The 57,671-nt window shown below is 50.4% G+C and carries 47 protein-coding genes (2 of these 47 running past the window's edge); 29 read left to right on the top strand and 18 right to left on the bottom strand.

What is annotated here, in order from left to right:
• On the bottom strand, positions 1-993 hold the 5' portion of the coding sequence (locus LCH85_04230; protein MCA0351182.1) for a universal stress protein. It extends 357 nt beyond the left edge of the window; the window shows 993 of its 1,350 coding nt (coding positions 1-993); the start codon lies at positions 991-993; its stop codon lies off the left edge, out of view.
• 155 nt (positions 994-1,148) lie between these two features.
• Positions 1,149-2,723, bottom strand: a complete 1,575-nt coding sequence (serA, locus tag LCH85_04225) for a phosphoglycerate dehydrogenase (protein ID MCA0351181.1) — start codon at positions 2,721-2,723, stop codon at positions 1,149-1,151.
• A gap of 208 nt (positions 2,724-2,931) precedes the next feature.
• Between serA and LCH85_04220 the strand changes: the two genes are divergently transcribed.
• Positions 2,932-3,216, top strand: coding sequence for a hypothetical protein (locus LCH85_04220; GenBank protein MCA0351180.1), 285 nt, complete (start codon positions 2,932-2,934; stop codon positions 3,214-3,216).
• Positions 3,217-3,453: 237 nt separating this feature from the next.
• Here the strand turns inward: LCH85_04220 and LCH85_04215 are convergent, their stop codons facing one another.
• A complete protein-coding gene (locus tag LCH85_04215) occupies positions 3,454-4,296 on the bottom strand; it encodes an SDR family NAD(P)-dependent oxidoreductase (GenBank protein ID MCA0351179.1) in 843 nt (280 codons plus the stop codon).
• A gap of 95 nt (positions 4,297-4,391) precedes the next feature.
• Between LCH85_04215 and LCH85_04210 the strand changes: the two genes are divergently transcribed.
• The 5 genes from LCH85_04210 (at position 4,392) to LCH85_04190 (ending at position 8,751) form a co-directional block, all read left to right on the top strand.
• The gene (locus LCH85_04210; protein ID MCA0351178.1) at positions 4,392-5,030 is read left to right on the top strand and encodes a TetR/AcrR family transcriptional regulator; all 639 of its coding nucleotides are present in this window, start codon (positions 4,392-4,394) and stop codon (positions 5,028-5,030) included.
• A 226-nt stretch (positions 5,031-5,256) separates the two neighbouring features.
• Complete coding sequence (locus tag LCH85_04205; protein ID MCA0351177.1) at positions 5,257-5,829, top strand: LysM peptidoglycan-binding domain-containing protein; 573 nt, start codon at positions 5,257-5,259, stop codon at positions 5,827-5,829.
• A 9-nt stretch (positions 5,830-5,838) separates the two neighbouring features.
• The gene (locus LCH85_04200; GenBank protein MCA0351176.1) at positions 5,839-6,789 is read left to right on the top strand and encodes a polysaccharide deacetylase family protein; all 951 of its coding nucleotides are present in this window, start codon (positions 5,839-5,841) and stop codon (positions 6,787-6,789) included.
• Positions 6,786-7,961 (top strand): hypothetical protein, encoded by a 1,176-nt coding sequence (locus tag LCH85_04195; protein ID MCA0351175.1) that lies wholly within the window; start codon positions 6,786-6,788, stop codon positions 7,959-7,961. Before LCH85_04200 ends, LCH85_04195 begins: the two co-directional genes overlap by 4 nt.
• Complete coding sequence (locus LCH85_04190; protein MCA0351174.1) at positions 7,954-8,751, top strand: hypothetical protein; 798 nt, start codon at positions 7,954-7,956, stop codon at positions 8,749-8,751. Before LCH85_04195 ends, LCH85_04190 begins: the two co-directional genes overlap by 8 nt.
• Here LCH85_04190 and LCH85_04185 read toward each other — a convergent pair.
• The gene (locus tag LCH85_04185) at positions 8,716-9,390 is read right to left on the bottom strand and encodes a methyltransferase domain-containing protein (protein ID MCA0351173.1); all 675 of its coding nucleotides are present in this window, start codon (positions 9,388-9,390) and stop codon (positions 8,716-8,718) included. The two genes, LCH85_04190 and LCH85_04185, sit on opposite strands and share 36 nt — an antisense overlap.
• Positions 9,391-9,482: 92 nt before the next feature.
• On the opposite strand from LCH85_04185, the gene LCH85_04180 reads away from it, so the two are divergent.
• From LCH85_04180 to LCH85_04170, 3 genes are all read left to right on the top strand, one after another.
• Positions 9,483-11,555 (top strand): glycosyltransferase family 39 protein, encoded by a 2,073-nt coding sequence (locus tag LCH85_04180; protein MCA0351172.1) that lies wholly within the window; start codon positions 9,483-9,485, stop codon positions 11,553-11,555.
• A 178-nt stretch (positions 11,556-11,733) separates the two neighbouring features.
• A complete protein-coding gene (locus tag LCH85_04175) occupies positions 11,734-13,338 on the top strand; it encodes a gamma-glutamyltransferase family protein (GenBank protein MCA0351171.1) in 1,605 nt (534 codons plus the stop codon).
• A gap of 246 nt (positions 13,339-13,584) precedes the next feature.
• The gene (locus LCH85_04170; protein MCA0351170.1) at positions 13,585-15,465 is read left to right on the top strand and encodes a lamin tail domain-containing protein; all 1,881 of its coding nucleotides are present in this window, start codon (positions 13,585-13,587) and stop codon (positions 15,463-15,465) included.
• Between the two features lie 199 nt (positions 15,466-15,664).
• Here the strand turns inward: LCH85_04170 and LCH85_04165 are convergent, their stop codons facing one another.
• Positions 15,665-16,060, bottom strand: a complete 396-nt coding sequence (locus LCH85_04165) for a response regulator (protein ID MCA0351169.1) — start codon at positions 16,058-16,060, stop codon at positions 15,665-15,667.
• A 226-nt stretch (positions 16,061-16,286) separates the two neighbouring features.
• Here LCH85_04165 and LCH85_04160 point away from each other — a divergent pair, with 226 nt between their 5' ends.
• The 4 genes from LCH85_04160 (at position 16,287) to LCH85_04145 (ending at position 21,245) form a co-directional block, all read left to right on the top strand.
• Entirely contained in the window at positions 16,287-17,831 is a 1,545-nt protein-coding gene (locus LCH85_04160) for an STAS domain-containing protein (protein MCA0351168.1), read from the top strand.
• Positions 17,832-18,129: 298 nt separating this feature from the next.
• Positions 18,130-19,209, top strand: coding sequence for a metalloregulator ArsR/SmtB family transcription factor (locus LCH85_04155; protein MCA0351167.1), 1,080 nt, complete (start codon positions 18,130-18,132; stop codon positions 19,207-19,209).
• A gap of 56 nt (positions 19,210-19,265) precedes the next feature.
• Positions 19,266-20,132, top strand: a complete 867-nt coding sequence (locus LCH85_04150; GenBank protein MCA0351166.1) for a polyphosphate kinase — start codon at positions 19,266-19,268, stop codon at positions 20,130-20,132.
• Positions 20,133-20,240: 108 nt separating this feature from the next.
• A complete protein-coding gene (locus LCH85_04145) occupies positions 20,241-21,245 on the top strand; it encodes a homoserine dehydrogenase (protein ID MCA0351165.1) in 1,005 nt (334 codons plus the stop codon).
• A gap of 54 nt (positions 21,246-21,299) precedes the next feature.
• Here the strand turns inward: LCH85_04145 and LCH85_04140 are convergent, their stop codons facing one another.
• From LCH85_04140 to LCH85_04120, 5 genes are all read right to left on the bottom strand, one after another.
• On the bottom strand, positions 21,300-22,139 hold the full coding sequence (locus tag LCH85_04140) for an ABC transporter permease (protein ID MCA0351164.1): 840 nt from the start codon (positions 22,137-22,139) through the stop codon (positions 21,300-21,302).
• Positions 22,139-23,101, bottom strand: a complete 963-nt coding sequence (locus LCH85_04135; GenBank protein MCA0351163.1) for an ABC transporter ATP-binding protein — start codon at positions 23,099-23,101, stop codon at positions 22,139-22,141. The genes LCH85_04140 and LCH85_04135 overlap by 1 nt, the downstream gene beginning before the upstream one ends.
• Positions 23,102-23,169: 68 nt before the next feature.
• Positions 23,170-23,826 carry a response regulator transcription factor gene (locus LCH85_04130; GenBank protein ID MCA0351162.1) on the bottom strand — a complete coding sequence of 219 codons (657 nt, stop codon included), beginning with the start codon at positions 23,824-23,826 and terminating at the stop codon, positions 23,170-23,172.
• A 20-nt stretch (positions 23,827-23,846) separates the two neighbouring features.
• Entirely contained in the window at positions 23,847-25,487 is a 1,641-nt protein-coding gene (locus LCH85_04125; protein MCA0351161.1) for a histidine kinase, read from the bottom strand.
• A complete protein-coding gene (locus tag LCH85_04120; GenBank protein ID MCA0351160.1) occupies positions 25,471-25,938 on the bottom strand; it encodes a hypothetical protein in 468 nt (155 codons plus the stop codon). The genes LCH85_04125 and LCH85_04120 overlap by 17 nt, the downstream gene beginning before the upstream one ends.
• Before the next feature lie 259 nt (positions 25,939-26,197).
• Here LCH85_04120 and LCH85_04115 point away from each other — a divergent pair, with 259 nt between their 5' ends.
• Positions 26,198-27,322: a radical SAM protein gene (locus LCH85_04115; GenBank protein ID MCA0351159.1), complete on the top strand. Its 1,125-nt coding sequence runs from the start codon at positions 26,198-26,200 to the stop codon at positions 27,320-27,322.
• 163 nt (positions 27,323-27,485) lie between these two features.
• A complete protein-coding gene (locus LCH85_04110) occupies positions 27,486-29,276 on the top strand; it encodes an EAL domain-containing protein (GenBank protein MCA0351158.1) in 1,791 nt (596 codons plus the stop codon).
• Positions 29,277-29,340: 64 nt separating this feature from the next.
• Here the strand turns inward: LCH85_04110 and LCH85_04105 are convergent, their stop codons facing one another.
• The 4 genes from LCH85_04105 to LCH85_04090 form a co-directional block, all read right to left on the bottom strand.
• Positions 29,341-29,760 (bottom strand): hypothetical protein, encoded by a 420-nt coding sequence (locus LCH85_04105; protein MCA0351157.1) that lies wholly within the window; start codon positions 29,758-29,760, stop codon positions 29,341-29,343.
• A gap of 156 nt (positions 29,761-29,916) precedes the next feature.
• Complete coding sequence (locus LCH85_04100; GenBank protein MCA0351156.1) at positions 29,917-30,489, bottom strand: PspC domain-containing protein; 573 nt, start codon at positions 30,487-30,489, stop codon at positions 29,917-29,919.
• 291 nt (positions 30,490-30,780) lie between these two features.
• Entirely contained in the window at positions 30,781-33,225 is a 2,445-nt protein-coding gene (locus tag LCH85_04095; protein ID MCA0351155.1) for a hypothetical protein, read from the bottom strand.
• A gap of 18 nt (positions 33,226-33,243) precedes the next feature.
• Positions 33,244-34,869: a hypothetical protein gene (locus tag LCH85_04090; protein MCA0351154.1), complete on the bottom strand. Its 1,626-nt coding sequence runs from the start codon at positions 34,867-34,869 to the stop codon at positions 33,244-33,246.
• Positions 34,870-35,068: 199 nt separating this feature from the next.
• Here LCH85_04090 and LCH85_04085 point away from each other — a divergent pair, with 199 nt between their 5' ends.
• From LCH85_04085 to LCH85_04075, 3 genes are all read left to right on the top strand, one after another.
• Positions 35,069-37,687: a tetratricopeptide repeat protein gene (locus tag LCH85_04085; protein ID MCA0351153.1), complete on the top strand. Its 2,619-nt coding sequence runs from the start codon at positions 35,069-35,071 to the stop codon at positions 37,685-37,687.
• Between the two features lie 82 nt (positions 37,688-37,769).
• The gene (locus LCH85_04080) at positions 37,770-38,408 is read left to right on the top strand and encodes a chloramphenicol acetyltransferase (GenBank protein ID MCA0351152.1); all 639 of its coding nucleotides are present in this window, start codon (positions 37,770-37,772) and stop codon (positions 38,406-38,408) included.
• A 141-nt stretch (positions 38,409-38,549) separates the two neighbouring features.
• Positions 38,550-39,236 carry a hypothetical protein gene (locus tag LCH85_04075; GenBank protein MCA0351151.1) on the top strand — a complete coding sequence of 229 codons (687 nt, stop codon included), beginning with the start codon at positions 38,550-38,552 and terminating at the stop codon, positions 39,234-39,236.
• A 33-nt stretch (positions 39,237-39,269) separates the two neighbouring features.
• Here LCH85_04075 and LCH85_04070 read toward each other — a convergent pair whose 3' ends face one another.
• On the bottom strand, positions 39,270-40,280 hold the full coding sequence (locus LCH85_04070; GenBank protein ID MCA0351150.1) for a GNAT family N-acetyltransferase: 1,011 nt from the start codon (positions 40,278-40,280) through the stop codon (positions 39,270-39,272).
• 204 nt (positions 40,281-40,484) lie between these two features.
• Here LCH85_04070 and LCH85_04065 point away from each other — a divergent pair, with 204 nt between their 5' ends.
• From LCH85_04065 to LCH85_04015, 11 genes are all read left to right on the top strand, one after another.
• The gene (locus LCH85_04065; protein ID MCA0351149.1) at positions 40,485-41,960 is read left to right on the top strand and encodes an ImmA/IrrE family metallo-endopeptidase; all 1,476 of its coding nucleotides are present in this window, start codon (positions 40,485-40,487) and stop codon (positions 41,958-41,960) included.
• A gap of 176 nt (positions 41,961-42,136) precedes the next feature.
• Positions 42,137-42,775: a TetR/AcrR family transcriptional regulator gene (locus tag LCH85_04060; GenBank protein MCA0351148.1), complete on the top strand. Its 639-nt coding sequence runs from the start codon at positions 42,137-42,139 to the stop codon at positions 42,773-42,775.
• An 18-nt stretch (positions 42,776-42,793) separates the two neighbouring features.
• Positions 42,794-44,479 carry an MFS transporter gene (locus LCH85_04055; GenBank protein MCA0351147.1) on the top strand — a complete coding sequence of 562 codons (1,686 nt, stop codon included), beginning with the start codon at positions 42,794-42,796 and terminating at the stop codon, positions 44,477-44,479.
• Positions 44,480-44,796: 317 nt separating this feature from the next.
• On the top strand, positions 44,797-45,645 hold the full coding sequence (locus tag LCH85_04050; protein ID MCA0351146.1) for an ABC transporter permease: 849 nt from the start codon (positions 44,797-44,799) through the stop codon (positions 45,643-45,645).
• Positions 45,646-45,647: 2 nt separating this feature from the next.
• Positions 45,648-46,931, top strand: a complete 1,284-nt coding sequence (locus LCH85_04045) for an ABC transporter ATP-binding protein (GenBank protein MCA0351145.1) — start codon at positions 45,648-45,650, stop codon at positions 46,929-46,931.
• Positions 46,931-48,172, top strand: a complete 1,242-nt coding sequence (locus LCH85_04040) for a glycosyltransferase (GenBank protein MCA0351144.1) — start codon at positions 46,931-46,933, stop codon at positions 48,170-48,172. Before LCH85_04045 ends, LCH85_04040 begins: the two co-directional genes overlap by 1 nt.
• On the top strand, positions 48,165-48,839 hold the full coding sequence (locus LCH85_04035) for a methyltransferase domain-containing protein (GenBank protein ID MCA0351143.1): 675 nt from the start codon (positions 48,165-48,167) through the stop codon (positions 48,837-48,839). Before LCH85_04040 ends, LCH85_04035 begins: the two co-directional genes overlap by 8 nt.
• A 2-nt stretch (positions 48,840-48,841) precedes the next feature.
• A complete protein-coding gene (locus LCH85_04030; GenBank protein MCA0351142.1) occupies positions 48,842-49,879 on the top strand; it encodes a glycosyltransferase family 9 protein in 1,038 nt (345 codons plus the stop codon).
• Positions 49,872-50,849 carry a D-glycero-beta-D-manno-heptose-7-phosphate kinase gene (gene rfaE1 / locus LCH85_04025; GenBank protein ID MCA0351141.1) on the top strand — a complete coding sequence of 326 codons (978 nt, stop codon included), beginning with the start codon at positions 49,872-49,874 and terminating at the stop codon, positions 50,847-50,849. Before LCH85_04030 ends, rfaE1 begins: the two co-directional genes overlap by 8 nt.
• A gap of 17 nt (positions 50,850-50,866) precedes the next feature.
• Positions 50,867-51,643: a class I SAM-dependent methyltransferase gene (locus tag LCH85_04020; protein ID MCA0351140.1), complete on the top strand. Its 777-nt coding sequence runs from the start codon at positions 50,867-50,869 to the stop codon at positions 51,641-51,643.
• Positions 51,640-52,785, top strand: coding sequence for a glycosyltransferase family 4 protein (locus LCH85_04015; protein ID MCA0351139.1), 1,146 nt, complete (start codon positions 51,640-51,642; stop codon positions 52,783-52,785). Before LCH85_04020 ends, LCH85_04015 begins: the two co-directional genes overlap by 4 nt.
• 636 nt (positions 52,786-53,421) lie before the next feature.
• Here LCH85_04015 and LCH85_04010 read toward each other — a convergent pair.
• From LCH85_04010 to LCH85_04000, 3 genes are all read right to left on the bottom strand, one after another.
• Positions 53,422-54,666 carry a chloride channel protein gene (locus tag LCH85_04010; GenBank protein ID MCA0351138.1) on the bottom strand — a complete coding sequence of 415 codons (1,245 nt, stop codon included), beginning with the start codon at positions 54,664-54,666 and terminating at the stop codon, positions 53,422-53,424.
• Between the two features lie 177 nt (positions 54,667-54,843).
• Positions 54,844-57,054 carry a tetratricopeptide repeat protein gene (locus LCH85_04005; GenBank protein MCA0351137.1) on the bottom strand — a complete coding sequence of 737 codons (2,211 nt, stop codon included), beginning with the start codon at positions 57,052-57,054 and terminating at the stop codon, positions 54,844-54,846.
• A gap of 185 nt (positions 57,055-57,239) precedes the next feature.
• Positions 57,240-57,671, bottom strand: the 3' end of a protein-coding gene (locus LCH85_04000; protein MCA0351136.1) for a TROVE domain-containing protein. The gene runs 1,155 nt beyond the window's last position; the window shows 432 of its 1,587 coding nt (coding positions 1,156-1,587); its start codon lies beyond the right edge, outside the window; its stop codon occupies positions 57,240-57,242.

Below are 57,671 nucleotides of genomic sequence, written 5' to 3'. Positions count from 1 at the left end.
GGTGACACTTAGCAAGACCAGCTCAGCGCTATGGGCCTCGGCTAGTTGACTGGCCAAGGGCAAGGCTTGTTCAGCAATGGCTGAGCCGTCGAGTGGCACAACAATCGTGCGCAATTCTGGCGGAATTTTAAAGGTTTCGACTTTGCGTTCATCGCCATGGATGACCAAAATTGGCACTGGCGTAGCTTGGACTAATTTTTCCGCAATACTGCCGAGTACCCAACGCCCAAACCCACTGCGACCATGGCTGGCGAGCACAATTTCGCGCACGCTATTTTGTTCGGTCGCAAATTGGACAATTGCTTGGGCTGGTTCGCCATCAAGCACGGTTGTTCGGATCGCCAAGCCTTGTTGCTCATAACGAGCTTTGAGTTCATCAAGGTAGGTTTGGGCGGCTTGACGTTCGTCGGCTAACCATTGACGGCTATCGACAGCGCTTGGCACTGGCCATTCGTAAGCCGGAACTAGCGGTGGATAGCCAATCACCCGAACTAAATGCAAAACACTGCTGTTGCGGCGAGCTAAAACCACCGCATAATCCAAAGCTTGTTCCGCTAACAGTGAACCATCAAGTGGAATCAACATTTGGCGTTCCATAACCAATCCTCCTTTGGATTGGAGAGCGACATTGCTCTCAACAAGGTGATCAAGTTCACCGAGTAGGGGGGCTAACGAGCTAGGTTTTTCCAAATATGAAGTGATTGGCAAGTTGCGTAGGCGTTGCCGCATGCTTGGGGAGCTACCCGAAGCGACCACGGCAATGGCTGTGGAAGGTTGCTCTTCGCAAAGTTGTTCGAGTAAGCGCAACCCATGCAGCCGATATGGCGCGGGGTCAATCACGACTAGGTTGGGGCTATAAGCCTGAACACTAGCCCAATCAGCTTGTTTAACAATATTGACTTGGACGTTCTGGCCCCAACGCCGCTGAAATCGCGCGGCAGTTGTTTGGGCTGAACCTTGATCTGGGTCAATGATCACGATTGAGTAGCTCATGGCCTGCTATCCTTGTTATCACTGTAGATAGTGTAGAACGGATAGCCTGTCAATCGGGTTAAGAGAGGATAACCAAATGGTGTTAAAATCCTTACCAATAGCAAAAGCCACGTTTCGCCATTGAATCGTGGCGGCTTGAGTGTTCAGTTTGCGGTTTAGAGCAGCACGCTGTAGGCGCGTTCAATATCGGCTTGGTTGTTAATATCGGTTAGGGTCTCGCTTGGAATGGCTTCATCAACCGTGAGCACCATAATTGCTGTGCCGCGTGGGCTTGAACGGCCAACGTGCATCGCCGAAATGTTGATATCAGCCGTGCCCAGCAATGTGCCAATCCGCCCGATAAAGCCAGGCCGATCTTGGTGAAAAGTGAATAACATTGAGCTGGTTGGCACCAAATCGAGCCAAAATTCGTTGATTTGGACGATATGAGCCTCGCCACGTACTACCGTTCCACCGAAGGTATGCACCACACCATCGCTGGTGGTCACCACCAATTGCAACAATTCGGTGTAGGTTTCAGCATCGGGGCGATGAGTTTCGTTGATGGTTAAGCCGCGTTCGCGAGCCAAGAATGGCGCATTAACCGGAGTAACCCGACCTTCTGAGCCACCTTCGAGCAAGCCTTGCAAAACTGCTAACTTAATTGGTTCGCTGGTCAGGCCTGCCAAGGCACCGTTGTAGACAATTTGATACGATTGGGCTGGCAGATCGACCAATTGAGTGCTGAGCCGAGCTAATTTGCGGCCAAGATCGAGATATGGCCCAACGATTGCCCACTCTTCAGGAGCGACAAACGGCGCGTTGACGGCATAGCGTGGCGAGCGGCCAGCCAATACATCAACGATCCCTTCGGCCACATCGGCGGCGGTCAAGGCTTGAGCTTCTTCGGTTGAAGCGCCTAAGTGTGGCAAGACAATAGCTTTGGGGTGGGTGACGATGGGGCCAGTTGGTGGCTCCTTGGCAAATACGTCAAGGGCTGCGCCGCCAAGGTGGCCTGATTCCAAGGCTTCAAACAAGGCTTCTTCATCGATCACGCCGCCACGGGCACAATTGATGATATAGCTGCCTTTTTTCATTTGGCTCAAGCGTTGGGCATCGAACAAATTGCGCGTGGCATCGATCAATGGAATGTGCAATGAAATAACATCAGCGCGGCTGGTTAATTCATCAAGCGTCACTGGGGTCACGCCAAGTTGAGCTGCACGTTCAGCATTGATAATTGGGTCGTAGGCAATAATATTCATTTCCAAGGCGCGGGCGCGACGGGCAACTTCTGAGGCGATTCGGCCAAAACCGACCAATCCTAGAGTTTTGCCGCGAACTTCCCAACCGCCATATTTGCTGCGTTCCCATTTGCCATTTTGCAAGGCAGTGTGGGCTTGGGGAATGTTGCGGGCGAGACCAATCATCAAACCAATTGTCAGTTCGGCGACTGCAATACTGTTTGATGCTGGAGCGTTGACCACCAAAATTCCTTGCTGATTGGCGGCAGCCAAATCGATGTTGTCAACACCCGTCCCGGCGCGGCCAACAACTCGAAGTTTGGTGCCTGCTGCAAGCACTTTAGCGGTAACTTTGGTTTGCGATCGCACGATCAAGGCATCGTACTGTGGCAAAGCCTCCAACAGGGTTTCTGGTGTTAGATCAAGACGAACATCAACCTCGGCGACCTCTTTAAGCGCCGCAAGGCCTTCGGCACCAATCTTCTCCGTGACCAGGATACGATCCATGAGGTAGTTACTCCTGTGGTAGTAAACAAAAAAGGGCAGATGGACACGCTCTGCCGCTGCCAGCACTGGCTGATGGGAGTTTTGTGTATTGTATCACAAGCCACAAACCACGCTGTTGGCGCAATGTATCGGCCAATGTATCTCGCGGTGTATGTGCTGCCACTTGCGCCGATTTATACTGCCAGCATCAACACAAGGAGCGAGCAATATGAACCACCCAACCATTCAAAAAGATACTGGTGCATGGATCGCCTTTACCTGGATTTCGTTCTTCATTTCGATTGTGGCGTTGCTCTTGGGCATTTATCATGCGCCAGTCGATATTTGGGTCAAGAGTTTTTTGGCGGTTGCTGCCTTGTTTGCGATTGGTAGCACCTTTACCTTGGCCAAAACTATTCGTGATAACTCGGAAGCCAGCAAAATGATTAATCGTTATGCCGATGCCAAAACCGAGCAAATCATCTCCAATTATGAGATCCGCGCTTCAGTCTAATGAAAGTCAAAAGTCAGAGGGCAAAAGTCAAAAGGGATTAGGATTCAGGGATCAGGGGCTAGATGTTAACGTAGTGGCGTAGAGGGTGAATGGCTACAGGCTATAGGCTATTGGATTTACAGCATTGGAATAGCAAGGAATGTCCGATAGTCTATAGCCATCAGCCCATAGCCTCTTTTTCGTGCTCTTTGTGCCCTTCGTGGTTAAAACTGGCCCCTGATTCCCAGCCCCTGAATCCTAGTGTGCAAACTCCTGCTGATAAATTGCTTGAACTTTGCTCAAAACTGCGTGGGCTTGCTGTGCTGCGGGAAGTGCCGTCGGCTTACCTTTATTGATGAAACTGCCACTTGGAAATTGCTGCGGATTGAAGGCAGCGTTATACAAACGTTCAGCGCCATTACTAGGATGTTTAAACAGCAAGCCGTGAAAAGGTCGCAGCCACCAAGGCAAGCCATTATTGGTTTTGATCGATCCTCGATTACCCCCAGGACAAACACTGTAGAGTTTAATGCCTTCTTTTGCCAGTTGTGGCGCAAGCGCTTGGTTCCAGAGCGAGAGCGCTAATTTGGATGTTGCATATGGCCCAAAGAGCTTTTTGAAGCTTTGCGGTCGTTCAAGTTGAGCGATCTCCAGTTTTCGAAGTGCCAACAGCACATTCGATGAGGTATTAATGATCGTTTTGTGCTGGCCACGTAACAGCAATTCTTTCAGCTCCATAGCGATGATATACGGCACGACGCTCTGTAATTCGAAGCTTAATTCGCGCCCTTGCGGCGAAAAAACCAGTTGCTCAGTTGCCCTTCCAGCATTGTTGAATAGCAAATCGAGGCTAGTTTCTTGCTGTTTAATTGTTTGTAAGGCAGCGCGAAGCTGAGCAAAATCGCTGATTTCGGCTTGATAGCTGCGGAGTTTGCCCGCAGTTTGCGCTGCTTGAAGAATTGGCTCGTTCATGGGAAACTGTGAACGCATCAATCCAATGACTGCCCAGCCTTCGCCGAGCAGCCGTTTGGTCAGTTCGAGGCCAATACCTGAGTTTGCTCCGGTGATCAAGGCGGTTTTTGATGGCGATTGGCTTGGCATAGATGCTCCATTGATTTATTTTATAGAACGCTATAAAATAAATCTACTGGATGTTTTGTGGAATGTCAAATTTTTATAGTGATCGATAGATAATTATGGCAGCAACCAGAGCGCGAGGCCGACCGCGCACCTTTGATCGGCAAGCAGCCCTTGATGCGGCGATGGAACTGTTTTGGCGCTATGGCTACGAAGGCACATCAATTGCCGATTTGACTGCGGCGATGGGCTTTACGCCGCCGACCTTGTATGCAGCATTTGGCTCGAAAGAAGATTTATATCGCGAGGTGATTCAGCATTTTTTGCTGCGCAGCGAATACCAACGCCTAGAAGCGGCCTTGAATCAACCTAGTGCCTATGCTATGTTGCGCTACTATTTATATGCTGCTGCCGAGAGTTTTACCGACCCAACCACCCCGGCTGGCTGTATGGTTTCTACGGCGGCTTTACAATGTGCGGTCGAAAACCAATCAATCGTCCAAGCAGTAGCGCGGATTCGGCACGAAATGTTTGTGGTATTCGTCGAGCAGCTTGACTTAGCAAAACATAATCATGAATTGCCAGCGACCAGCAATTCGCTGGCATTGGCCAATTTCTATACTGCGGTTCTCCAAGGGATGTCGGTGCAAGCAATCGATGGGGCCAGCAGCGCCGATTTGATTGCGGTTGCCGATCTTGCGCTGAGTGCATGGCCAGGTGAAAAGTCAGAAGTCAAAAGTCAAAAGTCAAAAGCATAAAGGGATCAGGATTCAGGGATCAGGGGTTAGATGTTAACGTAGCAGCGCAGAGGGGATTTAGGGATCAGGGGCTAGTAATTAGGAATCAGGATTGGTGCTTGGGCTAGCTAATTCAAATCTGATCCCTAGCCCCTGATCCCTAAATCCCCTCACCCTTCGTGGATCAAAACTCAATCTCTGTTCTTCAATATGCTATACTTGGGGCGTGTCTGTAGGAGACTGAACCGTGTCAACAAGTATTGCTTTTGCCCTCTTTTTTGTCTTGCTTAGCCCCATTTTGACTGCGATTTTGCTGCGGTTTCTGCGCACCCGCCTAAGTGCTTTGCCATTTTATTCGATTGCAGGAGTGCTTTTCGGGCTGGCGGCAGTTGCCGCGATTTGGCTGGTCAGTCAGCATCAAGCCAATGTTCAGCTTGGCAGTTTGGTGCTTATCCAACAGCAAGGTATCGATTTGGAAGTACCGCCTGAGGCCGAACCAACCGCTATGCCAACCCAAGTATTACCAACCTTGGCGGCTACTGCAACCCGTTTAGCTCCAACCGCAACAACCCGCCCAAGCGCTACGCCAACCGACCAACCAACCGCAACTACCGAAGCTACCGCTGAACCAACCGCAACCAGTGAGCCAAGCACTACGCCAACTGCCGAACGCCGTACCTACACGGTTGAAGATGGCGACACGTTACGCTCAATTGCTGAAGCTTTTGATGTAACGATTGCTGAATTGCTCGAAGCCAATGATCTCACGCCGCAACAAGCTGATCAGCTTCAGCCAGGCGATGTGTTGATTATTCCTTAGTGAGGTTTTGTGCGCATTATTGGCTTATTGCTGGGCTTGTGCTGCTTGGTTGGTTGTGCATCCGCTGCGCCAAATCCCACAGCTAGCCCAGCTGTGGCAATTGCTACCCCAACGACTTTTAGCATAACCGCAACGGCGCATGCTCCAACGCCGATCAGCTTAACCGCTACGCCGATGGCTTTGGCCTTGACGTGGCAATCCTACACAGTTTATCGGGTTGAGGCTGGCGATAGTTTGGAATCAATTGCTGAACGTGGGGCAAGCTTCCCCTTATTTATTAGCCGTTACAATCGACTGAATCGCCCAATTGGGGCGGGCCAGTTGTTGATTGTGCCACGTTTGGAAAGCGATCAGCCGAATAGTTTGCCTTCAACTCCTCTGTTGATCAGCCGTGGCTTTACTAGCCAAGCATGGGTTGGACTAAGCTGTGATTTGAGTGTGGCAGCCGCACCAATCGAACCACTATTAAAAACCCTTGCTAGCCAATCGATCACGATGACTTTTTTTCTGGATGCTGCTTGGATTGAGCAAAACCCGCAAGCGTTGCAACAACTCGCTGCGGCTGGCCATGAACTGGCGAGTGGCCTTGCGCTTGCGCAAATTGAGCCTGAAACAGTAGCCCAAGCTTTGAATCAAACCGAAACTGCTTTGACTAACCAACTTGGAATGGATGCCTCGCTGCGCCCCTATTTGCGAATTTGGCAGCAACCGAGTAGCCAAGCCTTAGCTGAACTTGCCGCTCAAAACGGCTATTTGTTGCTCGATAACGCCCAAGCACGCGATGCATTGGCATTGGCCGAGCAGTTAATTCAGCCTGAGCAAGCAGCAACGTATCGTGGGGAATTGCTTGTGCTTGATTGTGCTGACCCTGCGCTGGCTGAAGCCTTGCCGTTAATCATTGAGCGCTTACAGCAAGCTGGTTTGCAGCTGCGCAGTATTGCGGAAATGATGCAGCCATGAGTTTGTTGTTGGCACTGTTGCCGTTGTTTGGCTTGGCACTCGTGGCCGATGGCTTAGTTGCCGCCAAGCGTTGGCAGGTGGCTTTGGCTTGGTTGATTGGGTTGGCGAGTGTGCTTAGCCCGAACCTAGCGCTTTCGGCGTTAGCTTTATTACTCGTTGGTGGTTTGCTTGGCCAAACCTGGGCGCAACGCTTGAGTGGAGTTCCCTCGGCGTTGGGTCTTGCTTGGCTCGGCTTAAATGCTGATAGTTGGTCGTGGCAAGCTGCGAGTGTGGCGGTTCAGCTCAACTCAATCCATATCGGCCTGATTCTTGTAGGGGCTGCTTTGGCTTTTGGCTGCTGGCCATGGCCCGAGCAGGCAACACCACCTGCTAGCACATTGGCCTTAGCTAACCTTACAATCGTATTGCGCTTGTATAGCCTTGTGCCCTTAGATTGGGCTTGGACAGCGGTCGCGGCCCTGATCGGAGCTGGCTCGGCACTGTGGTTTGCTTGGCAATTGTTGCCGCCGCAAGCTTTAGAGCAACGCCGCCGTTTGGTTGCCCAAGTGCTGTGGTGTTTGGTGTTGGCTACTAGTTTGTTGGCCAGCGAAGCCGGAATCGCGGCGACATGGGCCTTGGCCTTGGTGGCATGTTTGGCGCATCCGTTGTTGCAACAATATAGCAATGTGGCAAGCCTCGTTCCATTGTGGATGGCGCTCTGGCTGACGGCGGCGGCTAGTTTAGCTGGTGGTTTGGCTTTATTGAGCTGGCTGTGCTGGCTGGTGCTTATGCTGCTGACCCTGAGTACGTTTCGCTTGCCGCCCCAAATTTCGCGCTGGCAATGGCCCTTGATGGCGCTACAACTGGCGGCTGGTTTGGGTATGCCTTTCTTGCTTGAATTGTTGCTCACGCCGGTTTGGCGTGAGCTTGGGGCGGGCTTGACCGTGTTTGGGCGGCTCGATATTGCACCATGGACAGGCTTAGCGACGCGTAATCCTGGCTCGCAGGTGGTGGCAACCTTGCCTTCGGTGGTGCTCGCAGGCTTGTTGCTCGTTGGCATTGCCATCAGCTATTTGGCCCATCGTTGGCGCAGCCATATGACCAATGCCGACCGTGAGCCGTTGCGTGAGCAAACCGTTTGGCAATTGGTGCGGCGTGGTTTGCCATGGGGGAGCAAATCACGCGATGAGTAGCGAAGCATGGCGTTTGGGCGTGGCAGGCCAGTGGCAGCGTTTGTTGCTCTACCCTGGTGGCTTGAGTGCGCTGGTGATGGTTGGCTTGGGTTGGTTGGTTTGGCGTTGGCTGACCCCACGTCAAAATCCGGTTGGCACTGAGCACCCATTTGATTGGCTGCTTGTGCCATTGCCATTGTTGGCGCTTAGCCTCTGGCCATTTGCTGAATCCAGTGAACTGCGGGCGACGCTTGATTTGTTGAGTTATTGGTTGTTGCTCGATGCGCCATTGCTCTGGGCGATTGGCCAAGATTGGCGTAATGGAGCCTTGGCGGGCTTACGTGCGGCGCGTTGGTTGGTTGGTTTGATTACTGGTTGGCCGCTGCTGGGCTTGGTTGGCTGGATCATTGCCAGTTTGCATGGTGGTTTGCTGCCTAATGATCTGTTGATTTTGGGCGAGGGTTGGCTGGGTTGGCTGGCATTAGCACTCTGGTTGGCTGGCTTGTTGCCCTATCTCCAACTTGGTGCTTGGGAAACTGCACCAACCCAAGGGGCGTTGGCTTGGGCCTTGGGGGCACGCCGTTTGGGTCATTTGGCACTGCTGGCTTGGCTATTGCAAACCCAATTTAAGTTGGCTTGGCTTGGCTCAATTTGGGGTTTTGGCGCTTTGTTGTTGGGTTTATGGTTGCTGCTGCTTGGCTTGACCTCTTGGTTACGACGCTATTCGCAGTCGCAAGCTGGGGCGTGGATGTGGAGCGGAGCACTGGTTGGATTGCTAGGCTTTGGCTTGAGCAGTTGGTTCAATCGCTAAACCCCAATATAAACTAGTTTGTTCGATGTGGTAGTGTTGAATGCCTGCTGCTTGCAGCATTGATTGAATTTCGCTGCTGCGCCAGGCGCGTAGCACTGATAGTGGGCCATCATGCTTGCCAAGGCTGGTCAGCGGGCCTAATCCAACCAACCGTGCACCCCAATAGCCCAACCAACTGCGCTGAAGATCAACAATTACAATGCCACGGCGAGCCACCCGTTGTGCTTCACGCAACAGGCCAATCACGTGATCGCTGCTGCAATGATGCAGCATTTGGGCACAAAAAACGATGTCGATGCTTTGATCGGCGAATGGCAACGCTTGGCCTGCACCAACCAAAGCTTGCTGATTGCTGGCAACAATCGTGTGGTTGAGATCAAGGCTGAGCGTTTGTAATGATTGGCTTTGCTGCTGGCTCGCTGCTTGGAGCCAACGCCCAATTTGGCCATTGCCCGACCCAAGATCGAGCAAACTCGTGTGGTTTTGTAAGAATGGCTGCAACAAGCGCCAACCTAAACGATAACCACCGCTCAAACGATAGAGCCAAGCCATTTCGGCCAAATTGGCGCTCAATTCAGGATGCTCAGTTAATGCGTCGAGCAACTCAACTGCTTGTGAACGTTGAGGAATCCAAGCCATATTATTCCTTGTGTGCTATCAATTAATTGCTGACCCTCGGTATAATACCGCCTGATGCATTGTTCTGGTGCATGGCTATTGATGGAATGATTATGCGTTTGCAGCGTTCTTGGCTCAGCTTTGCGATTCTTTTTGGCCTGATGGGTTTGGGCTTGGGGCTGCGACTCGCTGCGTGGCATTGGCATGAATTTCGGCCACTGGGCGGCGATGAGCGCGAATATTTGGATTTGGCAATTGCCTTGGCCCAAGGCAAAGAATACTACGATTTGCAATTTATGCGGCCACCGTTGTTTCCCATGGGCTTGGCAGCGTTGGTTTGGCTGTTCGATGGCGATTTACAGGGCTTGCGGCTGATCAACGCCTTGATCAGCACCGCCACGATTCCCTTGGTTTGGTGGTGGGCACGGCTGTTGCTACGCCGCAACGATTTGGCTTTGATCGCCGCTGGTTTGACTGCTGGCTCATTTACTTTGGCCTTGAATGCAACCGAATTGCTCAGCGAAACCGTTACGTTGGCGGGCTTGATGCTGGTGTTTGGCTTGTTGATGTTGGCCTTGCGTCGCCCACAATTGCGCTGGAGTATTGCCGCTGGCGTGGCGATTGCGCTTGTTAGTTTAATTCGCTCGGTGGCATTGCCGTTGTTGCCATTAGCCTTATTATTGCTATGGCGTAGCGATAATCCGCAGCGCTGGCGGCAGATGCTTGGTTTGCTGGCCGCAACCATTCTGACGCTTGCTCCATGGACAATTCGCAACGCTCTGACCTATGATGGCTTTATTCTGATTGATACGACTGGTCAGGAAAATCTCTGGCTTGATAACGATCCACGTGGCCGCGATCTGGTTAAAGCAGAGTTATATGCAATGGGCGATGCGCGAATTGAGCGCAGCCAATTGGCCTCACAACAAGGCATCGCGGCGATAACCCAGAACCCTGATTGGTTTTTGGCCAAGGTTGGACGCGAATTTTGGCATAGTTGGGGCTTAGAGCATAGCGACGATTTGCTTGCGCGACGAGCGATTTGGCGACCAGCTAGTGAAGTTTGGTTGCGCTTGCTCTTGGGTGATGCTTGGTGGTTGTTGCTGATTGGTTTGGGCTTGGCTGGTATGTGGTCGCTGCCCTGCGAGCGTAATCTCAAGCTCCTGCTCGCGGCGTGGGTTGGCTATACCGTGTTTACGGCCTGCCTGTTTCATGTGGAATATCGCTATCGTTTGCCGTTGTTGCCTGTGCTTTTGCCCGCTGCTGCTTGGCAAATCCACCAATTGCGTTGGGCTTGGCCGCGACCACGCCAATGGTTGGCGCTGGCAACCGGCGCAAGCGTGGTAGCCTTGAGTTTGAGCTATGCCAATTATCCCCAACAGGCTTGGCGTTTAGGCCAAAAACATTGGTATTTGTGGCAGGCCGAGCAACATTTAGCTGATGCGACCGCCTTGCCAGCTACCATGAACGAGCAAGCTAGCTCAGGTGTGGCGATTTTTGAGGCCCAATCGGCGGCCAGCAATGCCTTGCGCTACGATCCTGAATCAGCGTTAGCACGGGTGGTGTTGGCGCGAATCGCCTTTGTCAGCCAGCAACCAAGCGTTGGCGCAGAGCAATTGCGTTTGGCGATTGACTATTTGCCAGCCCATGCCTATGCTCATTTATTGTTAGGCGATTATCTGCGCCAGCAAGGCCAGCTTGAGGCGGCTACGGCTGAATTGGCCTACGAAACCAGTTCGACCGAAGATCTGCAAGCATGGTCACGCCAACGTATGCAATTTATTCCCATCACCAGTACGCTCGATTTGGGCAATGGCCTTGATTTGGGCTTGATTGACGATTGGTATGCTGCCGAGGATGGTAGCCGCTGGTTTGGCGATCAGGCCACAATCTGGTTGCAAGCGCCTAGTGATGCCAATTTGTTGCGCTTGCGGATTGCTAGCCAACGTCCAACCAGCTTGGCCGCACCAAACGTGAGTATCTTCGCTAATGGGCAATTTTTAGCCGAAATCGCCATCGACTCAGCGTGGGCGACCCATGAAATTGCTTTGCCAAATAGTTTACGTAACATACCATTAGCAATTGAATTACGTAGCAGTAGCACCTTTGTACCGCACGATCTAGAGCCAACCAATCCCGATGGACGCGATTTAGGGCTGCGTGTCGATTGGATTGTTGTGGAATAGGCTGTGGGTGAGGCCATATTTCTGACTTGAGGCGGGACGGAAGGATGGTGATCACTCAGAGTCCAAGTGGCCAATAAACCTCAATTGATTAACTAGTCTGTAATCCTATTGATTTAAACTTGATGAGGATAGAGACAAGCAGCAACATTTAAATTTTAGCATCAGAGGGCAGCAAACGATGAAGTTGATCGATTTACCCTATAGCTCACGGCGCATGCCAGCGATTGCGCGGCGTTCGATGGTAGCGACCAGCCAGCCACAGGCGGTTTTGGCTGGCTTATCGATGCTTGAACGTGGCGGCAATGCCGTCGATGCAGCGATTGCCGCCGCCGCAATGTTGACGGTCGTCGAGCCGACATCGAACGGAATTGGCAGCGATGCTTTTGCCTTGGTCTGGGATGGCCGCAAATTGCATGGCCTCAATGGCTCAGGGCGTGCGCCGCAAGCGCTCAGCCTAGAAACCATGCTCCAAGCAGGCCATCAACAGATGCCAGCCTATGGTTGGCCGAGCGTAACTGTGCCTGGTACGCCGCGAGCTTGGCACGATCTGCATCAACGATTTGGGCGCTTAAATTTTGAAGAAGTGCTGATGCCAGCAATTAGTGCCGCCGAAGATGGCTTTGCGGTTACGCCGATAGTCTCGCATTATTGGAATTTGGCCTTGCGCCGCTACGAAGCCATGACCGACCCCGCAACCAGTGCTTGGCTTAACACCTTTTCCTACCGTGGGCGTGCGCCTGGCGCTGGCGACATGTGGCGTTCGCGGCGACAATCGCGTACCTTGCGCCGGATTGCTCAAACTGGCGCTGACGATTTTTACACCGGTGAATTGGCTGGGCAAATTGTCGAATGGGCGCAGCAAACTGGCGGTTTTATCAGCGCCGCCGATTTAGCGCAACATACCAGCACTTGGGTTGAGCCAATCAACACTAGCTATCGCGGCTATCAAGTCTGGGAAATTCCGCCGAATGGTCAAGGTTTGGCAGCACTGATGGCGCTGAATATTCTAGAAGGCTTTGATCTGAGCCATACCACCCGCGATACCATTCAAGCGTATCATATGCAAATCGAAGCCATGAAATTAGCCTTTGCTGATGCCTATCGCTACATTGCCGACCCTGAGCATGTTGAAGTGCCAACCAAACAATTGCTTTCTAAGCGCTATGCTGCTAGCCGCCGCAGCCTGATTGGCGAGTATGCGCTTGACCCACAGCATGGTCAGTTGCCCCAAGGTGGCACGGTCTATCTGTGTGCGGTCGATGGCGATGGCATGATGGTCAGCTTTATTCAATCAAACTATATGGGCTTTGGTTCAGGCGTGGTTGTGCCCGAAACTGGGATTGCGCTACAAAATCGTGGCGCGAACTTCTCGCTTGATCCGCAACACCCCAATGTTTTAGCGCCCAACAAACGGCCCTTCCACACGATTATTCCCTCATTTTTGACCCGCGATGGCGAGGCGGTTGGGCCGTTTGGGGTGATGGGCGGCGCGATGCAACCTCAAGGCCATGCCCAAATGATTTTGAACCGTGTTGATTGGCAGCTTAATCCGCAAGCTAGCCTCGATGCACCACGCTGGCAAGTTGGCGCTGGCCGTAAGGTTTATTTGGAATATGGCGTGCCCCAATTTATCGCTGAAGGTTTACGCGCCATGGGCCACGATGTCGAAATTCATGCTGAAGGTGGCATGTTTGGGCGCGGCCAAATTATCTGGCGCTTGCCCAATGGCTCGTTGATCGGTGGCAGCGATATGCGGGCTGATGGCTGTGCTTTGGGCTTCTAAATCAAGCTAGTCCTAGATCTAACCTAGTTCAAACAGCTATGGCTTGGCTATAGCTGTTTTTTTGCATTCCAAAGGGCTAAAATTAAATTAATTATCAAACTTTATTACCACCAATCACGCCAATAATCGCCCAAAGAACTAGGCCATTGATAGGACTAAATAGCATTGACGTTGGGCTAGGCCGCGTGGCAAGATCGCTAGTGATCCTTACGTTTTAGCCAAATCTGTGTCTTGGGGAGTGTTGGTATGCAATTGCGCTCATTGCGGTCGTTGTTGACTGTTGATCGTGCCCGCGTCGGCTCATTATTAAGTGTTTTATTGGTAGGCTTGTTGGCTTGGCTGCTGCCGCAGACCAATGCTCAGCCTGCGTTTGCTGCATCAAGCACCGTTGTGATTAGCCAAGTGTATGGGGGCGGCGGAAATACTGGTGCTACCTATACTCATGATTTTGTTGAGTTATTCAATTTGAGTAACGCGAGTGTTTCAATTAATGGCTGGTCAATCCAATATACATCAGCGACGGGTACTGGTAATTTCAGTACAAATGTTATGGCACTACCAAATGCCTCAATTGCTCCTGGTCAATACTATCTCGTGCGTTTAGGTGGTGGAGCAAATGGTGTTGCATTACCAACCCCTGATGCCCTCGGATCAATCGCAATGTCTGGTACTGGTGGCAAAGTAATTTTGGCGAATGTTGCAACAGGTTTAGCTTGTAATGGCTCTTCTACACCTTGTAATGCTACCCAACAAGGCCAAATTGTCGATCTGGTTGGTTTCGGGAGTGCGAATTACTTCGAGGGGAGTGGGGCAACAGGTGCGCCAAGTAATACAACAAGTGCTATTCGTACCAATCCATGTATTGATGCTGATGATAATGCCACTGAATTTAGCGTGGGTACGCCAAACCCACGTAATACTGCCAGCACTACGTTGAGCTGTTCAGCGGCCACCAATACCCCAACGAACACACCAACGAACACACCGACGAACACACCAACCAATACCCCAACGAACACGCCGACCAATACCCCAACGAACACACCAACGAACACCGCGACCAGCACGCCAATCGTGCTTGGTGGCGATAATAATATTTTGTGGGATCAACTCTATCACAGCGCTAATGCGGTCAATCCCCAACTTGAGCTTGTGCCAAACGAGAGCTACAGCTTTTTGCATAGTGCTAGTGGCACAATCGACGAAACTACGGCTGTGACGATCTCGGCATTGACTGATGCGCTTGATGTGCAAACGGTTAGCCTGCGCTATTGGGATGGAGCAAATTCGACCACCATTCCAATGACGCGAATCAAATCGTTGAGCGCAAGTTTTCGCAGCCAGCCAATCCATAGCTACGATTTGTGGCAGGCCAGCATTCCAGCTCAGCCAATCGGCACAACCATTTTCTATCGGGTAATTGCCCAGGATGGCTCAGCCTCAGCCTATCTGAAGCACAATAATGGCCAATATGTGAATCCGCTTGGTCAACATGTGCGAGGCTTTAATGATGATCCTGATGATTATAGCTACACGGTTTTAGCGGCAAACCCAACTGCTACCCCAACCAATACGCCGACCGATACGGCAACACCAACGGCGACGAACACGCCAACCAATACACCAACCGATACCGCTACGCCAACGGCGACGAACACGCCAACCAATACACCAACCGATACCGCTACGCCAACCAACACGCCAGTTGTTCCAACGGCAACCGATACGGCAACGCCAACGGCGACGAACACGCCAACCAATACGCCGACCGATACGGCAACGCCAACCAACACGCCAGTTGTTCCAACCGCAACCGATACGGCAACGCCAACGGCGACCAATACGCCAACCAATACGCCGACCGATACCGCTACGCCAACGGCGACCAACACGCCAACTAATACGCCAACTGATACCGCTACGCCAACGGCGAGCAACACACCAACCAATACGGCAACGCCAACGCGCACGGCAACCAACACGCCAACTAATACGGTAACGCCAACGCGCACAGCAACGAATACGCCAACCAATACGGCGACATCAACGGCGACGAATACGCCAACCGTTACCAATACGCCAATTGCTCAGCAGTACAACGTGTTCTTACCATGGGCTAGCAAATAGCCCTTGGCAGCAGCTTAAATGTGATGTTTAATCAAGGGGTTGTGTAATGGCGAAGCACAAGAATGAGGCTGGAACGGTGTATAATGCACGTTACACAAGTCGCATGATCCGTGTTTGCTGCCTACTATCCCCAACCATAGCGACAAGCAGCTAGCATCGTGGTTGAATGTTGGTATACTATGGCTAGGTGGGTACATTTCTACCCACCTAGCTTGATCTCAAGGGCAATGCTATGGCGTTCAGCCACCCGCTGAATCGTTGAGAGCAAATGATTAAAATCGATAGGCTTTTCGACATAGGCATCACAACCAACCGCCATACAGCGTTCGCGATCACCAGAGAGGGTATAGGCGGTAATCGCAATCACCGGAATTGAGCGGGTTTGCGGTGAGGCCTTAAGTTGGGCGGTTGCACCCCAACCATGCAATTCGGGCATCGACATATCCATCAGAATTAAGTCGGGCTTTAATTGCAACGCCATCATCAAGCCCTCGATCCCAGTTTTGGCGGTGCTAATTTGAAAACCGCGCCGTTGCAAGCGAGTTGTAAGGATGGTGCGATTGTCTTGGTCGTCATCGACAATTAAAATGTGCATAGCTTGCTCCTGCTGTCAATCGGCACGATTAATTGAAATCGCTACCAATGATTGATACTCTAGTGTTGTTGTATACCATGAAGTCCTAGCTGTAAATAGTTACTTTCGGGGGATATTGCTCACCCGAAAGGTGGTTTTGAGATGGTGTATAGTTAGCCTAACCACAATTCTATGCGTTGCATTCCAATTCGCATCAAAGCCAACGATGGCATAAGGAAGTTCAGCGATGAAAGCAGCCTATCAACAATATGTGCATAAAAGTGTTCGTGGCAAAATTAGCCTTGCTTTATTGGGCATTATGTTGATCGTTGTGCTGGTTTTGTTGATTCCGTTACGCTATATCGTCAATAGCTCAAGCCTTTTTGCTGAACAACAGGAAATGCAAGATCACCTCGAACGGGTGCGGCGAGCAATCGATAGCGAGCTGTCCCAGATCGATGCCTTGGTCTTATCAATGGCAACTTGGGATGAATCGTATGATTTTATCAATCAGCGCACGCCCACCTATATTGAAGAAAATACCAACGACGAAGTATTTGAGCTGTATAATGTGCAAGCGATGCTCTATACCGATCAGAACGGCACAATTGTGTTCGCCAAAACCTATGATCCCCAACAAGGCAAGCCGGTTGCCGTGCCATTTGAGTTTTTTGATATCAACAATTTCTATCCCCAATTACTCAATCATCCCCAACTTGATCAAGGCAAAACGAGTGTGGTACGGGCTGGCACCAAACTATGGCTTTTGGCGGCGCGACCGATTCTCACCAGCGATGCCCAAGGTCCATCGCGTGGCACATTGATTTATGGGCGGATGGTCGATCAAGCGGTGGTTGATCGGATTAATTACCAAACCTTGTTACCAGTTGAGTTGAGTGATTATCGCTTGCTTGCGCCAACGCGGCAGCAGATTGTCAGCGAATTGGCTAATGAGCAGCGCCTGGTTTCGCGAGCTTTCAACGATAATACCCTCGAAGGTTTTGTGGTTTTTCCGTCAATCGACGGTAAACCTTTGTTGGTGGCAACTTTAGCCCTGCCTCGTACAATTTATATTCAAGGTGAACGTACCTTCTGGTTAATCGCTAGTGTGGTGGGGATTGCTGGCTGTTTGGGGTTGTTGAGCCTCTTTTGGGCTTTGCGACGCTTTATTTTCTATCCTCTTGCTTCGATGGTTGGCGATTTGCGCCAGATCGATCCTAGTCAGCCTGATCAACATCAGATTAACTTTGCTAGCCCCGATGAGCTAGGCTTATTGGCTAAAACTGTCAATCAAGCACTTGATTCGTTGGCCATTGCCCAGCGTGAACAACTGGCGGCTGAGGCTAAACGCAGTGCCTTGCAAGCCGAAATGCTGCAAAATCAGCAAAGCCAATTGCAAACCCAAGCGGCTTTGCTCGAACTCCAAGAGCAAAGTTTGGCCGAACAAGCCTTGCCGTTGATTCCGGTTTCGCGTGAGGTTTTAGCAATGCCCTTGATCGGTCAAATCGATCTCAATCGGGCTGAGCGTTTGCAAACCACGATTTTGCATGGAATTGAAACCTATCGTGCTCGCACGGTTATCCTCGATCTGACTGGGATTTCACAGCTTGAACAACGGGCAGCGGTTGCGCTCGGCCAAACGGCCCAAGCAGTGCAATTGCTTGGGGCACGCTTGTTGCTGACTGGAGCAAATCCAGCGATTGCCGAAGAAATTGTCGCTGCCAATATCGATCTTGGTCAAATTGCGATCTATCAAACGCTGGCTGCTGGTATGCAAGCGGCCCTCCGCTAACCCTAAGTTAAATTCCCACTGCCAAAAAGCTGAGAATCAGCTCACACAATTCCGCGCTTGCCGCTGTAGGAGCTGGCTTGGGCGCAGCAACCAACTGCCAATCATAAACGTTGGTTAACCTTAATCCAGCGCCTAGCCCAAGTTACTCAGAATATGCTAAAATGTACAAGCCTGCATAACCCATCTTTCAGAGCGTTGTCGAATGCGGGGGAGTATGCTCCCTCATGCAGGGATTGTATACGCTAGCTTGATCACCCCAAATGGTGGGAACGCATCTTAAAAGTAGGAGTCGATGGTTATGACTGAACTCGTTCGCGCTCAACCGGCATTTAAAGTTGATTTTGTCCCATCACTTGGGTTGGATCTACTTTCGACAATGGGTCTGATTGGAATTGTCCACGATTTTGAGGGTTTGGATGCATGGCTGGTTGAGGCTGCTGCGAGTGTGCCCCCGCGCTTACGCCACGATATTCAGCTGGCAATGCGCATGGGTGTTTATCCTTATGTGGTGGTCGAAACTGTTTCAGGCCAAATTTTACCGCCAGGTGCAACGGGTCACGATGATTTTAATGGCTTGATTGACGATCTCAAGGCGCTTTCGCCGCAAGAATGTGCCGCGATGGTGCATAAAATTGTGCAACGCACCGCCGCTAATGCTGATGTTGAATTATTGCACACACCAGCCGAAATTATTGCCGATCAAGAGCAATTAGAAGAATTATTGGCTAAAATGCAGTTTCCGGTTGATACCGATGAGCTAATTGAATTATTGCAACAACCAACCGAATGGCGCGATTTGTTGGTCTCAACGATTCAGCGTTTTTGGGATCGAATTTATCGTGAGCAATATGAACTGCAACAAGTCCGCCGCGAACGGAATGCCCATTATCATCGGACTCATCAATATAGCGTCAACTTCCGCGATTTATTTGCTGGAGTGACTGGTCGCCGCTTGCCCGACCATATTCATGAACGACTTGGCACGATTAGCACTGTGCGTTTTGTGCCATCGCAATATATTGGGCCATACTTGTCGTTTCTTTTCAATGGATCATTACTTACGGTGTTTTATAATAGCAGCACCACACCAGCTGAAGGTGATGAGCAAACTGAACGCACTCAAAGCCTGTATCAGCCATTAGCAGCGTTGGCCGATAAAACGCGACTGCAAATTATGACGTTGTTGCATGGCCGCGAATTGTATGCCCAAGAAATTGTCAATTTGCTCGATATTCATCAATCGGCGGTTTCGCGCCATTTGAAGCTGATGGAAACCTCAGGTGTGCTGAATGTGCGCCGCGACAAGGGCGCAAAATATTATTCGATCAATCGCCAACGGATTGAAGAAATTTCCGCTCGCCTACGCGAATTTGTCTAAATCGACCAGCCAACGCTCCGCTACAACGGGGCGTTTTGCTTTTAAAGGAGCTTGCAATGTCGCTGCTTGATCAAGTTGATTTATCGTTGGATTTGGGCAAAAAAAGCTATGAGCGCCAACTCACCGATTTGCAATTTAAAATGTTGCGTTTGCAACGCGCCGTGACCCAAATTGGCCATCGCATGGTTTTGGTGTTTGAAGGCTGGGATGCGAGCGGCAAGGGTGGTGCGATCAAACGCCTGACCGAGGCGCTCGATCCACGTGGGTTTGTGGTGCACCCAATTGCTGCACCCACGCCCGAAGAACGCGCCCACAATTATCTTTGGCGTTTTTGGAACCGCCTGCCCCGCGATGGCCAGATTGTTTTATTTGACCGTTCTTGGTATGGCCGCGTGCTAGTAGAGCGGGTTGAAGGCTTTGCTACCATGCGCGAGTGGAGCCAAGCGTACGGTGAAATCAACGATTTTGAACGAATTTTACATAACGATCGTACTTCGGTCTTGAAATTTTTCCTACATATTTCGAGCGACGAGCAAGAAAAGCGTTTTCGTGAGCGCGAAAATGATCCGCTGAAAATCTGGAAATTAACCGAAGAAGATTGGCGCAATCGTGAGAAATGGTCGGAATATGCGATTGCAATTGATGAAATGCTAGCCCGAACATCCAGCGAAAACGCCCCATGGCAAGTGATTGCCGCCAACGACAAACGCTGGGCACGGATTGCGATTCTCAAGGCGGTGGTCGAAATGTTAGTCGCTGATATGCCGTTTGAATTTGACGATGCTAATACCTTGGTGCTCGATCGATCGGGCGCTTATGCCTTGGTTGATGCTGGCAAACTCTCGGCCAAAGCAGTTGAGGCGGTGATTGCCGAAGAAGAAAAAGTGCGAAAGTTGCTCAAAAAGCAGCGCAAAGATCATTAACTATCGAATTTACGCCAAGTTTGCTTCCTCGTGCTCAGCATTTTTTGCCTAAATAGCTGGCTAACCCGTACAATACAGCCCGACACATCAGATTAAGGAAGCTCTACGATGCACAATTTAGCAATTTATGGCTTTGGTGGAGTCGGTCGGGCGGTGTTGGCCCAAGCTTTGCCGCACTTCAACCTTGCCTTGGTGGCTGATCGTTCTGGGTATGTGGCGGGACCATTGAGCAACGAGCGCTGGTTGGCGGTGGCGACAGCCAAAGCCCAAGGCACAGCCCTAGCCAGTTTGCCCGAGGGAAGCAGCGGCGATTGGCGAGCCGCCTTGCCCGCTGGCTGTTTGGTGGCTGATACGACCGCTGAAGCCAATGCTGCCCAGTTGGTTGAATTGGTTGAGCGTGGCATGAGTTTGGCCTTGGCCAATAAAAAACCGTTGTGCGAAGATTTAACGTTGTTTCAAGCCTTGGTTGCTGAGCGCCGCACCCGCTACGAGGCCACAGTTGGGGCTGGCTTGCCAATTGTGGTGACCACCAATTTGCTGCGCGATACTGGCGATCAGGTTCAGCGCATCGAAGGCTGTTTGAGTGGTACACTGGGCTTTTTGCTCTCATCAATCGAACAAGGCCAGCCTTATTCGGCGGCTGTGCGTGAAGCTAAAGCCTTGGGCTGGACAGAACCCGACCCACGTGATGATTTGGGCGGTGTTGATGTTGCCCGTAAAGCTTTGATTTTAGCGCGTACTTTGGGTTATCAATGGAACTTAAGCGATATTACAATTGAGCCATTGTATCCAGCTGCGTTTGCTGATTTGAGCATTGTTGAATTTATGGTGCAACTTGAGCAACTTGATGCTGGCTATGCTCAACGCCAAGCCGAAGCTGTTGCCCAAGGCCAAACCCTGCGCTATGTGGCGGCGATTACGCCTGATGGGGCGCGAGTTGGCTTGCAAGCAGTCGCCAAAGATAGCCCGCTTGGCTCGCTCAAAGGGCCAGATAATATGGTGGCTTGGACAACCAACCGTTACCAAGAGCGCCCGTTGGTGGTGCGCGGGCCTGGTGCAGGAGTCGAGGTGACCGCCTCAGCAGTCTTGTTTGATCTTTTGGCCCTTCGTTAAACAAAAACCGTGGTCAATGACGACCACGGCTCAAACCCTCTTGATAACTGTGAACTATTGACCTGCCATATCGCGCCGTTGGAACAAGAGAATCCCCAACATAATTGAGCCAAAGATATAGGCTGCTACCACCATCAAGCTGGTGCTTAATGAAATATGTGTGCCAAAAACTCGATCGACCCCTTCAAACATTAATTTTTGTTCATCGCCCGTGTACAACCAATTGGCTTCAAGATTGCTAATATGGGCATTTGGTAAGATTTTGGCTGCCAAGGTTGAAAAGCTCATGGCCAGGTTGAAAATCGTATTACCAACGATCCCAAAGACTATCCCCATAATCGTCGAGCGGCCTGCCATAGTTACCAACAAGGTAATTGATGAAAAGACCACTAATTGCAATAAGACTGGAATCAACGATTTTAGCAAGGTACCCAGCGAAAAGCTATCAAAATCAAATAGTGTTCCACCTAAGATTGCTGTGCCAATCAAGCCCATCAGTTGCCCGAAAATCAGCGAAATGATGATCAGACAGATCATAAATAACAAGCAGATGGCAATTTTAACAATGATGAAATCGCTGCGACGAGCACGGCGTGGCAAGAGCACTTTCCAGGTATCACGGCTATACTCTGAGCCGATGCTATTGCCCATAAACACCACAGCCAGCATTGAACCAATTGCACTCAAAATAATCGAAGGGAAGAGAAACCCATTTGGAAACATCATCGCGAATTGGGCTGCTGTCCACCCTATATCATCTTTGCCGTTGTACAAGGCAATCCCAGTTTGCGCCACAAAGGTGATCAAAATAATCGCCAAAGTGATTAGCAATAGCCCAATATTGGCTGGGCGTTTATAGGTTTTTGTCCATTCAGCTCGAAATAAATTCCACATTAGCGACCTCCTACCACAACTTCAGCCAAGGGTTGTTGGGCTGACGCGCCGCCAGTCCCAGTAATTTCTAAGAACAACGATTCGAGCGAGCGCTGGCGCACCACCACCTGAAATACATCAACATCAGCCTGTACCAATTTGCGCATGACATTTGGCACATCTTGCGGCTCCGCATTGATGTTAATCCAGTGTTGGTCGAAGCTATGAGCTTTTAATTGTGGTAGTTCTTGTAAAATCGCCATGGCTCGTTCAAATGGCGCGGCTTCGATCGCATAGCCTGGGCCGCCTTCGGTTGCCAGCAAGTCGCGTACCCGCCCTTGTTTGATCGTCACGCCCTTTTGGATGATCGCCACATCCGAGCAAACTTGTTCAACTTCGTAGAGCAAGTGGCTTGAAAGGAAGACTGTGCGACCTTCTTGACCCATACGCAAAATTAAGTTACGCATTTCGACCGTGCCAGCCGGATCAAGCCCGTTGGTCGGCTCATCAAGAAACACGATTTTGGGGTCGTTGAGCAAGGTTGCGGCAACCCCAAGCCGTTGCTTCATACCCAATGAATAGGTTTTAACTTTATCTTTTTCACGGCCACGCAAGCCTACAAACTCAATTAATTCATCATAGCGTGCTTGCGGTAAATCTTGGCCGCCTGATCGTGCTAGAACGCGTAAATTTTCTAAGCCCGACATATAGGTATAAAATGCTGGCGATTCGACAATTGCTCCAACGTAAGGTGCAATATGTTTGCGAGCATGCAAAATATCGTGGCCAAAAATGGTTGCTTTGCCTGCGGTTGGTCGAATAAGCCCCAATAACATGCGGATTGTGGTGGTTTTACCTGCACCATTTGGGCCTAAAAAACCATAAATCGTGCCTTCAGGAATATGTAAACTTAAATTATTAACTGCGGGGATATTTTTATAGACTTTCGTCAATCCTTCAGCAGTAATTGCGATTCCACTCATACAATGCTCCTAATCTAGCTGCGGTGTTGATACAACGTTAACAATCGCTGAATTGTTGCAAGTATTTATTATTTTTGTTCGTCATCAAGCGGCACTAAGCGTTCACGTAAGGCCATAATTGCTGCTTGAGTTCGATCTTGCAGGTGTAATTTAGATAAAATATTGCTGACATGGGTTTTGACCGTGCGCTCACCGATCACCAAATGTTCGGCAATTTCGGCGTTGCTCATGCCCCGGGCAATGCACGTCAATACTTCGCGCTCGCGCTCGGTCAGGGTGTCCAAGGGCGAGCGGCGTGAGCTGGTAAGTTCAGTCATCAAGCGTGAAGCAACCATTGGATGTAAGGTGGCCTCGCCCCGTCGCGCTGCCCGAATTGCTGCCACCAAGGCATCAGGCCCAACATCTTTGAGCAAATATGAGAGTGCTCCGGCCTTGATCGCTGGAAAAATGCGCTCATCTTCGCTATACGATGTCAGTACGATCACTTGGGTATGTGGCGAAGCTCCGCGCACCTGGCGCGTCGCTTCAACCCCATCGATTCCAGGCATCAGCAAATCCATGAGTACTACATCGGGCAAGACTTGGCTCACAACCTGCACGCCTTCTTCTCCCGAAGCGGCCTCGCCCACAATCTCGATATCTGGCTGGGTATCCAAGAAGGCACGTAAACCTACCCGTACCACGACATGATCATCAACTAAAACAACTCGGATCTGCTCTTGCATGGTGCTTTCCTTCTTGGCTATCAACGTGGCTCGACTAGTAGCCCAGTTTGGGTTCGTGGTACAACGATGCGTAGGCTTGTGCCTTGGCCTGGTGCAGCAGTTAATGCAACTGTGCCGCCAACCGCTTTGGCCCGTTCTTGAATGCTAATCAAGCCTAGCGAGTGCGAATTGCGTGGTTTATCTTGATCAAAGCCACGGCCACGATCACGCACCTCTAATGTGGTGCAATGGGCTTCATATTCAAGGCTTACGCTGGCGCTGTTCACGCCGCTATGCTTGGTAACATTGGCCAAGGCTTCTTGACAAATCCGATAGAGCGCCTGCTCGTGATCTAAGGGAATGCGTCGTTCGCCGTTGGTATTTAGTTCAATCTGCAAGCCTTGGCGACGCGCTGCCTCTTCGGTAAGTTGACGTAACGCTGGTACTAAACCTTGATCACCGAGCGCAGCAGGTCGGAGTGCGAAGATCAAGCCACGGGTTTCGTGCAAGGCGCGTTGGGCCATTTGGCTGAGTTGTTCAACTTGGCTACGCGCTTTGTCGGGCTGGGCTGGCAATAAATTACGCGCAGCCGCCGCCAACATCGTGACGCTAAATAACTCTTGGCTAACGCTATCGTGCAAATCGCGAGCCAACCGATTACGCTCCTCAACGATTGCCAATTGGCCTGCTTGCTCAACTAAGGCAGCATTGCGATCGGCTAGTTGACGTAACATTTTGACATTTGATTCAAGCTGTTGGGCCATGCTGTCGAAGCGCCGCGCCAAATGCCCAATTTCGTCGATCGCTCCATCGTTGACCCGCACGCTCAAATCGCCAGCAGCCAAACTATCGGTAGCTTGGGTGAGATGCACCAAACGGCGCACAAAATTACGGGCCACAAACCAGCCATAGACCATGCCAATTAAGGCATTGGCGATAATCGAAATAATTGAACTGGCAATAAAAATAACAAACATCAACAATGCAACAATCACTTGATTTTGGCTGAGTGGCCGCGAACGTACATACAGTGCCCCGATCACTTGGTTGGCTTGATCGCGAACTGGCGTGGCAATCACTAAATAATTCTCATACCTCCAAGTTAATTGATCGATATCGTTGCTGCCTGCCAGTGCTGCCTGCACAACCCGTCGATCATTGCCCACTATCGCATCATTCCATGGCTGGCCCGCCGGAGTACGGCTGGGAAAGGTTCCGCCGAGCACATTGCCTTGGGCATCAAGCAACAAGAGGTGATAGCTCTCGCTAAACACATTGGTCGCTTCAGGCAAAAATACCTCAGCTGGCATCAAAATAATTTCCTGCGAAAGATCGCTGGGAGAATTATTAATCGTATTACTAATCGCCAATTCAAGGTTATTTTGCAGAAATTGGCCGCGCAACGAACCAAAGCGATAGCGCAACAACTGCTGGATTGTGCGCTGATCGGTTGGCTCTTGCAAAACCTCGCTGAACTCGGCGGCATGATTTTGGGCTGCGCTAAGCAAGGCGGGAGCATTGAGCGGTGGCGCAGCGCCCATCACTAAACCAAACGCCAAACCATTAATCAATAAGGTCAACGCTACGCTGATCCACACATACGACCATGTAAGTTTCCAGCGTAGCGTGCCAAAGCGCTGGCCAAAGCGTTGAACGAGGGTTAATTTACGATGCTGCTGCACTCGCTGCCTCTTGTCGCCAAATGCTGATTGCAATCATCAAACAGCCAAGTTGAAAATCATAGGGCTGTTGGCTGTTGAAGCTAGCGGTCATGGTGCGTTGCCAAAAGCCTTCAGCTTTAACTTCGCCAATGATGACCCCATTGAGATACACCTGATAGCCACTTTTCCAGATTGAAGGCCGCTCGAAGCGTAAGGGTTGGTTGGCATAATGGCCTTCAAGCGTGGTTTTCCAGATACTCACGCGGGCAACTCGCATAATTTCTTGACCATTGGCGCTCATAACAAGTGGGTAGCCCTTGCCTTTGGCTCGGCTGAGGGTGTAATTTGTGTGCTCAATTTGCCATTGCGCACTATTACGCCAACCTTTAAATTCAACGGTAATTTGGTTGGCATAGGCGCTACGAATTTCAAGTTTTCGGCCAGTCCAACTACTATACTGAGCTTGAAGCATGGTATCCTCCAACGACTACAAAGCTTGAATCCTACTATAAACGAGGCTGTTGGATTATACATCCGAATCTGGGGCCAATCGGAACTGTAAAATTTGCAACCGAGCCTCGTCCTTAAGTACGAGCATTGGCATGGGCGGGTTGCTATATTAGCGTTGAGTTAACACCGCGAGCAACCGTGGTTTTACAACGTATGGTGCAATTCGCCTAGCCAAAGTTTGGGTATAATGCGCAGGAATAACTACACCATGGAGTCAACCTATGGCCTATTATGTTGAAGAGCGCCCAGGTGGGCCAGCGCTAGCACCTCGTCGCCCCACAATTAATGAATTTTTTCTCTCGACCTATCAAGTTGGTCCATATGTGGGCTGCGAGTTTGGGTGTGCCTATTGCGATGGCTGGTCGTTCAGTCAGCGGCCATTTAACGAGGTTATCCGCGCTAATGTTGATTTGCCTGATCGCTTTGCCGAGCAACTGAGCGTGGTTTCGCGCGGCGATCTGATTGCCTTCAGCCTTGGCGATGCCTATCAACCTGCCGAAAAAACCTATCGCCTAACCCGCCAGATGCTCCAGGCTTGCCAAGTTGCCAAGCAACCAGTGTTAATTTTGACCAAAAGCTTGGCAGTGATGGATGATTTGAGCTTGCTGCAACGCATGAATGAGCAGGGCTTGGCGATTGTGGTGATGAGCATTCCGACGATTGATCCCTTGCTCTCGGAAAAATTAGAGGGCAAAGTTGCCCCACCCTCAGCTCGTTTGGAAGCCTTGAATACCCTCAAACGTGCAGGCATTCCAACTGGCGTGGCGATGTTGCCAGTCATTCCGTATCTGACCGACACTGATCGCCAATTGCCTTTGACCTTGAATGCGATCGCCAATGTTCAGCCAGATTTTGTGGTTTGGGAATATCTGTGGCAGCCGAATGAACGCCATCGCCAACGAATCACCGATTTGCTTTCACGCTTAGGCAATTATCCAGCCTCGTATTATCGTGAATTGTATGGCAAGGATATGCAGCCCAGCCTAGAGTATCGCCGCGAGATGCATCGCGATATTTTGGGACGTTTTGAAGAGCTGAATCTTAACCCGCGAGCACCATTGGAGTTGTATCGCGAGCATTTGGCTCCCAATAATGTGGCCGCTTTGATGCTCAAACATCAAGCCTTTATCGACCAAATCAAGGGCCGCGAACTATTGGCCAGCCGTCACTCGAATTTGGCCGAAGCGGTGTTCAATGGTAAAGCCGATGAGCCAGCTTTAGCGGTTAGCCCATTGTGGCCGATGTTGCGCGAAGTGCTGAATATTAGTGATACCCGCGCCCGACTCGACCAAATTCTTGAAAAAGTGCGTAGCCCTGATACCCCTAACGATCCCAGTAACGAGTGACCCAAGCAATGGCTAGCGGTACGCATGAGGTGAAGAAAAAACCGCCTCTAGAAGCTTAAAAATACTACTCGACAAAGCTACGAACTCAGGTAGTATGTAGCTCTGAGTTCCTAATGCCAAAATCTGCCCTGACCGCAGGTTTCGGCTGATTCACGTAGGTGTCATGAGTGTTCAAACGCCCAACGTCCGATTGCCCGATTCGGCTGCCCAAGCGGCCATGTTGCCAACCGAATGGTTATTAATCGGCTTAGTTTGCGGGCTGGGAATCTGGTTGTGCTGGCGTTGGCAGCGCCGCCGCACCGCTCAGCGCATTAGCACCCAATTAGGCTTGTGGCACTGGCCGCAAAGTCAACAAACAGTGATTATCGATCAGCAGGCGACGATTATTGCAATCAGCCCGCTGCTGAATCAACAGCTTGGCTACCCGGCCCTTGACCTCAACGGTCAATCATTCAAGCACCTCCTACATCCTGATTCATTCAACCATTTTGAACAACTGCTGCATACCCAAACTGCCCAAATTCACTGGCAAATGTTACGCTGTCGCCATGCTGATGGCTCGTGGCGTGAGCTGGAGTTTTGTCGGCATCAAGTTGGCCGCTATTGGCTACTCAACTGCCGTGAAACTGAGCCTGTTGCAACGGCGCAACGGACACCACCAGCCTGCGATTGGCTGACGGGCTTGCCCAATCGCCATAGCTTGGTTATTCAACTCCAACGCCTGATCGCCCAGCGCCAACTCGATCAACAACACTTTGCTGTCTTGTTTGTTGAAGTTGATCGATTTAGTGCGATTAACGATGCCTTGGGCTACGATGTTGGCGATCAAGTGCTGCAAACGATAGCCCAACGTCTTCAAGCGACGCTTGGCCCCAATGATTTAGCTGCCCGTTTAGGTGGCGATGAATTTGTGGTTGTGCTTGGTCATGTGCACCATGCTCAGCAAGCGCTTGAGCATGCCCAACGAATTCAAGAGCAATTTAGCCAGCCAATTGTGCTACACGATAAGCCAATTTATACCACCCTCGGTATTGGTGTGACCTTGGGCGATGGTCAAGCCCAGGCCGAAACCTTGCTGCGTGAGGCCGATACCGCTATGTATCAGGCCAAAACCAATGGCATTAGCCAAATCTTTTTGTTTGATCGAGCGTTGCATGCGGCACTGGCTGAGCGTTGGCAACTGGAAATTGATTTGCGCGGAGCCTTAGAGCGCCACGAATTAATTTTGCATTATCAGCCAATTACGGCTTTACCAACCGGCCAGATGGTTGGGGTTGAGGCTTTGTTGCGCTGGCATCACCCGCAGCGCGGCATGATCCTGCCCAACGAGTTTATTCATTTGGCCGAGGAAAGTGGCTTAATTGTGCCAATTGGTTTTTGGGCTTTAGAAACTGCCTGTCAGCAATTTTTGGCTTGGCAAGCAGACCATTCGCGGCCCCGCTTACAAGTGCTTTCGGTCAATCTCTCGGCGCGTCAATTGGCCAGCCCAGCTTTAGTTCAAACCTTGGGCGATATTATTCAGCGCACCGGCATCAATCCGGCTCAGTTGGAGCTAGAAATTACCGAAAGTATGGTAATTCATGGCGTTGAATTGGCGCGGGCACAGTTGGGCGCAATTAAAAATTTGGGGGTAAAGCTGGCGATTGATGATTTTGGCACAGGCTATTCATCATTAAGCTATTTGCACCACTTCCCCTTGGATACGCTCAAAGTTGATCGCTCATTCGTCAATGCTATGAGCGATGGCAGCCGCAACGTCGAAATTGTGCGGGCAATTATTATGCTCTCGCAGCAATTGGCCATGAATGTGATTGCTGAGGGCATCGAAACAATTGAAGAAGCGGCCACCTTGCGCGATTTGGGCTGTGATTATGGTCAGGGCTACCATTTCAGCCGCCCCATGACTGCGCCCGATATTACCTCGTGGCTGCATAGCCAACCCTTGAGCCTCTAAAAACCAAATGCCCTGTTGCATTGGCACACGCAACAGGGCATTTTTGTGGGTTTTGAACCTCGATTTACGACATTGCGAACAAACGATCGCCTGGCAAGCGCAAAATCCCTACTACAACCAAAACCAAAACCGCCAGTGTGCCCAAAGCCATCCAGGTATAGCGGGTTGCTGGAACTTTGCCACGTTTAACTTTGACACTGACCACATGGGCCAAGCCCAAGGCCAGTACCATCATGGTTGGGTGCTCAAAGCGCACTTGAGCTGGGTTGAGTTGGCTCCACGATTCGCGGGCTACATACAAGGCTAAGCCACCAAGCAATTGAATATCGATCGCAATTGTGGTGTAGAGCATAATTTTGCGGGCGAGATCGTTCCATGGTTGTTTGGTGAGCCAACCCCACAAACCATAGCCGATGGCAACCAAGACCGCCAACATAACAATCCAACGCCAACCTGAGTGAGCGCTCAGCAGAAACGTTTGCATGAGTCGGTGTTCCTCCAAAACAAAATTCAATCGAAAGCACTGGGCTGAATGCTATCATAGCATAGCCTAGGCTCGTCAAGTGTTCAAGCATTGCCATTTGTGAACGCAAAAAACCGCCCTTAGTGCTTGACACCAAGGGCGGTTGAATTGAGTAAATTAGATTTTGTTGTTGCGGATCAACCAAACACCAGCGACGACCAAACCAACTGGAATCAGCACTGGAGCGATTTCGACCAAGATGCTGCTCAGGAACAAGGCACCACCGATGACCAAGGCGCTCTTGAGCCACAAGTTGCGGCGAGCTTTGATCACATCTGGGCTAACCGTGGCAACTGGGGTTGCGAGGTTGCTCACGGGAATGCTTTGGCCGATTGGTTGGCCGGTCACTGGATCAAAGCGATATGGTTCGGCTTTGATGGCTTGGCCAGTCATTGGGTCGAAGCGAGCATTGACGCTTGGTTGTACGCCGACGCTTTGGGCCACTTGATAGCTAACTGGTTGTTGGACGGCTTGAGTTGTTTGAGCCAAGTAGCTGACTGCGCCGCGTGGCATAATGAACCACAACAATGGGTACAGTAAAATACTAATCCCCGTCATCACCAAGAATACAAAGGCTAAGCGAACCCAGATTGAATCGATAGCTAAGTATTCGGCAATCCCACCACAAACGCCAGCAAAACGGCGGTCGGTAGCGCTGCGGGTCAAACGGTTAGAAACTTGGGTTGTCATTGTCTAGCTCCTTCAAAAGCAATTGATTGATTATCTGGTAGCTAGGACGCTAGGCCATTTTGAATTGTTGCAGTGAGAATCAACATGATTTTGATCCACGAAGGAAACGAAGTGACACGAAGTTTGGCTATCGGCTTTTGGCTATCGGCTATGGGTTTCTGATTTTGATCCACGAAGGACACGCAGGATGTAGGGTTCAGTTGTCAGGGACTAGGGCTTAGGTTTTGATTCCTGACCCCCAACAACCAAATCCCACATACTTATGTTCTATGTTCTTCGCTCTATGTTCTTTTACTCAATTACCAAAACTCCACCACTATCGCTCATTTGCGAGCCGCCTTGGCTGATGCTGACATTGTTGCCGTTACGCTGGATTGTATAGCCAGTGTTTGGTTGCAAACCAGTGATTAATTGCAGGTTGGCAGTATTCGCAGTGCTATATTCGATTGTGGCAAAGGCCTGATCAAGATTAATTGGGAAGAGCACCACCTGCGAGCCAATTTGGGCTCCAGCATAATTGCCAGAACTGGCTTGAATTAAGCTGACATTGGCTGGCGTGACTCCACTGTTGGCGGCTTGTAATATCTGCAAAAAGCGTACATCCTGTGGGTTGCCAGGAGCATCAATTCGCAACCGCACTTTCATCGGGTCGTCGCTGGCCGCAGTATTTTCCGCTTGTTGGTCGGCTATGTTGACGGCGGTTAATGTCGCACCTGCTGGCAATAAACTGGTTACATTCAACGTCTGTCCACCAGCAGTCGTCATCGTGGCGCGATTACCATTAATCGTCGCTGGTGTGGGTAATTGTAACCACCAGCGTTTGAAGCGGTTAGCGGTTTGTGATGTGCCGCGATCATAGGTGACGATTGTGTCGGGCTTGAGCCAGACAATCGAACGACTCGCGTGGCTAATATCGGTCGTCGCCTCGTTTTCGCTATTGTAGAGGTTGGTTGCATCGCCCAAAGCATAGGTAAAACGGCTATCAAGGCTATGCGCGACTAAGGTTGGATCGCCAGTAGGCACTAAATTCCATTGTGAGCCACGTTGCCATAGATCGATCCGCCAATCGGATGGATCGCGATCAGGCTGATCGTTTTCGAGCGCGATCAGGTTGCGAAACTCTGAGCTGGCGATACCCTCGGCGATATCAGCGTAGCCAGTGCGAGCTTTGGTTAGCCATTCGCCGTTGCGAAACCACTCAAAATGATTGCCATCAGCCTGTTGATGGTCAATAAAATTCCAACTTAGGCTGAAATTGAACCAACCTGTATCATCGGCCCAACTGGTGCGCGAGAAAATTTTGTGCATACCTTCAGCGTAGAAATCCAGCGGTAGGCTTGGGCGTGGGTCGCTCGCCACAGCAGCCGTCGGATCAAACAGCATAAAATAGATAATTGCATCGCGAAAATCGTTAGGGTTGCCAACCCGTTCGATCAAGCCCTCAGCCCCACCTGGCGGGGTGACGGTTTCGATCCAGCGCACTTTGGCCAAACGGGCAGCATTACCAGTCCGTTGATCGTAAATCCCCAATGAACCAAAAGCGTTGATAAAATCGACCAAGTGATAGCTCTGGGCATCGCCATACCATGCTGGCTGATAAACCAAACCATGGTTAGGATCTTCGGTGGGATTGGAACTCAACGAGTGTAAATAGCTGGTAACAAAATCATCCCAAAATGGATTTTCGGTGAGTTTGCAGTGCGTGCCACAGCTATCTTTGCCTGCGGTTTGCAAAGCTAACAAAAATTGAATCGCATAGCTGGCGGTTTGTGGGCTATACTCAAAGCCTTCAGGCAACAGGCCACCCTTGCTATCGGTGCGGGTCAGATGATCAAAAATATAGAGCCAAGCACCTGTGGCGTTGTTCAAATAATCGCGCAGTTGGTTATTGGCATCATCATTGGCATCAAATGCTAGCGCCATCATGCCCAAATTGCGCATATGGGCCACAAAATAGTTGTTGCCCGACCAACGAACTTGAGCCGTATCGGCAATTAAGCTTGGATCGTTGATCACGCCAACTGGCTCAGGATGATGATAGGCGCGTTGGACAATTTCATCTGACCAGCGTAAAAAGACCCCGCGAATCGCCGCTTTATCGCTTGCACTCAAGACTGGATAAATCCAATCGACGACTAAGGGAAAGGCCTCGCCATGCCAGCGGGCACGGTTTGAATCCTCGGTGAAAAAGCGTGGGCTACGAAATGGTGGGTAGCCTGTCGATTGAGTTTCAGGGCACAGATAATCATCATTTTCAGCTGGGCCTTGGGCCGCAATATTAATGATGTACATCAACAGGGTTCGTGCTCGTTGCGCATAATCGGCACGAGCCGCCTCATTGGGATCAATCAACGACATAAATGCGAAGAGTTCAGCATACATTTCAGTTGGAAACTCTTCGTATTCGGTGCTACCACAATCGCGGGTTGGCACATCGCCAGCATCCATGGTGATTTTGGCCTCTTCAGCCACCAACTTCAAGCCATCGCGATACATTGGGTTGGTATCACTGGCCCACGCTCGCAGTCGCGGTAAATCGGCTTGAGTTAGCCACAAACGTGGGTGAGCATTCGGATCTCCAGTCATGATCACTGGCAAACTGGTTTTGGTTGAATCGGGCGGCAAATTGGTGGCCTCGCCGCTCACACTGGTTGCGGCAGGGTTCGTGGGCGCTGGAGCAGCCACCCCACAGCCGACCAGAATCATCAGCAAGATCAACATTGAAATACGTCGCATAGGTTCCTCCACAATCAATTAACGGATTGCTAATGGCAAATAAACTTGGGGTAATTGCACCGCCGCTTCGACCGAACCGACATCACAGCTCGCCACCCGCGCTGCGCCCCGTTGATCAGTCGTTGGGCAAAGATTAGGATCGGCACTATCAATTAATGGGCTGCCCGTCAGCGGCGTATAAACTGGCATGGCAACGCGCCCGCCATTCACTTGGAGCGCCGAAAGCAGCAGATTATTGGTATTTTGCTGATCGCTGGTCGTATCGAGCCCAGCGCATGTACCGTCGCTAAAATTGAATCCCAACGATTGGACAGCGCTGCCGCCACAATTATTGCTAGCGCCAGCCACGACACTATTGCCAATTTGAATAATGCCTGGTTGTTCGCTGGTCAGCGGCGAATCTTCGTACCATTCACTACCAGCCAAAGCGGTGTTATTGTAAAAAGTGCTGTTGGTAATCACCGCATAACGGGCTTTGTGATAAAGGCCACCACCAAATTGATCGGCCTGATTTTCGGCTAGCGTCACGTTGGTCAACGTCAGGTTATCGTCGGAATTTTGGTAAATTGCGCCGCCATGACCAGCGCTGGCGCGATTGCGAATCAGGCTGGCATTGCTGATAAACAGCGTGCCACTAGAATGAAAAATTGCCCCACCGCCGTTTGTTCCAGTTGCTTGATTCGCCTCGATTAACAGATCGACGAGTTCGGCATGCGTGCCATAACTACTGATCGCGCCACCCTCGTCGGCCTGATTGTTCAGCAAACGCGAGCGTTTGAGCAATAAACGCCCGCCGCTATTCCAAATTGCACCGCCAGTGCCACTAACCGTATTAGCTTGTAATAAACTATCGGTGATCGTCAGGCCGCCAGTGTTTTCGAGCGCACCGCCATAACCGCCAGTATTTTCGAGAAAGTTGCTATAACGAATGGTCGCCGAGGCTTGAGTGTGAATGAAGATCGCACCGCCATCACGGGCTTGATTGCGATAAAAACGGCTGTTGGTGATTGTGGTTGGGCCAACGCTATAAATCGCTCCCCCAAATGAAGTAACTGTGTTGGTCGGAGCTATATTGGCAGTAAAATCACTGTTGTCAATAGCCAAATCGCAGCCATCGTTATAAATCGCGCCGCCCGAAGCCGAGCGATTGCCCTGAAAGCTGCTATTGCGAATTATTAGGCTGCCACCGCTGCCTTGAAAGCAATAGATCGCCCCGCCTTGATCGGTTGCTTGATGATTTTTGAGAATCACCTTATCGAGCACAACCTCGGCTCCAACTAACTCCAATGCCCCGCCGCCAACCGCCGAAAAACCTGCTTCTAGCGTCAAATTTCGTAGATTCAGCTGAATTGCACCGTTGGCTACAAACAATCGATTGAGATTACGCCCGCTCAGCGTAATTTGATTTGCCCCATCAATCGTGGTAGAACTAACCAAAATCTTATCGCTTGTAAGATTAATTGTGGCTGCTCCGCCGCAATTAAAGCTAATAGTGCCACCGTTGCTCAGCGCTGCATCCAGCGCAGCCTCGGTACAACTAGCAGGCGTACCAGTGCCAACCACGCCAGCAGAGGGCGCAGCCTGAACCTGAATTGCCGCAGCTAACGTACAACAAACGATCAACAAAGCTTTTAAAAAGTGCATAATTTCCTCCAGAGTTGGCTTTGACTCATTCTGAAGGATTTATACCAGCAGCCTTGGCAAAAAACTTGACATTTCCTACCAAGTCTAACCAAAGCTGAATGATTTGACCAAAAACCATGACCTTTTTATCAATCGACAATCAGCGTTAACCTGTTACGATCAGCTTGACGTGGGCAATCCCAGCGACGAGGAAGTGACGATGACTCAAACTGCAGTTAATTCACCAGCGGCTTTTGGCAAGCAATTGCGCTTGTTGCGCCGCCGTGCTCGCCTAACCCAAGCCGAATTAGGGATTGCCGTGGGTTATAGCGATGCCCAAATTTGTCGGCTGGAAACAGGCCGTCGCCCACCTGACTTAACGACGTTGATTGCGCTGTTTTTGCCAGCACTCGATATTGAAGCTCAATCGCACGAAGCTCAGCAGCTTTTAGAATTAGCCGCGATCGCCCGCGAGGAATTAATTGCTGAGCCAAGCCAGAACAATCATGGTGCGCTCAATCAAGCGCTACCAACCTTGGCCAGCCATTTGCCCAGCCCAACCAGCCACTTTTTAGGCCGTGGCGCTGAACAACAACGCATATTGCAATGGCTGAATAATTCTACGATTCGCTTAATCAGCATTGTGGGCTTGGCGGGCATTGGCAAAACCCAACTTGGCTTGCAATGTTTGCATCAATTTGCCAGCCAAAGCGAGCAGCAATGTGTTTTTGTTGATCTGGTGACTGCCAACGATCCTGAATCGATGGTTCAGGCGATCAACAAGGCGCTTGAAATCAGCGAAAGCCCCGATGAGCACCCCCTGAGTTTGGCAATTAGCCAGCTTGAGCAGCAACCAAGCTGTTTACTTTTGGATAATTGTGAACAGATTCAGGATGCCAGTCGTGTGATCAGTCAATTGCTCAGCGAAGTACCAACCCTCAAATTAATCGTTACCAGCCAAATAGCCTTGCGTCTGAGTGCCGAACATGTGCTACAACTCACGCCCTTGGCCGTTCCCAACTTGTTGGCCTTGCCGCCCTTGGCTGAATTAGCTCAAATCGAAGCGATGGCTTTGTTGTTGGCCCGTTTGCAAGTGCATAACCCCAAACTTGAATTGACCGAGAAAAATGCACTGGCGCTTGCTGCTTTGTGTGTACGCGTCGATGGTGTGCCTTTGGCGCTAGAGTTAGTTGCTGCCTCAGGCCGCCTATTCGACCCCGAAGCGTTGTTGAGCGAATTGGCCAGCCATTTTTTGAGCATGCGACGGCGGGGCCGCGATTTACCGTCGCGCCACTACTCGGTTACAACTGCGCTGGCATGGAGTTATCAACAGCTTGATTCGGCTAGCCAGCGCTTGTTTGAGCGACTGAGCGTATTCGTGAGCGGCTGGACGGTCGAAGCAGCCTTGGCGGTTTGTGGCCCAGAGTATCAACGCCATGAGTTGATCGAACAATTAAATGTGCTGCTTGATCATAGCCTGATTCAACAACAAACCAGCGCTGATTCGACGCGAATGAGTATGTTGACGATGGTGCGGACGTTTGCCCAAGAGCAAGCCAACAAGCATGCTGAACACGATTTGCTCAAGAGCCGCATGCTCGATTATTTGATTGAACTAGCCCAGCAAGCCGAGCAACCACTGCGTTCAGGCAATAACCAAGCTATGTGGATTCAGCGGATCGAGGCTGAGCACGATAATATTCGGGCTGGCTTAAATTGGGCTTGGCAACACAACGCCCACCAACGCGGCATTCAGTTGGTGGGCTATGTATGGCGCTTTTGGTATATGCGCGGCTATTTACGTGAAGGTCGGCGTTGGTTTGAAAACCTACTGATCAGCCATGAGCCAACTGCTGATGTTGATTTTGCCCGGGCACTTGATGGGGTAGGCATTTTGGCTTGGCGACAAAGCGATTATCAGCAGGCTGAACAATGGTATCAGCAAGCGCTTGCCATCTACCAAACCAAGCAACACACTGCTGGCCAGGCGCAAGTTTTGGGCCATTTGGGCTTGGTGGCGATGGATACCGGAGCCTATGCTCAAGCTGCGGCTTACTACGAACAAAGTTTACCGCTGTATCAAGCTGTTGAAGATCAATCGGGGGTCGTTGCCACGTTGCACAATCTCGGCAATCTCTATTGCCAACAATCGGAAAATCAACGGGCGAGCCAACTCTATCAAGAATGTTTGCAAATCTATCAGGAGATGGGTGATCAATCGGGCGTGGCATTAATTGCCTTGGGCTTGGGTGTGATCGCCCGCGATGAACAACGTTTAGACGCAGCTCAAGCCTCGTTTGAACAAAGCCTCAACTTGGCGCGTGAGTTGGGCGACGATTGGAATGAAGCAACGGCCTTAATCAACTTGGGCAACATTGCGATCGATACGCACCAGCCCAAACTTGGCTTGGAGCATTATCAAACAGCCAAACAGATTTTTGAGCGTTTGGGTGATCAACAATCATTGTGTCTGATCGAAAACCGAATTTCCAATGCTCACTGGCTGCAGGGCGACTATGCCCAAGCCCAAGCTGGCTACCGTCAATGCCTCATGTTAGCCCATGCAATCGGCTTTGATGGCGGAATTATTGAAGGCTTAGAAGGGCTAGCCCATTGCTTGAGCCAAACGTTGCCAACGACTGCTGCCCAACTCATGGCCTACGCCGCCCAGATGCGTAGCACCAAAGGCTACCCAATTATCCCAGCCGATGAACCTGGCTATAACCAAATTGGGCAAGAAATTCAGGCCCATTTAAGCACCACAGCATGGCAACAGGCTTACCAGCAAGGCCAACAGCTGAGTTTGCAACGCGCGGTAAGTTTAGCGTTGGCCAATTGAGCCGAGGCCTACCCCAAGAAGGGGAATTGACGTGACCATGCGGCTGGATATACTAGGCCACAGCTTAGTTTAGAGGAACCATATGCGCACAATTGATCTTGCTACTTGGCCACGTCGTCAGCACTTCGAGCTCTACCATAGCATGACTTACCCACATTTTAGTTTATGTGCCAATGTCGATATTCAAATTTGGTATCAAGCAATTAAGGCTCGCCAAGCGCGTTTAAGCACTAGCCTTAGCTTTGTATTTGCCCGCGCCGCCAATGAACAAACGGCCTTTCGTTGGCGAATTCGCGGGGATAGTGTGGTTGAGCATGATCGGGTTGATCCTTCGCCAACCGTCTTGCTCGATGACGATCTCTTTAGCTTTTGTGTAATTCCCTATCGCGCTGATTATCATGAATTTTCAGCCTTAGCAGAAGCCAAGGTCGCTGAAGTCAAAGCCAACCCAACCATCAGCGACGAGCCAGGCCAAGATAATTTGCTGTATATGACCAGCATTCCGTGGGTCAGCTTCACCAGTATGATGCACCCTGTTCATCTCAACCCAATCGATTCAGTTCCACGTATTTCGTGGGGCAAACACACCCTTGAAGGCCAGCGCCGCTTGATGCCTCTAGCAGTACAAGTTCATCATGGCTTGATGGATGGCTTACATGTTGGGCGTTTCTACGAGCGAGTTCAGGCAATTCTCGATCATCCTGAGCAATTTTTGAGCTAAGTTTGTACACCAAGCAGCCAAAACAGTGCTTAATCATCCTTTTTACATCCATTTCGATCGATTAAAATCAATAGGTGTGTAGATAGGTGCAACGCTTGCACTGGCAATCGTAAGCGTTGCTAGCACTGTGAGGTTTGGCATATGCTACCTATTCAATGGCCGAGCACGCGACGGTGGGGCATGGTTTTGGGTGTTATGCTAGCGTTTTGGCCAAGTTTCGCTTTGGCTTGTACCCAACCAATTGGTGGGCATCCACGCTATACTGCGACCGAGCATACCAATGCCGCCGCAATCGTTTTAGAAGGAACAGTCGTTGGTGGTCAACCTAACGACAGCCCCTACATTCTGACTGCAACTGTTGAGGTAACTCAATATTTCAAAGGGGTTACGGCTGGGGTTGGAGCGCCTTTTGTTTACATCGATGGTTTTGGCAGTAGTGCGGCATGTCGTGCAGAAGTTAAAATCGGTGATCGCCTCATTTTTTATGTTCGAATTGGGCCAAAAGGCCAGTGGGAAGCCCACTATATGAGTGCTGGCGATGCTATTGCCCAAGTTACCCCTGAGCTTGTGGCCGAAATTATCGCCGCAGTTGGCAGCCCGCCGGTTGCACCATTGCCCTCAACGCCTGGGCCACTTGATCCAACATCGATCCCAATCACTACGCCAGCCGACCCCGCAACGGTTGTCGTACCAACGCCGCAATTACCGCGCGAACTGCCAGCGACCAGCCAAGCAGGTTTACCATTAATTTGGTGGGTTTTGCTGGGATTAACCTGTTTGGCTGGTGGCATCTGGTTGCGTTGGCAGTATGTTAAATCAAGAATCTAGCGGACATATTTAAGAACATAGCTTATAGCGGTTCTAGTTTAACGGTTTACGATAGGTGGTTGAGGTATATTCAACTTCAAAACCACATTGTTGATAGACGCGCAGTGCCCCCGTTGGGTTTTCGCTGTCAACGCCCAAGGCCGCCTCAGTCATACCCATATCACGAAAGATCGCTAAACTACGGTTGATCAAGCCTGAGGCTACCCCTTGTTTACGCCATTGCCGTCGCACGCTGATGCCTTCGGTATAGCCACGCTTGAGGTTATACTCGGCATTTTCGTTTTGGTCGATATAATTAAGCACCATGCCCACCACCTGATCACCCGACCATGCTACTTGCCAAAGCTCCGGCTGGAAGAAGGGTGATTGAACCCAGCGTTGAAAATCAGCTTCAGTTGGCTCGGAATAGCCCCAGTGGTCGCGGAAGGCTTCAGCATCGGCTTGCCAAACTTCACGATAAACTTCTGGTGGGCTTGGGCGAGTTTCGATCCCTGCGGGTAACTCTTGGCTGCCGATCGGCTGGCTCAAATCGCGTTTCATGCTGAAACCTTGTCGGGCCGGCTCATAGCCAAATTTTTGGAAAAGCTTAGCACTGTAGGGGTTACGATCGAAGCCATAGGTTTGAAAGAAAGGTATGTTGGTGGTGGGATTTTCGGCATGAATTTCGCGTAAACGCTGCTCTTGATAGGGCAAAATTGCGCGGCCAATTCCGCGATTGAGCCATTCTGGTCGAATATGAGCAATTGCTCGTAAAATCCGATTGCCAGCAGTTTCATCGTACCAACGACTAAATGCATAGCCAACTGGTTGCTGATCAACTTCGATGATCACCAAATCTTTGGATAAATCGGCATTTGGGGTGTTACGATATTGGCGTTGAATATCCTCGGCGGTGGTGATATTGCGTTCAGCTAGGGCTTTGGATGCTGCGGTATAGATCTCGGCCATTGCGGCAAAGTCGGTGTCATCGCGAAAAAAGCGTACTTGAAAGCCATCAATTTGCGGTGGATTACTCAGTTGGATTGCTACTTGTTGCTCAGTCATAATGCTAAGGTTGCTCCTGCTTGATTTGGTATTGCTGCTGCCAAGTATCGTTTGCTGGCCGCAGTTTGCCATCAGCCTAAGGCCGATTTAAGATCTCCGCCTTGCGACTGAGCACAGTTGGGCAAGTTCATTCTGATGGTATAGTTAAGCGGGAGTGGGTTGCCTCACGCTATTTTCCGAGACTTTGCAGCATGAAGGAACCGAATGAGTACTGATGTAATTAATTTAATTTTTGGCATGAAACTGCGTCAAGCCCGCCTCGAAGCCAATTTAAGCCTGACTGAATTTGCTGCACGCGCTGAATTATCGCCGTCGTATGTGACTGAGATGGAGAAGGGGCGTAAGTATCCCAAGCCCGATAAAATTGTTAAAATGGCCCAAGTTTTGGGTAAAGGCTACGATGAGCTGGTCTCGATCAAGCTGAATCCGGCCTTGGCCTACCTTGAAAATATGCTTTCTTCACCGTTGTTACGCCATTTTCCCTTCGAGGAATTTGAGCTTGACCCGAATGAGTTGGTTGGTTTATTTACCAAAGCTCCCGATAAAGCTAGCGCCTTGTTACACGCAATTTGGGAAATTGCCCGCCAATATGATATGAAGGATGAGCATTTTTTTCGGGCGGCGCTGCGTTCGTATCAAGAAATTCATGAAAATTATTTTCCCGAAATTGAGGAAGAGGCCGAAGCCTTTGCCGCCAAATATCAGCTCAATCTCTTTCCGGTCGGCATCGACCAGCTCAAGCAGATTTTGCAGCAGCGATTTGGCTATCACATTGATGAAACCAGCTTAGCCGAGCACGAAATTCTCTCGCACTATCGCGCTGTTTATATTGACACACCGCGCAAAACCTTGTTGATCAATCCGAATTTGTATCAATTGCAGCGTAAATTTATTTTGGCTCGCGAGCTTGGTTATGCAGCGCTCGGCTTGAATGAGCGTTCAGTCACCTCGACGCCTGATCAAGTGCTGTCGTTTCGCCAAGTTTCCAACGATTTCAAGGCTTCATATTTTGGCGGTGCGCTGTTGATGCCGCGTCAGCCGATGATCGCCGATATTGCAACCTTGTTCAATCAAACGACATGGAGCGCCGAGCCGCTGCTGGCGATGCTTAATCACTATGATGTTACGCCCGAAATGTTGCTCTATCGCTTCAGCGAGGTAATTCCGGCGGCTTTTGGTATTTCGTTGCACTTTTTGCGCTTCCACAATGTTGAAGGCTCCTACAAACTGATCAAACGAATTAATATGAATCGTTTGTTGCTACCAAGTGGAATCGGTTTACACGAACATTACTGTCGGCGTTGGCTGGCCTCGCGGCTCTTGATCAATTTGGCTGATCATAATGGACAGCAACAACCCTTGGTCGATGTGCAAATCTCGGAGTTTTTAGAAAGTCAAGATCGCTTTTTAGATTTGGGGTTTGCGCGGCCATTGGTGTTAACGCCAACCGTTGGCAGCAGTGTGGTGGTTGGTTTTCGCTTTACGCCCGAGCTTGCTAAAGTGATCAAGTTTGTCGATGATCCGGCAATTCATCGCGCGGTAATTCACGAAACCTGTCAGCGTTGCCCGATTGACGATTGTGCGGTGCGTAAATCTGTGCCTACGGTACTATGGGGCGAGCAACTGCGTGATCGGCGTAACGCCGCAATTGCCGAAATTCGCCGAACGTTGTTGCCATAATGTTCCAAAAGACCAATTAACCCACGACAGCGCCAACCTTCGGCGCTGTTACTATTTAACCCCAAGTCCTAGGACTTTTGACTGAATTGACATAGAATAGTGTTAGGGTTATTATTTGACTTATCAGTCATAAATTGTTTGATGGTCAAATAATGGCTGAGCGTAAGGAATTGAGCATGCCAAGCCTAGAGAAACCAACCAAGCCCGCTGGATCGTTGAAAGAGCGCCAACGCGAGGAACGCGCTCGACTGATTTTAGAGGCAGCCCAAACCATTTTGTTGGAGCGCGGCTACCACGAAACCTCAATCGACGATATTGCAGCCCAAGTTGGCATTGCTAAAGGCACAGTCTATTTGCACTTTCCTAGCAAAGAAGATTTGATGATTGCCCTGGTGGAGCGGCAATTACAAAACTTTGTACAGGTGATCGAAGCCGTGGCAGCCAGCACCAGCAGTGCCCGCGAACGCCTAGAAGCGATTTTGCAACGCACCTACGATCCTAGCGAAGCTCGTCGGATGCAGATTTTTCTCGAGGTGTTTGGCAGTGCTGATATGCGTTCGCGGTTTGCTGAAAAGCATGAACGCACCCAGCCGATTATCGATCATGTGCGCAATTTGCTACGCGAAATTATCGAGCAAGGCAAAGCTCAGGGCGAATTTGATCCGCAAATCTCAACCAAAGTCATGATTGTGATGTATCTCAATTTGCTTTCTCCTCGCAACTACCATCATCTGACAACTGATCAAACAGTGGCGTTTGAAGAGTTGCTGCCTCAAATAATTCAAATTTTCTTCCATGGGATTTCACGGAAGTAAGCTTAAGAAAGGCGCGGAATGGAAACGGCAATTAAGCAAGCGGCTTCGGCAGCAGTTGAATTTGAACAGCCACGCTATACCAAGCGCGAAACTTTGCTCACCATGCTGAGCGTGCTCTTGGTGATGCTTTTGGCCTCACTTGATCAAACAATTGTGGGTACGGCGATGCCCAAAGTCATCACCGAATTGCATGGCTTTGATCGCTATACCTGGGTTACGACGGCCTATCTGTTGGCTTCAACCGTGATGGTGCCAATTTATGGCAAGCTTTCGGATATGTTCGGGCGTAAGCCGTTGTTTATCTTTGGCTTAGTTGTCTTTTTAATTGGCTCAGGTTTGTGTGGCGCGGCTCAGAGCATGAACCAATTAATCATCTTTCGTGGCTTGCAAGGCTTAGGCGCAGCCGCCTTGATGCCAATTGCCTTGGCGATTGTTGGCGATTTGTTCACGCCGCGCGAACGCGCTCGCTGGCAAGGCATCACTGGTGGGGTTTTTGGGATTTCGGCCATCCTTGGGCCAACTGCTGGTGGCTGGTTGACTGAACACGTTTCATGGCGCTGGATTTTCTACGTTAATTTGCCGTTGGGCATTATCGCGCTCTTGACTTTGGTGTTTTTGATGCCAACCCTTGGCCGCAAAGCCCAACGGGTCAAAATCGACTATATCGGCTCGATCTTGTTGGTTGCTGGCACAGTGCCGCTGTTGCTGGGCTTTACTTGGGCTGGTTCACAATACGCTTGGCTTTCAACTCAAGTTTTGAGCATGTTTGGGCTTTCGATTGTATTTTTGGGTGCATTCATTGCCTTTGAGGCATGGCTTGAACGCAACAATGGCCAGCCAATTATCGAGCCAAGCCTGTTCAAAAATAGCATTTTCCGCATCTCAGTGTTGATCACGATCATCTCGAATATGGCGCTGTTTGGCAATATTTTCTTCTTGCCTTTGTTTGTGCAAGGCGTAATTGGCACCTCGATTACCAATAGCGGCCTGATTATGACCCCGTTGATGCTAACTGCGATTATTTGTAGCGTGGTAGCAGGCCAAATTGTGGCGGCAACTGGTAAATACAAAATTATCGCAATTGTGGGGATGGCGATTAGCGTGTTAGGTGGCTTCTTGCTGCTGCAACTCGATATCAATTCGACCAATACCAACGTGGCGATTGATATGGTGGTGCTGGGTTTGGGCATGGGCGCGGGGATGTCGTTGTATACCTTGATTACCCAAAATGCCTTGCCCAACAAAATTGGTCAGGCAACCTCAGCCTTGACCTTCTTCCGCTCAATTGGCAGCACAATTGCTTTGGCGGCGATGGGTTCGGTAATGAATTCGGCCTATTTGCCAGCTTTCAAAGCGGCAATTCCAACCGAAGTTGCCCAAAATGTGCCAGCCGAAAGCTTAGCAGCCTTCAATAACCCGCAAATTTTGCTTTCACCCGAAACCCAATCGCTAATTCAAGCCCAGTTTGCCCAAGGTGGCCAACAAGGCGAAGCGCTTTATAACACCTTGTTGGGCGCGGTCAAATATGGCTTGGTTGATGGCATTCACCATGTGTTTATCTTCAGCTTTGGCATTACACTTTTGGGCTTTGTGGTAGTCTTCTTCCTCAAAGAAATCGAGTTGCGTGGTGGCCGCAAAAAAGCTGAGGCCCAAATCGAACAAACTGGTGAAGCTGGTTCAGCTGGCATGGCGGCGTTTCATTAATCAGAACATAGAGCAAAGAACATAGAGCAAAGAACATAGAACATAGGAATTGGGGATCGGGCTAGCAATAGCTCGATCTTTTTTAACGCAGAGGCGCAGAGCGAATAAGGTTATAGGCTAGTGGCTTTGGGCTATCGGAACGTTTGTAGGATTACAATGATTGCCATTGCCTATAGCCAAATGTCTATAGCCTCGTCTTCACGTTCTTCGCGCTCTTCGTGGTTTCGGCCTTTGTGGTCTTCGTGCACTTCGTCAATCAAAACCCAATATGCTATAATGGCTTGGTCTGTTAACAAACATTGTGTGGTGAGAAAACAGTGCAAAGAGCCTCCACGACGTTACAAACAACCCCCATCACGCGGATAGAACCATCCAAAGGCTGGGTTTCGCTGCAATTACGCGAACTCTGGGCCTACCGTGAATTACTGTTTTTTCTGATTTGGCGCGATGTTAAAGTTCGCTACAAACAGACGGTGCTGGGCGCAGCTTGGGCCATCATCCAACCAGTTTTTTCGATGATTGTCTTTACGCTGATTTTTGGCAGGTTGGCCAAATTGCCTTCCGATGGCATTGCCTACGAAGCTTTTTCGATTACGGCGCTCGTGCCATGGGCGCTGTTTGCCAACGCACTCAGCCAAGGCTCAAATAGCTTGGTTGGTAACGCCAACTTAATCAAAAAAGTCTATTTTCCCCGCTTAACTGTGCCAATTTCAACCGTGCTTGGTGGCTTGGTCGATTTTGCGATTGCCTTTGTCGTGATGTTTGGCATGCTGCTATGGTTTGGCATCACGCCAAGCCTCCGTATATTGGCGCTGCCATTATTCATTATGCTGGTGCTGATCACTGGTTTAGGTGTGAGTTTATGGCTAGCGGCATTAAATGTGCAGTTTCGCGATATTCGCTATGTCATTCCGTTTATGGCCCAGCTTTGGCAATATGGTAGCCCGGTGGCCTACTCCAGTAGCTTGATTCCTCAAGAATGGCGCTGGCTCTATGGCTTGAATCCAATGGCTGGCGTAATTGATGGCTTTCGTTGGTCGTTGCTGGGCACAGGCCAAATCAGTTGGTCAAGCATGCTGCCATCGGTGGGCATTGCCCTATTCCTGCTGTTCACCGGAGCTTTATACTTCCGCCGAATTGAAAAACAATTTGCAGATATGGTGTAACAATGAGCGAGATTGCGATTCAGGTTGAGCATTTAAGTAAGCAATTTCGCATTGGGGCGAATGCATTTCAAAAAACCTTTCGCGAAACAGTGTCCGATATGATGTTAGCGCCGGCCCGCCGCTTGCGTTCGGCCATGCGTGGTCAAGGCAGCCAAGCCGCCACTAAGGAATTTTGGGCGCTGCGTGATGTTTCATTCGATGTTAAGCAGGGCGAAGTCGTTGGGATTATCGGCCACAACGGCGCTGGCAAAAGTACCTTATTGAAAGTGCTTTCGCGAATTACCGAGCCAACCACTGGTTCGGCCTTGATTCGTGGGCGGGTTGGGACGCTGCTTGAAGTTGGTACGGGTTTCCATCCCGACCTGACAGGCCGCGAAAATATGTACCTCAACGGAGCGATTCTGGGCATGAGCCGCGCCGAAATTAACCGCAAGTTCGATGAAATTGTGGCCTTTGCTGAGGTCGAGCAATTTATCGACACCATGGTTAAACATTATTCCAGCGGCATGTATTTACGCTTAGCCTTTGCGGTGGCGGCCCACCTTGAGCCTGAAATTCTGATTGTCGATGAGGTTCTGGCGGTTGGCGATGCGCAGTTTCAAAAAAAGTGCTTGGGCAAAATGGGCGAAGTTGCCCAAAATGGCCGAACTGTGCTGTTTGTCAGCCACAATATGGCGGCAATTCGCAGCTTGTGTCAACGGGTGGTTTGGCTCAACCAAGGCACTGTGCTCAAAGATGGCCCTTCGGCAGCGATTGTCAACGAATATTTGATGCAAACCGTCACTTCGAGTAGCTCACGCGTCGATTTGCGCGAGGCAACTCGTCATTATGATTATGGCAAACGCTTTAAGATTAATGACCTAACCTTTAATCATGGCGAGCCAATTTTGCATGGCGAGACGCTCAACGTAAGTTTCAACTACGAAGCCTATGCCGATGTCTATGGTGTGTCGTTTGGCTATGGGTTCTCCTCGCTCGAAGGCACGCGCCTGATGACGGTCGATAGCGATTTGAATGCACCACGCTACCTTATTAAGCGCGGCCAACACGGCCAACTCACCAGTACCCTCGATACGCTCAACTTGCAACCTGGCATTTATTTGCTTGATGTTGGGGTGCGTTCGGGCGATGGTAGTGCCTTGGATTACCTGCCTGGGTGTGCTCAGGTCGAAATTTTGCCTGGCCCGACCACACCCGCCTCAATGAGCCGCTTGGATTATGCCGGTAATGTACGGCTTGGCGGGCAATGGCAATGGCCTGAGACGGCCCAAGAGGATCGCGATTAATGCAACCATTAAAGATTCTGGTGTTGACCAGCTTATTTCCACCGCACTATATCGGTGGCTACGAGGTTGGTTGTGGCGATGTGGTTGCTGGTTTACGCGCCAAAGGCCACGATGTAACAGTGTTAACCAGCACCTACGGCGTGGATCGCGAAGTACGCGAAGGCTTTATCGAGCGCTCGCTGACGATCGATATTCACCCCGTGGCCCAAACCACTTTAGCCCACCAACGCCGTTTATACGAACGTGAATTGCACAATCAGCCACGCATTTTAGACCTTGCTGAAGAACTAAAACCCGATATTGTGTTTGTCTGGAGTTTCTACCAAGCCTCGATGTCGGCAGTGCGTATGCTCCAAGCTCGCGGTTATCGCACAGCCTTTTTCATCTCCGATCACTGGCCAATCCGGATTGGGATTTTCGATCCATGGCACTATATGCCGCGCCATCCTGTGCGTTGGCTTGGGCGCAAACTGCTTGGCCGGAAGCTTGGGCGCAAAACTGGCTTTCGCAATAATTTGCCATTGAGCTATGCCAATGCAATTTTTGCTAGCGACTTTTTGCTCAAGCAAACCCAACCCATCGGCCCAATGCCCAATGCTCAAGTGATTCGTTGGGGCGTTGATTACGATTTATTTGTGCGCCGTGAACGCTCAGCTGGCATGGGCCAGCGTTTATTGTTCGTTGGCCAAATTTCTGGCCACAAAGGCATGGAAACCTTGCTTGAGGCTTTTGCCTTGGTGCAACAGAAGCATGGTTTTGAGCAGGCAACGCTCTCGATTGTTGGGGCTGGGCTTTCCGCCGAATATACCAGCGAGATGCAGCGCTACGCCGAAACTCTTGGTATCAGCCAAAGTGTCGCTTGGCGGGGCAAATTACCGCGCCAAGCGCTACCCGACATCTACGCCAGCCACGATATTTTGATCTTTCCATCGCGTTGGGACGAACCATTTAGCATTACGGTAGTTGAGGCGTTGGCAATGGGGTTGGTGGTTGTGGCCTCGGATACTGGCGGCACAACCGAAATTATCAAGCATGAACAAACTGGCATGGTGTTTGCCCGCGACGATGCTGCAAGCTGCGCTGCCCATATTGCAACCCTCTTTACCCAACCAAACTTAGCTCAAAAACTCCATAACCAAGCCACCCAAATTGTCGATCGTGAGTTTCGCATGAGCACCATGATTGATCGGGTTGAAGCAGCGCTCTATGCTGCCTGTAACAAGGATTCGCGCCATGACTAAATATATTGCTCGCACACGCCAAATTGTTTGGAAAAATTATCTGCGGGCTTTGCCAGCATTAAAAACTGTTAGCCGTGCCTTAGGGATCGAAAACGCTGCTCGTTCAGCAATGCGCACTATTTTGCCCAAAATTCAGGCTAAACGCACCAGTAAATGGGCATGGGCCAGCGAAACATCCAAATGCCGTGCGCGACTCGACCCATTTTGTGTTGGTTATGGCTTAGATTTAGGCTTTGGTGGCGATCCAATTAATCCACGGGCGGTGCGGGTCGATTTACCGCAACCCTACACGGCGGTCGGCCAATATCCAGTGCAATTGGGTGGCGATGCCGATCATTTATATTGGTTTGCTGATAATGTGATCGATTATATTTATTCGTCGCATTTGCTCGAAGATTTCGACGATACCAAAGCTGCACTAAAAGAATGGTTGCGGGTATTAAAAGTTGGTGGTCGCTTGGTGATTTTCTGTCCCGATGAGCAACGCTTTCGAGTTCATTGCCAAAAAACTGGCCAGCCCTATAATCCTCATCACAAGCATGCCCATTTTTCGCTAGAGTTTGTCAAAGGCTTGCTGCGTGAATTAGGCCAAACCAAATTTATTCATGAAAACCCCGATGTTGATATTTATTCGTGGGAACTGGTGTGCGAGAAAATTGAGGCCTAGTTGTGGCAGATCCAAACCAAATCTCATTTTTAGCGCGAGTTCAGCGCCGCTTGCGCTACGATTGGCAAAGCAAATTTTTGCCGCGCTGGTGGCATTTAAACTTACACTTACGCAAACCCACGATTCGGCGAGTGCTAGGGTTTGGCGGTGGGCTTGGCGATCAATTATTATGCACAGCGATTTTTCGGGCCTTACGCGAACATGGCGAGGCCGATCTTTGGATGCAAACTAATAATCCCGAATTATTCGCGCATAACCCCGACATTGCTGGAATAATTCCGGTGATGCCCTATTATTTTAAAATCATTGAACAGCATGGCTTGCCATTCAAGCGGCTCAATTATACGACCCATATTAAAGAACAAGCCCGCGATTTACCACCACAGCAACATCTGATTACCAATATGGCTTCGGTTTTGGGAATCGATTATCCGGTGGGCGTGCGGCCTTATCTGCATTTAACTGAAGCTGAACGTACTCAACATATTATTTCCAAGCCCTATATTGCGGTGCAAAGCTCAATTTTGGCAGCACGCTATCCAATCGCAACCAAAGAGTGGTATCCCGAACGCATGCAAGTTGTAGTCAATCAATTAGCCAAACGCTTTACGATTGTGCAACTTGGTATGCCGAGCGACCCCAAACTTGAGCATGTGATCGATCTGCGTGGCAAAGCCAGCATCCGCGAATCGGCAGCAATTTTGCAGGCTGCGCAGCTCTTTATTGGCTTTGTCGGCTTTCAAATGCACTTGGCACGGGCAGTCGATTGCCGCTCGGTGATTATTTTTGGTGGTCGTGAAGCACCGTTTCAATCGGGTTATAGCTGCAATAGCAATTTGTACACGCCATTAAGTTGTGCGCCCTGCTGGCTCTGGGAAAATTGCCCAATCGAGCGCCAATGTATGCAGGAAATTACGCCAGAAATGGTTTTGGCGGCGGTCGAAGAGCAATTAGATTTAGTTGGCCAGCCATTGAAAATCGATTATATCACGCCACGTCCAGCCCATGAATTGATCGAATTGGAGATTCATTGTGCATGAATTAACTGCCACGCTAGCCAAATTAAGCCAACAACGGGTCTTAATTGTTGGCGATGTCATGCTCGATGAATATATTTGGGGCGATGTGACGCGCATTTCGCCCGAAGCGCCAGTGCCAATCGTCAATGTGCGTTCGCGTAGCTATCGGCCAGGCGGAGCCAGCAATGTTGCCGCCAGCATTGCCGCGCTCAATGCCGAAGTGCTGCTTAGCGGGGTGATCGGCGACGATTTGGCGGGCCAACAACTCAAAATTGCCCTCCAACAGGCGGGCGTTGCCGATAGCACAGGCTTAATCAGTGCTCAACGGCCAACTACGCTCAAAACCCGCATCATCGCCCATAACCAACAGATGTTGCGCTATGATAGCGAGGTCAGTACGGCGCTTGATGCAGCTAGCGAAGCAGCACTGTGCGCTTGGGTTGATCAACAGATTGCTAATTGCCAGGTTTGTATTCTCTCAGATTACGCCAAGGGTGTGCTGACCGAGCGAGTTTGCCAACATGTCATTCAACAGGCACGGCACTACAACATTCCGGTGGTGGTTGATCCCAAGGGCATCAATTATCAGCGCTATGCCCAAGCCAGCGTTATTACGCCCAATCTGCAAGAAACCCAAGTTGTAACAGGGCTAAGCCTACAAACGCTTGAACAACTGCACCATGCTGCTGATCAATTGTTGGATTTGCTGCAAGGCGCAGCGCTGATCATTACCCGCAGCGCTGATGGCATGGCGCTCTATCGCAACGACCATGCCCCAGTCTTTTTGCCAACCCATGCCCGCAACGTTTACGATGTCACTGGAGCAGGCGATACGGTTGTGGCAATTTTGGCCTTGGCATTAGCCAGTGGCAGTAGTTTGGAGCATGCCATGCAATTGGCCAATCTGGCAGCTGGAATTGTGGTGGGCAAAGTTGGCACGGCTACCGTCGATCTGGCCGAATTATCGCAAGCAGTTACCAGCCTTTATTAATTATCAAAGGAACCGCTATGTCGTGGAAAAGCCGAGTCCGGCCATTTATCCCCAAGCCAGTGTTGCAACGTTATATCGCTTGGCGGGTTGCCAATAATCAAAAAACTGTGCGCCAACGCCTATTCGAGCAATATGGCCGCTACGCCGAATATACATTAACTCAACGATCACTGCCTGAGCTGTTTCCTGAAGGCCGTCAAGCCAGCATCGAAGTGCCAGTTGCTGCGATTGTACGCGACGACACGATGGAAATGCCCTTGGCCGAATTGCTATCGTTAGCCGGTGTGACCCAAATTAGCCAACCCAAAACGATTTTTGAATTTGGCACCTACATGGGCGCAACCACGCGCATGATGGCTCAGCATAGCAGCCCTGAAACCAAAATCTACACGCTTGACCTTGATGTTAAGACCCGCAACGAATATTTGCGGCGCAATGGCTATCAGTTTGAATTAAGCTTCACGCCAGGCCAGCATTTTCACAATACCCCTGAGGCCAGCAAAATCACTCAGCTTTGGCTTGGTTTAGAGCCATTCGATTTTAGCTCGTATTATGGCCAAATGGATTTAGTCTTGGTTGATGCTGATCATTCGTATCCCTTTGTTAAGGCTGATACCGAAGTGGCGCTGAAATTGGTGCGGCCTGGTGGGGTGGTTGTTTGGGATGATTATACCTGGGTCGATGCGCATCCTGAGTGTGTTGGGGTCACCCGCTGCGTCAACGAATTGGCTGAGCGCTTGCCGATTTACCGCATCAAACAAACTCGTTTAGCGATCTATCGAGTGCCCGCGTGAAACAGCGACTCTGGTTTGTTAGCGATAGTACAGCCCTTGGCGGAGCCGAGGGCTATTTAGAAACCCTGCTGCTCAATGCCGATCAACAGCAGTTTGAGCTTGGCTTGTTGCTGCCGCCGCGCCCAGCCACCCAACCCTTGATTGATCGAGCCAAAGCCCATGGAGCGAGCATCGCAACCTTGGATGTAGTGCACGAACATGGGTTATCACTGAAGGCAGTCAATCAAGCGGTGCAGCTTTTTCGCCAATTACGGCCTGATATTGTGCATTTTGTTGTGCCCTCGCCGCGCCGTGCCGCAGAATTGGTATTGGGTGCAGCATTGGCGCGAGTGCCACGCCGAGTTATCACCTTCCAATTGGTCACGCCAATTCCGCGCTTCAATTGGCTTTCCCACCATCTACGGCTGCTCAATCGGCGTTGGCAATACGCCACTTTGCACGCTGGCATCGCGGTTTCGCAAGGCAATGCTCAATTGTTATTGGAGCAATTTGGTTTTCCTAAGCGGCGTTTACACACAATTTATAATGCGGTTGATAGCCAGCGCTGGCAGCCGCAACCGCGTGATCCTGCGACTCGTGCAGCGTGGCAAATTCCCGCCGATGTACCACTTTTAGGCGTGGTTGGCCGTTTGAGCCGCCAAAAAGGCCACCAAATTTTATTCGAGGCCTTACCAAAGCTGTGGCAAGCGCAGCCGAATCTGCATGTCGCATTAATTGGTGAGGGCGATTTAGCTGACGAATTACGCCAAGCTGCCCAACAACTACCAAAGTCGCAGCAGATTCATTTTGTTGGCCAGCAAGCCAATATGCCTGCTGCATTGGCCGCGCTTGATGTTTTTGTCTTGCCATCGCTGTACGAAGGCTTATCGTTTGCCTTGCTCGAAGCCATGGCCAGTGGGCAAGCAATTGTTGCCAGCAGCACCGACGGCACACGCGAAGCAATCAGCGATGGAATCCAAGGTCTATTGGTTGAGCCAGGCCAAAGTGTTGCGCTGGCGCAGTCAATTGGGCGTATGCTCAGCGATCAATCATTAAATCAAGCCTGTCGCCAAGCTGCTCGCCAACGCATTCAACAGCAATTTGAATTGCAAACAATGTTGCAACGTACTTTTGAGTTGTATCGAGCAGGGGTCAGAGGCTAGGGGCCAGGGATCAGAGGTTATGGCTATAGGCTATAGGCTATCGGAACATGTTGTGATGTTACAATCAAACCGATAGCCAACTCCCCTTCGTGTGCTTCGTGGATCAAAACCATAATCAAATAAATCTGTGCCAATCTGTGGCAAAACAACCTTCATGATTGCCCTATCGATTCCTAGCCCCTGATCCCTGACCCCTAGCCACGCGTGAATCAGCCTAAAGCACGATTGCCCAAACCTGGAACCTAGCCTACAATAGCACTGCGCAAGAGCGCAAGCTGAGACTAAAGCTCAAGCTGAATCGGCAAACGTCGTGTTAGAAAGTGGAGGTTCGAATCCTCCCCCAGCCACCAACCTAGGCTGGGTAGCCCAATTGGCAGAGGCGCTAACACAGCCACTCAAATTCAGATTATCGCTCTAGATTCAGTATTTGCTGTTGAACATCAAGTCAAGCACTATCATGCATATACCGCTGGATGCTAGTTCGAATCTAGCCAGCTCCGCCAAACTTTGGGGCCGTAGTTTAATGGAAAAACCCAGCGCTCTTAGGACTGACGTGATAGTTTAAACGTATTGATGTGTGCAAATCAATAGCGCTGCCGAGGCCCGACACTAGGCTAGAGTTCGGGCCTCATTTTTTTAATCAGCATCCAGTTGATCAAGCCGCTTGCCAGTTTGATGTGCCAAATGCTGGCGTTTGGCTAAGCCAACCCGTTGGGCTGCGTAAATTCCGCGATGGCCCGAAATAGCGTAGGCAATGCAGGTTGTGAGCATCAAAGGCCCAAGCAAAGCCGAGCCAAATAATTCAACTCCCATCAAAACACAAGCAATCGGGGTATTAGCAGCCCCGGCAAACACTGCAATAAAGCCCAATGCCGCCAACAAATCAGTTGGCACACCAAATAATGGGGCTAAAGCTGAGCCAAGCGTCGCGCCAATCACAAACAATGGCGTTACTTCGCCACCTTTAAAGCCCACGCCCAAGGTCAAGCCAGTTAATAATAATTTGAGCGCAAAAGCCCAAAATACAACGCCTTTTGGTTCGAAAGCCTGCGCCAACAACGGCAAACTTAGCCCATTGTAATCACGAGTATTCAACAAAAAGCTAATACCTACAATCAGCCCACCGCCAGCCATTGCCCGAAAAATTGGGTTGGGCAACCAACGCCGTGACCACGTTTGTACCAATTCAGTCCAGATCGCAAAGGCACTGCTAGCTAAGCCAAAGCAAATTCCTGCTCCAACTAAAATCGCCCAGATCATGCTCAAATCGGGCACATCGGCCACATGATAATGACTATGCGCAACATTTAGCCAACGCACCACCCCATCGCCAACCAAGGCTGCCACCAAACATGGTAATAACGCTTCGTAGCGCAAAACGCCAAATGCCAGCACTTCCATGGCGAAAATTGTGCCGGCAATCGGCGTGCCAAAGACGCTACTAAACCCTGCGCTGATGCCCATCATCACTACTAAGCGCCATTCAGCTTGGGGCAAGCGCCACCAACACCCAATTCGCGCTGCCAAACTCGCGCCCATTTGCACTGCCGTCCCTTCGCGCCCAGCTGAGCCACCACCAAGATGGGTCAACAAGGTTCCGAGCAACACCAACGGAGCCATGCGTAAGGGAATTCCCGCCGAATCAGGGTTATGCAGTTGTTCAATGATCAGATTATTGCCCGCCGCCACGCTCGTGCCAAAACGCTGATAGAGCCATGTCACCACGCCACCAAGCAACGGCAAACTGAGCAATAACCACCAGTTGTTGGTTTGCAGGCTGGTCACCCAAGCCAAACTAACTAAAAAAAAGGCGCTAGCAAGGCCTGCAGCAATGCCTATGATCACTGCTAAGCCTGTCCAGCGCCCAATCTGTCGCATCATCAGAGTTTCCTTATTAAATTAGGCCAAACTTTGGGACTACCATTTAACGTAGTGACATGAGGTTTTGAGGCTATTGACTAAAGGCTAGCGGAACAATCATTGGTTTCCTAAACGATCATCACTGCCAAAAGTCGATAGCCTCATTTGCCTTGATGGTTAAAACTCCCCGCTTCCCAACTAGCCCAAAACTCGTGGATCAACCGTTTGATCGACTAAATCGAGAAATTCGCTAATTGTTGGCAGGGTTGATGGAGCTGCAACTTGCCCCGCAAAATGGCTCACCCGCTCGGCAGTTTGCTTGAAAAAGAGCAGCGTTGCCGGATCAGGCCGAAGTTCTTCATTATAAGGATCTTGCATGTGTTCAGCAAACCCAAGCGCTTGTTGGGCTAAGGCTGGATAGTGTTCAGCCAAAATCGCGGCGAGGGTGATCATCTCTTCACCCGATTGCTCCAAATTTTGCAATTGAGCTTGGATATCAAAAACGGGCCGCAAAAGCTCGAAAGCCCGTTGGATTTGGCCTTTTTTATACCAAACTCTAGCCAATGCACTTTGCGAACCAGGAATTAAGTTGCGAGCATCGTTTTGCAGGGCTAGATTGAGCGATTCTTCCAGTGCCTCTTGAGCTAATTCCAAATCGCCAATAGCGCAAGCCAGCCAGCCGCGGGCACTTTGGCAAAGAATAATGCCAACTTGATTGCCAAGGCTGCGGTTGATTTGTAAGCTTTGTTGATAGCAACGTTCAGCATCATCGAAACGGCCCAAACCAGTGTAGGAGCTAGCCAAATTGCTCAAGGCGGCAGCTTCGCCAGAGCTATCGCCCATGGCTTGCCAACGTGCCACCACATCCTCGCCAAGCTCCACTGCTTTTTGATAATAGCGTTGTTGATAGGCTAGTGATGACAAATTATGCAAAGCGCGGGTTTCGCCAAAGGTATCGCCAACTTGCTTGAATAAGGCTTGACCACGCTCATACCATAACGTTGCATCAGCATGATCAGCGAAATATTGGGCACAAATGCCTGCGGCAATCGCTGCTTTGGCGCGAACGACAGGCTCAATTTCGTGCTCACGCCGCCATGCTTGACGAATCCAGATCCGCGCTTCTTGGGCATAGCCTTTGGTAAACCAAAACAACCACAACGAGCCAGCAATCCGCAAGGCTGTGGCGGGATGTTGCTCAACCGCCCAATCGAGCACCGAGCGTAAGTTGTAAATATCACTTTGCAAGCGGGCCATCCACAGCGGCTGATCGGCTCCAAGCAAGGGTTTTTCGGCACTCTCCGCCAAATGGGTAAAGTACGAGCTATACAATCGTTGCAAGTGATTCGCTTCACGGCGACGTTGCAAACGACCTTCAGCATACGAATGCACCGCATCAAGCATCAGATAACGATGGTCGCCGTTGGGCAGAGTTTCAAGCTGTACCAACGATTTATCGACCAAGGTTTGTAAGCCTTCGACCACATTGATCGGTACGTCGGGAATTCCCGCGCAAATCGCTTCAGCCGATTCGAGCGTCCAACTGCCGCGAAAAATCCCCAAGCGAATAAACAACACTTGCAGCGTTGGTGAAAGCAGGCGATAGCACCAATCGAGCACTGGCCACAAAATTTCTTTGCGCTGCATGGTGCTATTTTTGTCGATCATAGCCGCACCCAAGCGCAAGTGATGCCGCACCATTCGTACTAAATCCGAGGGCGGCAAACTGCGGCTATGGCTAGCGACGAGCTCAACGGCCAAGGGCAAGCCCTGCACCAAACGACACATTTCGGCGATCGCTTGAGCCTGTGGTTGATCGACTTTGAGCATTGGCTGCAACCGCCGCAAGCGTTCGCTAAACAATTGCACAGCGCCATATTGCAAAATTTCGCTGGCGCTCAAGCGAGCATCTTCGGCAGGCACACTCAACAAGGGTACCCGATAGATCGTTTCAGCAGCCACGTTTAGGGCCACTTGGCTCGTGACCAAAATGGTTAATTGCGGTACGGCTGCTACTAAAGCTTGCACATCCGAAGCAGCCTCGACCACATGATCAATATTATCGAGAATTAACAAGCTAGGTTGATGTGGAAAATGGTCGGCAATCGTGGTGAGCAATGGTTGATCGGTAGTGGGAGCGATACCGAGGCTTTCGGCAATCGTTGCTAGCACCAAGCCCGCCGCCCGAATCGGTACCAACGAAACAAAAAAACAGCCACCAACAAATTGGTCGGCATATAAACGGGCACAATCAACAGCCAAACGGGTTTTGCCCGCGCCGCTTGCCCCAACCAAACTAATTAACCGCTGACCTTGGGCCAATAAAGCTCTAATTTCAGCAGTTTCAGCATCACGCCCAATTAGAGCAGTGGTGTAACGGGGAAGGAGATCGGAATGTTCTGTCTGCATATTCACACCAATTGGTTTCTGCTAGCGCCATCAACATTGATAGCAGTCATGCCTCATTGCATGCTAGTTGTCGTGCATAGCCCGATTGATGAGCCGTTGCATTGGTTAATCATACACGAAAAATCGCTTTAAATGCAGCAATCCCTGTAGAATTGTGCTACAGGGATTGCTGGCATAGGCCGTGATCAAAGGGTAATCTGCTCGATCGTGCTCAGCTGATCGGCGTAGCCAAGCAAGCTTTGGGCGATATAGGCTGGCACATGCTCGGCCCAGCCAAAAATAAAGCTCACATTTGGCTCATCGGGCGGGGCAACCGCGTGCGGATAGGGCGCAATCGTGATCAAAAATGCTTGAGCCTTGGGGTTAACCTCGGCCAGATATTTGCGCCAAACGCTGACAAAACTTGTGCCACCATAGCTATCACTTGCCCATTCCTCATTGTCGGTAATTGCAATTACTACATCGACCACCTCGCGGCGATCATACAAATGCGAGATTGGAGCGGAAACTGCTGTGCCACCACCAAGTTTGGCCGTAATTTGCTTTGTCAGCCACATCAATTTGGTTTCGCGCCACGTCTCCATCTGAACAATGCTGGTATTAAAAGGTAGCAGTTG

The organism is Chloroflexota bacterium (genome assembly GCA_020161265.1).
In the GTDB taxonomy this organism is placed as follows: Bacteria; Chloroflexota; Chloroflexia; order Chloroflexales; family Herpetosiphonaceae; genus Herpetosiphon.
This window is presented reverse-complemented; position numbering and strand designations above follow the sequence as displayed.

What these genes read in the sequence shown, in the direction of transcription:
- serA (MCA0351181.1), bottom strand. Translation starts at nt 2,723, where the DNA reads ATGGATCGTATCCTGGTCACGGAGAAGATTGGTGCCGAAGGCCTTGCG.
- LCH85_04220 (MCA0351180.1), top strand. Translation starts at nt 2,932, where the DNA reads ATGAACCACCCAACCATTCAAAAAGATACTGGTGCATGGATCGCCTTT.
- LCH85_04215 (MCA0351179.1), bottom strand. Translation starts at nt 4,296, where the DNA reads ATGCCAAGCCAATCGCCATCAAAAACCGCCTTGATCACCGGAGCAAAC.
- LCH85_04210 (MCA0351178.1), top strand. Translation starts at nt 4,392, where the DNA reads ATGGCAGCAACCAGAGCGCGAGGCCGACCGCGCACCTTTGATCGGCAA.
- LCH85_04195 (MCA0351175.1), top strand. Translation starts at nt 6,786, where the DNA reads ATGAGTTTGTTGTTGGCACTGTTGCCGTTGTTTGGCTTGGCACTCGTG.
- LCH85_04190 (MCA0351174.1), top strand. Translation starts at nt 7,954, where the DNA reads ATGAGTAGCGAAGCATGGCGTTTGGGCGTGGCAGGCCAGTGGCAGCGT.
- LCH85_04185 (MCA0351173.1), bottom strand. Translation starts at nt 9,390, where the DNA reads ATGGCTTGGATTCCTCAACGTTCACAAGCAGTTGAGTTGCTCGACGCA.
- LCH85_04180 (MCA0351172.1), top strand. Translation starts at nt 9,483, where the DNA reads ATGCGTTTGCAGCGTTCTTGGCTCAGCTTTGCGATTCTTTTTGGCCTG.
- LCH85_04175 (MCA0351171.1), top strand. Translation starts at nt 11,734, where the DNA reads ATGAAGTTGATCGATTTACCCTATAGCTCACGGCGCATGCCAGCGATT.
- LCH85_04170 (MCA0351170.1), top strand. Translation starts at nt 13,585, where the DNA reads ATGCAATTGCGCTCATTGCGGTCGTTGTTGACTGTTGATCGTGCCCGC.
- LCH85_04165 (MCA0351169.1), bottom strand. Translation starts at nt 16,060, where the DNA reads ATGCACATTTTAATTGTCGATGACGACCAAGACAATCGCACCATCCTT.
- LCH85_04160 (MCA0351168.1), top strand. Translation starts at nt 16,287, where the DNA reads ATGAAAGCAGCCTATCAACAATATGTGCATAAAAGTGTTCGTGGCAAA.
- LCH85_04155 (MCA0351167.1), top strand. Translation starts at nt 18,130, where the DNA reads ATGACTGAACTCGTTCGCGCTCAACCGGCATTTAAAGTTGATTTTGTC.
- LCH85_04150 (MCA0351166.1), top strand. Translation starts at nt 19,266, where the DNA reads ATGTCGCTGCTTGATCAAGTTGATTTATCGTTGGATTTGGGCAAAAAA.
- LCH85_04145 (MCA0351165.1), top strand. Translation starts at nt 20,241, where the DNA reads ATGCACAATTTAGCAATTTATGGCTTTGGTGGAGTCGGTCGGGCGGTG.
- LCH85_04140 (MCA0351164.1), bottom strand. Translation starts at nt 22,139, where the DNA reads ATGTGGAATTTATTTCGAGCTGAATGGACAAAAACCTATAAACGCCCA.
- LCH85_04135 (MCA0351163.1), bottom strand. Translation starts at nt 23,101, where the DNA reads ATGAGTGGAATCGCAATTACTGCTGAAGGATTGACGAAAGTCTATAAA.
- LCH85_04130 (MCA0351162.1), bottom strand. Translation starts at nt 23,826, where the DNA reads ATGCAAGAGCAGATCCGAGTTGTTTTAGTTGATGATCATGTCGTGGTA.
- LCH85_04120 (MCA0351160.1), bottom strand. Translation starts at nt 25,938, where the DNA reads ATGCTTCAAGCTCAGTATAGTAGTTGGACTGGCCGAAAACTTGAAATT.
- LCH85_04115 (MCA0351159.1), top strand. Translation starts at nt 26,198, where the DNA reads ATGGCCTATTATGTTGAAGAGCGCCCAGGTGGGCCAGCGCTAGCACCT.
- LCH85_04110 (MCA0351158.1), top strand. Translation starts at nt 27,486, where the DNA reads ATGAGTGTTCAAACGCCCAACGTCCGATTGCCCGATTCGGCTGCCCAA.
- LCH85_04105 (MCA0351157.1), bottom strand. Translation starts at nt 29,760, where the DNA reads ATGCAAACGTTTCTGCTGAGCGCTCACTCAGGTTGGCGTTGGATTGTT.
- LCH85_04100 (MCA0351156.1), bottom strand. Translation starts at nt 30,489, where the DNA reads ATGACAACCCAAGTTTCTAACCGTTTGACCCGCAGCGCTACCGACCGC.
- LCH85_04095 (MCA0351155.1), bottom strand. Translation starts at nt 33,225, where the DNA reads ATGCGACGTATTTCAATGTTGATCTTGCTGATGATTCTGGTCGGCTGT.
- LCH85_04090 (MCA0351154.1), bottom strand. Translation starts at nt 34,869, where the DNA reads ATGCACTTTTTAAAAGCTTTGTTGATCGTTTGTTGTACGTTAGCTGCG.
- LCH85_04085 (MCA0351153.1), top strand. Translation starts at nt 35,069, where the DNA reads ATGACTCAAACTGCAGTTAATTCACCAGCGGCTTTTGGCAAGCAATTG.
- LCH85_04080 (MCA0351152.1), top strand. Translation starts at nt 37,770, where the DNA reads ATGCGCACAATTGATCTTGCTACTTGGCCACGTCGTCAGCACTTCGAG.
- LCH85_04075 (MCA0351151.1), top strand. Translation starts at nt 38,550, where the DNA reads ATGCTACCTATTCAATGGCCGAGCACGCGACGGTGGGGCATGGTTTTG.
- LCH85_04070 (MCA0351150.1), bottom strand. Translation starts at nt 40,280, where the DNA reads ATGACTGAGCAACAAGTAGCAATCCAACTGAGTAATCCACCGCAAATT.
- LCH85_04065 (MCA0351149.1), top strand. Translation starts at nt 40,485, where the DNA reads ATGAGTACTGATGTAATTAATTTAATTTTTGGCATGAAACTGCGTCAA.
- LCH85_04060 (MCA0351148.1), top strand. Translation starts at nt 42,137, where the DNA reads ATGCCAAGCCTAGAGAAACCAACCAAGCCCGCTGGATCGTTGAAAGAG.
- LCH85_04055 (MCA0351147.1), top strand. Translation starts at nt 42,794, where the DNA reads ATGGAAACGGCAATTAAGCAAGCGGCTTCGGCAGCAGTTGAATTTGAA.
- LCH85_04045 (MCA0351145.1), top strand. Translation starts at nt 45,648, where the DNA reads ATGAGCGAGATTGCGATTCAGGTTGAGCATTTAAGTAAGCAATTTCGC.
- LCH85_04040 (MCA0351144.1), top strand. Translation starts at nt 46,931, where the DNA reads ATGCAACCATTAAAGATTCTGGTGTTGACCAGCTTATTTCCACCGCAC.
- LCH85_04035 (MCA0351143.1), top strand. Translation starts at nt 48,165, where the DNA reads ATGACTAAATATATTGCTCGCACACGCCAAATTGTTTGGAAAAATTAT.
- LCH85_04020 (MCA0351140.1), top strand. Translation starts at nt 50,867, where the DNA reads ATGTCGTGGAAAAGCCGAGTCCGGCCATTTATCCCCAAGCCAGTGTTG.
- LCH85_04010 (MCA0351138.1), bottom strand. Translation starts at nt 54,666, where the DNA reads ATGATGCGACAGATTGGGCGCTGGACAGGCTTAGCAGTGATCATAGGC.
- LCH85_04005 (MCA0351137.1), bottom strand. Translation starts at nt 57,054, where the DNA reads ATGCAGACAGAACATTCCGATCTCCTTCCCCGTTACACCACTGCTCTA.